The 56,034-nt window shown below is 71.9% G+C and carries 54 protein-coding genes (1 of these 54 only partly in view); 29 read left to right on the top strand and 25 right to left on the bottom strand.

What is annotated here, in order from left to right; translation table 11 throughout:
* The 3 genes from Pta02_RS20090 to Pta02_RS20080 all read left to right on the top strand — a co-directional run.
* Positions 1–2,177, top strand: the 3' portion of a protein-coding gene (locus Pta02_RS20090) for a CHAT domain-containing protein (RefSeq protein ID WP_203876415.1). Its footprint begins 361 nt before the window's first position; only the last 2,177 of its 2,538 coding nucleotides appear in the window; its start codon lies beyond the left edge, outside the window; it ends in the stop codon at positions 2,175–2,177.
* 151 nt (positions 2,178–2,328) lie between these two features.
* Entirely contained in the window at positions 2,329–3,897 is a 1,569-nt protein-coding gene (locus tag Pta02_RS20085; protein ID WP_203876414.1) for a P-loop ATPase, Sll1717 family, read from the top strand.
* Positions 3,894–4,520 (top strand): hypothetical protein, encoded by a 627-nt coding sequence (locus tag Pta02_RS20080; protein WP_203876413.1) that lies wholly within the window; start codon positions 3,894–3,896, stop codon positions 4,518–4,520. Before Pta02_RS20085 ends, Pta02_RS20080 begins: the two co-directional genes overlap by 4 nt.
* Here the strand turns inward: Pta02_RS20080 and Pta02_RS20075 are convergent.
* Positions 4,492–5,288 (bottom strand): IS5 family transposase gene (locus Pta02_RS20075; protein ID WP_239131069.1). Its coding sequence is split into 2 segments (ribosomal slippage): positions 4,492–4,946 and positions 4,946–5,288, totalling 798 coding nucleotides; the frame shifts between segments, so codons are not numbered across the junction. The two genes, Pta02_RS20080 and Pta02_RS20075, sit on opposite strands and share 29 nt — an antisense overlap.
* 87 nt (positions 5,289–5,375) lie before the next feature.
* On the opposite strand from Pta02_RS20075, the gene Pta02_RS20070 reads away from it, so the two are divergent.
* A complete protein-coding gene (locus Pta02_RS20070) occupies positions 5,376–6,737 on the top strand; it encodes a hypothetical protein (protein ID WP_203876412.1) in 1,362 nt (453 codons plus the stop codon).
* Between the two features lie 112 nt (positions 6,738–6,849).
* On the opposite strand, the gene Pta02_RS20065 is transcribed toward Pta02_RS20070, so the two are convergent.
* Positions 6,850–7,827, bottom strand: a complete 978-nt coding sequence (locus Pta02_RS20065; protein WP_203876411.1) for an N-acetylglucosamine kinase — start codon at positions 7,825–7,827, stop codon at positions 6,850–6,852.
* A 152-nt stretch (positions 7,828–7,979) separates the two neighbouring features.
* Between Pta02_RS20065 and Pta02_RS20060 the strand changes: the two genes are divergently transcribed.
* Positions 7,980–9,191, top strand: coding sequence for an anhydro-N-acetylmuramic acid kinase (locus Pta02_RS20060; RefSeq protein ID WP_203876410.1), 1,212 nt, complete (start codon positions 7,980–7,982; stop codon positions 9,189–9,191).
* Between the two features lie 132 nt (positions 9,192–9,323).
* Positions 9,324–10,136, top strand: coding sequence for an NAD(+) synthase (gene nadE, locus Pta02_RS20055; RefSeq protein WP_203876530.1), 813 nt, complete (start codon positions 9,324–9,326; stop codon positions 10,134–10,136).
* An 87-nt stretch (positions 10,137–10,223) separates the two neighbouring features.
* On the opposite strand, the gene pgm is transcribed toward nadE, so the two are convergent.
* The gene (gene pgm / locus Pta02_RS20050) at positions 10,224–11,861 is read right to left on the bottom strand and encodes a phosphoglucomutase (alpha-D-glucose-1,6-bisphosphate-dependent) (RefSeq protein WP_203876409.1); all 1,638 of its coding nucleotides are present in this window, start codon (positions 11,859–11,861) and stop codon (positions 10,224–10,226) included.
* A 196-nt stretch (positions 11,862–12,057) separates the two neighbouring features.
* Here pgm and Pta02_RS20045 point away from each other — a divergent pair, with 196 nt between their 5' ends.
* Positions 12,058–13,116, top strand: a complete 1,059-nt coding sequence (locus Pta02_RS20045; RefSeq protein ID WP_203876408.1) for a helix-turn-helix transcriptional regulator — start codon at positions 12,058–12,060, stop codon at positions 13,114–13,116.
* 88 nt (positions 13,117–13,204) lie between these two features.
* Here Pta02_RS20045 and Pta02_RS20040 read toward each other — a convergent pair whose 3' ends face one another.
* Positions 13,205–14,422: a winged helix DNA-binding domain-containing protein gene (locus Pta02_RS20040; protein ID WP_203876407.1), complete on the bottom strand. Its 1,218-nt coding sequence runs from the start codon at positions 14,420–14,422 to the stop codon at positions 13,205–13,207.
* Positions 14,423–14,485: 63 nt separating this feature from the next.
* Between Pta02_RS20040 and Pta02_RS20035 the strand changes: the two genes are divergently transcribed.
* From Pta02_RS20035 to Pta02_RS20025, 3 genes are all read left to right on the top strand, one after another.
* Positions 14,486–15,502: a helix-turn-helix transcriptional regulator gene (locus Pta02_RS20035; protein WP_203876406.1), complete on the top strand. Its 1,017-nt coding sequence runs from the start codon at positions 14,486–14,488 to the stop codon at positions 15,500–15,502.
* Positions 15,503–15,544: 42 nt separating this feature from the next.
* A complete protein-coding gene (locus tag Pta02_RS20030) occupies positions 15,545–15,895 on the top strand; it encodes an ArsR/SmtB family transcription factor (protein ID WP_203876405.1) in 351 nt (116 codons plus the stop codon).
* A gap of 62 nt (positions 15,896–15,957) precedes the next feature.
* Positions 15,958–16,899, top strand: a complete 942-nt coding sequence (locus Pta02_RS20025; protein ID WP_203876404.1) for a cation diffusion facilitator family transporter — start codon at positions 15,958–15,960, stop codon at positions 16,897–16,899.
* Between the two features lie 28 nt (positions 16,900–16,927).
* Here the strand turns inward: Pta02_RS20025 and Pta02_RS20020 are convergent, their stop codons facing one another.
* Positions 16,928–17,113 carry a hypothetical protein gene (locus Pta02_RS20020; RefSeq protein ID WP_203876403.1) on the bottom strand — a complete coding sequence of 62 codons (186 nt, stop codon included), beginning with the start codon at positions 17,111–17,113 and terminating at the stop codon, positions 16,928–16,930.
* A 17-nt stretch (positions 17,114–17,130) separates the two neighbouring features.
* Between Pta02_RS20020 and Pta02_RS20015 the strand changes: the two genes are divergently transcribed.
* A complete protein-coding gene (locus tag Pta02_RS20015) occupies positions 17,131–17,766 on the top strand; it encodes a hypothetical protein (RefSeq protein WP_203876402.1) in 636 nt (211 codons plus the stop codon).
* A 53-nt stretch (positions 17,767–17,819) separates the two neighbouring features.
* On the opposite strand, the gene Pta02_RS20010 is transcribed toward Pta02_RS20015, so the two are convergent.
* Entirely contained in the window at positions 17,820–18,644 is an 825-nt protein-coding gene (locus Pta02_RS20010; RefSeq protein WP_203876401.1) for an SAM-dependent methyltransferase, read from the bottom strand.
* Positions 18,645–18,759: 115 nt separating this feature from the next.
* Positions 18,760–19,335, bottom strand: coding sequence for an ATP-binding protein (locus Pta02_RS20005; RefSeq protein WP_203876400.1), 576 nt, complete (start codon positions 19,333–19,335; stop codon positions 18,760–18,762).
* 154 nt (positions 19,336–19,489) lie between these two features.
* On the opposite strand from Pta02_RS20005, the gene Pta02_RS20000 reads away from it, so the two are divergent.
* From Pta02_RS20000 to Pta02_RS19985, 4 genes are all read left to right on the top strand, one after another.
* A complete protein-coding gene (locus Pta02_RS20000) occupies positions 19,490–19,741 on the top strand; it encodes a DUF397 domain-containing protein (RefSeq protein WP_203876529.1) in 252 nt (83 codons plus the stop codon).
* 102 nt (positions 19,742–19,843) lie between these two features.
* Positions 19,844–20,749 carry a Sco1979 family transcriptional regulator gene (locus tag Pta02_RS19995; protein ID WP_203876399.1) on the top strand — a complete coding sequence of 302 codons (906 nt, stop codon included), beginning with the start codon at positions 19,844–19,846 and terminating at the stop codon, positions 20,747–20,749.
* Positions 20,750–20,848: 99 nt separating this feature from the next.
* Positions 20,849–21,007 (top strand): hypothetical protein, encoded by a 159-nt coding sequence (locus Pta02_RS19990; protein ID WP_203876398.1) that lies wholly within the window; start codon positions 20,849–20,851, stop codon positions 21,005–21,007.
* Between the two features lie 3 nt (positions 21,008–21,010).
* Positions 21,011–22,444, top strand: coding sequence for a WS/DGAT/MGAT family O-acyltransferase (locus Pta02_RS19985; protein ID WP_203876397.1), 1,434 nt, complete (start codon positions 21,011–21,013; stop codon positions 22,442–22,444).
* On the opposite strand, the gene Pta02_RS19980 is transcribed toward Pta02_RS19985, so the two are convergent.
* The 4 genes from Pta02_RS19980 to Pta02_RS41960 all read right to left on the bottom strand — a co-directional run bounded on the left by Pta02_RS19980 (position 22,428) and on the right by Pta02_RS41960 (position 24,443).
* Complete coding sequence (locus Pta02_RS19980; protein ID WP_203876396.1) at positions 22,428–22,883, bottom strand: ATP-binding protein; 456 nt, start codon at positions 22,881–22,883, stop codon at positions 22,428–22,430. The genes Pta02_RS19985 and Pta02_RS19980 overlap by 17 nt on opposite strands.
* Before the next feature lie 111 nt (positions 22,884–22,994).
* Positions 22,995–23,540, bottom strand: coding sequence for a type 1 glutamine amidotransferase domain-containing protein (locus Pta02_RS19975; protein WP_203876395.1), 546 nt, complete (start codon positions 23,538–23,540; stop codon positions 22,995–22,997).
* Positions 23,541–23,631: 91 nt separating this feature from the next.
* Positions 23,632–23,898: a DUF4031 domain-containing protein gene (locus Pta02_RS19970; RefSeq protein ID WP_203876394.1), complete on the bottom strand. Its 267-nt coding sequence runs from the start codon at positions 23,896–23,898 to the stop codon at positions 23,632–23,634.
* Complete coding sequence (locus Pta02_RS41960; RefSeq protein ID WP_203876393.1) at positions 23,895–24,443, bottom strand: TetR/AcrR family transcriptional regulator; 549 nt, start codon at positions 24,441–24,443, stop codon at positions 23,895–23,897. The genes Pta02_RS19970 and Pta02_RS41960 overlap by 4 nt, the downstream gene beginning before the upstream one ends.
* Positions 24,444–24,629: 186 nt before the next feature.
* Here Pta02_RS41960 and Pta02_RS19960 point away from each other — a divergent pair, with 186 nt between their 5' ends.
* A complete protein-coding gene (locus Pta02_RS19960; RefSeq protein WP_239130993.1) occupies positions 24,630–26,165 on the top strand; it encodes an MDR family MFS transporter in 1,536 nt (511 codons plus the stop codon).
* A gap of 93 nt (positions 26,166–26,258) precedes the next feature.
* Positions 26,259–27,215 (top strand): GNAT family N-acetyltransferase, encoded by a 957-nt coding sequence (locus Pta02_RS19955; RefSeq protein WP_203876391.1) that lies wholly within the window; start codon positions 26,259–26,261, stop codon positions 27,213–27,215.
* A gap of 19 nt (positions 27,216–27,234) precedes the next feature.
* Here the strand turns inward: Pta02_RS19955 and Pta02_RS19950 are convergent, their stop codons facing one another.
* The gene (locus Pta02_RS19950; protein WP_203876390.1) at positions 27,235–28,611 is read right to left on the bottom strand and encodes an MFS transporter; all 1,377 of its coding nucleotides are present in this window, start codon (positions 28,609–28,611) and stop codon (positions 27,235–27,237) included.
* A gap of 101 nt (positions 28,612–28,712) precedes the next feature.
* On the opposite strand from Pta02_RS19950, the gene Pta02_RS19945 reads away from it, so the two are divergent.
* Positions 28,713–29,771, top strand: coding sequence for a helix-turn-helix transcriptional regulator (locus tag Pta02_RS19945; RefSeq protein WP_239130991.1), 1,059 nt, complete (start codon positions 28,713–28,715; stop codon positions 29,769–29,771).
* Between the two features lie 70 nt (positions 29,772–29,841).
* On the opposite strand, the gene Pta02_RS19940 is transcribed toward Pta02_RS19945, so the two are convergent.
* From Pta02_RS19940 to Pta02_RS19925, 4 genes are read right to left on the bottom strand one after another with little or no spacing between them, the layout of a single operon-like run.
* Positions 29,842–31,155, bottom strand: coding sequence for an AAA family ATPase (locus Pta02_RS19940; protein WP_203876389.1), 1,314 nt, complete (start codon positions 31,153–31,155; stop codon positions 29,842–29,844).
* Positions 31,152–32,621 carry a hypothetical protein gene (locus Pta02_RS19935; protein ID WP_203876388.1) on the bottom strand — a complete coding sequence of 490 codons (1,470 nt, stop codon included), beginning with the start codon at positions 32,619–32,621 and terminating at the stop codon, positions 31,152–31,154. The genes Pta02_RS19940 and Pta02_RS19935 overlap by 4 nt, the downstream gene beginning before the upstream one ends.
* Positions 32,618–33,718, bottom strand: a complete 1,101-nt coding sequence (locus Pta02_RS19930) for a hypothetical protein (protein ID WP_203876387.1) — start codon at positions 33,716–33,718, stop codon at positions 32,618–32,620. Before Pta02_RS19930 ends, Pta02_RS19935 begins: the two co-directional genes overlap by 4 nt.
* A 25-nt stretch (positions 33,719–33,743) precedes the next feature.
* The gene (locus tag Pta02_RS19925) at positions 33,744–34,532 is read right to left on the bottom strand and encodes a hypothetical protein (protein ID WP_203876386.1); all 789 of its coding nucleotides are present in this window, start codon (positions 34,530–34,532) and stop codon (positions 33,744–33,746) included.
* Positions 34,533–34,688: 156 nt separating this feature from the next.
* Between Pta02_RS19925 and Pta02_RS19920 the strand changes: the two genes are divergently transcribed.
* From Pta02_RS19920 to Pta02_RS19905, 4 genes are all read left to right on the top strand, one after another.
* Positions 34,689–35,135 carry an NYN domain-containing protein gene (locus Pta02_RS19920; RefSeq protein ID WP_203876385.1) on the top strand — a complete coding sequence of 149 codons (447 nt, stop codon included), beginning with the start codon at positions 34,689–34,691 and terminating at the stop codon, positions 35,133–35,135.
* Between the two features lie 174 nt (positions 35,136–35,309).
* Positions 35,310–37,232 (top strand): APC family permease, encoded by a 1,923-nt coding sequence (locus tag Pta02_RS19915; RefSeq protein WP_239130990.1) that lies wholly within the window; start codon positions 35,310–35,312, stop codon positions 37,230–37,232.
* 76 nt (positions 37,233–37,308) lie between these two features.
* On the top strand, positions 37,309–38,634 hold the full coding sequence (locus tag Pta02_RS19910) for a competence protein CoiA family protein (protein WP_203876384.1): 1,326 nt from the start codon (positions 37,309–37,311) through the stop codon (positions 38,632–38,634).
* 43 nt (positions 38,635–38,677) lie between these two features.
* Positions 38,678–39,079: an ArsR/SmtB family transcription factor gene (locus Pta02_RS19905; RefSeq protein WP_203876383.1), complete on the top strand. Its 402-nt coding sequence runs from the start codon at positions 38,678–38,680 to the stop codon at positions 39,077–39,079.
* A gap of 90 nt (positions 39,080–39,169) precedes the next feature.
* Here the strand turns inward: Pta02_RS19905 and Pta02_RS19900 are convergent, their stop codons facing one another.
* Entirely contained in the window at positions 39,170–39,934 is a 765-nt protein-coding gene (locus Pta02_RS19900) for a PP2C family protein-serine/threonine phosphatase (protein ID WP_203876382.1), read from the bottom strand.
* Positions 39,935–40,228: 294 nt separating this feature from the next.
* Here Pta02_RS19900 and Pta02_RS19895 point away from each other — a divergent pair, with 294 nt between their 5' ends.
* Genes Pta02_RS19895 through Pta02_RS19885 form a run of 3 tightly spaced genes read left to right on the top strand, consistent with a single transcriptional unit; the run spans position 40,229 to position 43,178 of the window.
* Positions 40,229–41,383: a sensor histidine kinase gene (locus Pta02_RS19895; protein WP_203876381.1), complete on the top strand. Its 1,155-nt coding sequence runs from the start codon at positions 40,229–40,231 to the stop codon at positions 41,381–41,383.
* On the top strand, positions 41,380–42,510 hold the full coding sequence (locus Pta02_RS19890) for a hypothetical protein (RefSeq protein ID WP_203876380.1): 1,131 nt from the start codon (positions 41,380–41,382) through the stop codon (positions 42,508–42,510). Before Pta02_RS19895 ends, Pta02_RS19890 begins: the two co-directional genes overlap by 4 nt.
* Positions 42,507–43,178: a response regulator gene (locus tag Pta02_RS19885; RefSeq protein WP_203876379.1), complete on the top strand. Its 672-nt coding sequence runs from the start codon at positions 42,507–42,509 to the stop codon at positions 43,176–43,178. Before Pta02_RS19890 ends, Pta02_RS19885 begins: the two co-directional genes overlap by 4 nt.
* On the opposite strand, the gene Pta02_RS19880 is transcribed toward Pta02_RS19885, so the two are convergent.
* Positions 43,136–43,792 (bottom strand): TetR/AcrR family transcriptional regulator, encoded by a 657-nt coding sequence (locus Pta02_RS19880; RefSeq protein WP_203876378.1) that lies wholly within the window; start codon positions 43,790–43,792, stop codon positions 43,136–43,138. The genes Pta02_RS19885 and Pta02_RS19880 overlap by 43 nt on opposite strands.
* Before the next feature lie 162 nt (positions 43,793–43,954).
* Between Pta02_RS19880 and Pta02_RS19875 the strand changes: the two genes are divergently transcribed.
* The gene (locus Pta02_RS19875) at positions 43,955–45,508 is read left to right on the top strand and encodes an acetyl-CoA acetyltransferase (RefSeq protein WP_203876377.1); all 1,554 of its coding nucleotides are present in this window, start codon (positions 43,955–43,957) and stop codon (positions 45,506–45,508) included.
* A 27-nt stretch (positions 45,509–45,535) separates the two neighbouring features.
* Here Pta02_RS19875 and Pta02_RS19870 read toward each other — a convergent pair whose 3' ends face one another.
* From Pta02_RS19870 to Pta02_RS19860, 3 genes are all read right to left on the bottom strand, one after another.
* Entirely contained in the window at positions 45,536–46,096 is a 561-nt protein-coding gene (locus Pta02_RS19870; protein ID WP_203876376.1) for a hypothetical protein, read from the bottom strand.
* A gap of 108 nt (positions 46,097–46,204) precedes the next feature.
* On the bottom strand, positions 46,205–47,644 hold the full coding sequence (locus Pta02_RS19865; RefSeq protein WP_239130988.1) for an MFS transporter: 1,440 nt from the start codon (positions 47,642–47,644) through the stop codon (positions 46,205–46,207).
* Between the two features lie 84 nt (positions 47,645–47,728).
* Positions 47,729–48,355 carry a nucleoside/nucleotide kinase family protein gene (locus tag Pta02_RS19860; protein ID WP_203876375.1) on the bottom strand — a complete coding sequence of 209 codons (627 nt, stop codon included), beginning with the start codon at positions 48,353–48,355 and terminating at the stop codon, positions 47,729–47,731.
* Between the two features lie 139 nt (positions 48,356–48,494).
* Between Pta02_RS19860 and Pta02_RS19855 the strand changes: the two genes are divergently transcribed.
* Positions 48,495–49,106: an RNA polymerase sigma factor gene (locus Pta02_RS19855; RefSeq protein WP_239128041.1), complete on the top strand. Its 612-nt coding sequence runs from the start codon at positions 48,495–48,497 to the stop codon at positions 49,104–49,106.
* Positions 49,099–50,166, top strand: coding sequence for a CU044_5270 family protein (locus Pta02_RS19850; protein WP_203876374.1), 1,068 nt, complete (start codon positions 49,099–49,101; stop codon positions 50,164–50,166). Before Pta02_RS19855 ends, Pta02_RS19850 begins: the two co-directional genes overlap by 8 nt.
* Before the next feature lie 55 nt (positions 50,167–50,221).
* Here the strand turns inward: Pta02_RS19850 and gnd are convergent, their stop codons facing one another.
* Together gnd and Pta02_RS19840 are read right to left on the bottom strand one after the other, a co-directional pair.
* Positions 50,222–51,667, bottom strand: coding sequence for an NADP-dependent phosphogluconate dehydrogenase (gene gnd / locus Pta02_RS19845; protein ID WP_203876373.1), 1,446 nt, complete (start codon positions 51,665–51,667; stop codon positions 50,222–50,224).
* Positions 51,668–51,718: 51 nt separating this feature from the next.
* On the bottom strand, positions 51,719–53,482 hold the full coding sequence (locus Pta02_RS19840; protein WP_203876372.1) for a serine/threonine-protein kinase: 1,764 nt from the start codon (positions 53,480–53,482) through the stop codon (positions 51,719–51,721).
* 205 nt (positions 53,483–53,687) lie between these two features.
* Between Pta02_RS19840 and Pta02_RS19835 the strand changes: the two genes are divergently transcribed.
* Positions 53,688–54,272, top strand: coding sequence for a TetR family transcriptional regulator (locus Pta02_RS19835; protein ID WP_239130986.1), 585 nt, complete (start codon positions 53,688–53,690; stop codon positions 54,270–54,272).
* Between the two features lie 27 nt (positions 54,273–54,299).
* Here Pta02_RS19835 and Pta02_RS19830 read toward each other — a convergent pair whose 3' ends face one another.
* Positions 54,300–55,139 carry an ABC transporter permease gene (locus tag Pta02_RS19830; RefSeq protein ID WP_203876370.1) on the bottom strand — a complete coding sequence of 280 codons (840 nt, stop codon included), beginning with the start codon at positions 55,137–55,139 and terminating at the stop codon, positions 54,300–54,302.
* Positions 55,136–55,855, bottom strand: a complete 720-nt coding sequence (locus Pta02_RS19825; protein WP_203876369.1) for an ABC transporter ATP-binding protein — start codon at positions 55,853–55,855, stop codon at positions 55,136–55,138. Before Pta02_RS19825 ends, Pta02_RS19830 begins: the two co-directional genes overlap by 4 nt.
* Between the last annotated feature and the right edge of the window lie 179 nt (positions 55,856–56,034).

Below are 56,034 nucleotides of genomic sequence, written 5' to 3'. Positions count from 1 at the left end.
TACCGCTCCTCGCGCGGCAGGACCGCGTCGAACTGGCCAGAATCCTGCTCAACCGGGCGGTCATCCACCTGTCCACCGGGCGGGTCGGGGCGGCCAGGGAGGATGCTCGACGGAGCAGGGAACTGGCCACGAGGGCCGGCCAGGAGATCATCGCGGCCAAGGCCCTGCACAACCTGGGCTACTGCGACTTCCTCACGGGTGACCTGCCCAGCGCGCTGGCCGTCTTCGCCCAAGTGCGCGAGCAGTACGCCAAAGTGATTCCCGGCTTCCTGCCCGTGCTCGCGCTCGATCAGGCCAGAACGCTGATGGCCGCCGGGCTGTGCACCGAGGCCGGCCGCATCCTGGACGAGAACCTGGCGTTATTCCGCCGCCAGCGGCTGGTCCAGGACTATGGGGAGGCCGAATTGGAGCGGGCGCGGTGCGAGTTCGACGCGGGCAACATCGAGGAGGCACGCCGATGGGCCCGCAGGGCCGCCACCGCGTTCCGCAGGCGGGGGACCACATCCTGGCTGGCCAAGGCACAATTGATGGAACTCAGGTGCGACTTCGCCCGCGTCGGCGGCGGTGCCGGGTCGGCGCGCAGGGGTGACGCGTTGGCCGACCGGCTCACTGCGCTCGGCCTGCGCGACGAGGCTGAGATGGCGTCGCTCCTCGCGGTCCGCGCGGCCCTCGCCGCGGGGGACGTCGACAGCGCCCGATCCAGAGCCGGCAGCGTGACGGCACCGCGACGCAGGATGCCGGTTGAGCTGCGGCTCATGCATCGCCTCGCCGAGGCCGAACTGGCCATCGCGGACGGGCGATGCCACAAAGGGCTGGAACGCCTGCGTAGCGGCCTGCTCCTGCTCCAGACGCAGCGGGCTCGCCTGGGCGACCTCGATCTGTTGACCGGAGCGGCGGCACTGGGCGCCGATCTGGCCCGAACCGGACTTTCCACCGCGCTCGTCAGCGGCTCCCCTCAAGTGGTGTTCAGCTGGTCGGAGCGGTCGAGGGCACAAGCGTTCCGCCATCGGCGGATACGGTTCACGCATGATGCGGAGACCGCCGAGGCCCTAGTGGAGCTGCGACACCTTCGCGACCGCATTCGCACGGATCCGAAGGAGGGCCGACGCCATCCTGAACTGCGGGAGCGGTGCGGAGAACTCGAACGATTCATCAGGGAGAAGGGCTGGCAGCAGCCGGGGGACGGCACTGCCACCACGACAGCCGGCATCAGGCGGATTCAGGCCGAGCTGGGCGCTGCCGGGTTGACCATGGTGGTCCTGATCGCCGTGGACGGTCGCGTCAGCTGCCTTGTCCTGCGGGACGGCACAGTCAAACTCGTGCCCCTTTGCCCCTACGAGGTCGTCGCCGAGGCGGCCCGGCGGCTGCGCGCCGACTTGGGGGTGATGGCGGGGCGGCACCGGCCTGCTCCCCTGCGCCGTGTGATCGAGAAGTCCGTGGCCATGCAACTGGCCACGCTCAGCAACACGCTGATCAGCCCGATCACGGCGTTGCTCGGGGACGCTCAGGGCCTCGTTATCGTGCCCACGAGAAATCTGAGCACCATCCCTTGGGGGCTGCTTCCCCTGCTTCGCGGGCGGCCGCTCGTGGTCGCGCCGTCCGCGACGGTGTGGCTGACGGCACAGCACGGCCGCCGTGAGAACAGGATGGAAGACGTGCCTGTGCTGGTTGCGGGCCCTGGTCTGGAGTACGCCGAGACGGAGGTCGAGCGGATTGCGGATCTGTATCCGGCCTCCCGCCGCCTTACCGGGGCTGCCGCCAGCGTGGAAGCCACGCTGGCCGCGTTGAACGGTGCGCCTCTGGCTCACTTGGCCGCGCACGGTTACCACGAGCGGGAGAACGTGCAGTTCTCCCGCCTGGATCTGAGTGATGGCCCGCTGATGGCTTATGACATGCAGAGACTGGAACGTGCTCCGGGTCATGTGGTGCTGTCGTCGTGTGATGCGGGACAGACCGTCGTGCGGCCCGGGGACGAGGTGCTCGGATTGGCTTCCGCGCTTCTCTACACGGGGAGTTCCACCGTGGTCGCAAGCCTGACGCGCGTCCCCGACGACGTCGCCTTCCGGGTGATGACTGCTTACCATCTGCGGCTCATCGCGGGTGAGCCACCAGGCGCCGCGTTGGCCGTGGCCGCAGAAGGGGAGATGTCGACGTTCATCTGCTTGGGCGCGGGCTGACAGTCGAACCGGGTTTATGCCGCGGTCGACGCATGCTCGCCGTCGCCGGATCCGGCTCCATGAAAACCGGAGATTCTCCAGCTCCGATGTATCTCGATGTCGGCCGCCGTCTCTATAGGGGTGACAGCGTCATCGAGAAGGGCGGATCCTGATGACCGGAGACAACGGCATCGACAGCCTGTTCACCACCCAGCACCCCCTCGGGCCGGTCGCGGTCTCCGATCGTCAGAGCGTCTCAGTGCTGAAGGCGCTGTACAACGCGCGTGTCCAGTTGCACATGGAGTCCGAGCACGACCCTCCGACGTTCATAGTCGGCCGACGCGGCTCGGGTAAGACCGCATTGTTGCTGTCGCGCGAGTTCGATCCGTGCAATCTGTCCGTACGGCTCAGTGCACAGGGCGTCTTCTCCCGTATGCAGGCGGCCGCCGGGCTGATCGGTGGCCGCATGATTCTCACAGCCGAAGGCGCTGCGCAGCTGTGGGAGCTGCTCCTGTGGGCTCCGATCGTGACCCGGCTGGCCGGTTCGGATCGGGAGCATTCCGATTCTCCGCGCGCCGTCCAGGTGTTGTGGCACGAAAGCGCTGGGATGCGCCGGGCGGCTGACGGTTCGGCAACCGAGGATGACGACGTACTGGACTTCGCCACGCTGCGTCTGATCGAGCATGTTCAGGACAGTGCGGCTCTAGTCAGTTTGGAACATCTGTGGCGCAGCTTTCGGCTGGGTGAGCGACCGTGGATCGAGGTCATCGAGACAGCCAAAGAAGTATTGAAGTCTCGCCGTACACCGGTCTTCGTTCTGGTCGATTCACTGGAGAACATCGGTGAGCACATTACGCAGATCAAAGGCGTACTGCAGGGCTTGTTCCACCTGGCGGGGCAGCTCGGGCTGCGGCGCGGCCAACCGTCGCTCCGCATCCAGTGTTGCTTTCCGAGTGAGTTGTGGCCCGCGCTCGATGTCATCTCAGCCAACCCGATCAAGGACTTCAGCGGTCGTGTGGTGCTGCGTTGGCATTGGCAGGACCTGCTCAGCGCGGTCGGCCGACGGCTGCGCATGTTCCTGGAACGCTGTTACCCCGAGCATGTCAAGGACGTCGGCGTCGAGGATCATGAAGGCCTGCTGGCCCGTGTTCTCCCGCCGGAGGTGAGGACCCCCGCCGGAATCAAGGAGGACACGATCGGGTACGTGTTGCGGCACAGCCAGCTTCTGCCTCGGCAAGTGCTCTACATGTTCAATGAGGCGATGCACCGGACGCTCGTCGCCACGGACTCGCCGGTCATCAGAGGAACCGATATCGTCTCGGCCGTCGCTGAGGCTGAAGGGACGCTGTGCCCGGAGGTCTTCTCGGCTCACCAGTTCCGTTATCCGCAGGCGCACGACGTCGCTCGGCGGCTCATCCCGTTTCTGCCTTTCCTGTTCGACGACAGTTACCTGCATCGCATGTGCAACCAGGCAGGGGTGAGCAAGTCTTTCGGCCTCGACTACCGCGAGGTGCGCGAAATGTTCACCGACGTGGGAATTATCGGTAAATACACCGGTGAGACCAGTCGCTATCTCAAGGCCGATTTCGCGTACTCGGCGGAAGGGCAGATGATCTTGTCTCCGGATGAGAAGTACTGCCTGCACCCGCTCTTCGTCCGTTACTACAACTCCAGGGACGCGCTGGCCTCGGGTCGGCGCATCAAACCGGTCTACCCGTCCGGAACCGGGAACCTGCCATGACTTCCCCGGTTCGTGCCTCCCGCTACCGCTACCTCGACACGGTGGGAGACCTGGATGGCATCGGCATCGCTCTGGCGGGTGGCGGGGTGCGGGCTGCCTGCCTCGGTCTGGGCGCGCTGCAGGCGGCAGACGAATGCAGCGTGCTGCGTCGCACCGCTTATGTCTCGGCGGTGTCGGGCGGTAGCTACATCGCGAGCGCGTTCCTTGCTTCGCGGGCGCAGTATCAGAATGACGGCGAGTCACCACCGTGGGGTCGAGGTTCCCCAGAAGAGGTGCACCTGCGCAGGAATCTGCGATATCTGGGTGAGGACTTCTTCGACCTGTTCCTGGGGTTGGTGCGTTACCTCGTCACCATGCTGGTAAACCTGGTGCCGTTTGTTTCGGCAATCGTACTGGCCGGGTGCGTGTTCGGCGCGGCTTGTCGGGTGGCCGGACTCCTCGTCGCCGAGGACGACGTCCTCTACGCCCGATTCGTCGAGCATCGACTGGCCGTTGCGGCAGGGATCAGTGTTCTCGCGGTGATACTCGAAGCCTGTTTCGCCCGGGCGGAGTGGGCGATTCGGCATGTCGGCCTAAGAGGTCCTAACAAAATGATCAGCGGACGAGGCGTCGCCAGCAGATGATCGCCGCGGCGAGCTTCATAAACGCCTCGTGGATGTCGTCACGGACCTCCCAGCGGATGCGCAGGCGGCGAAACCAGTGCAATAGCGCGATCGTCCGCTCCACCACCCACCGGTGAATGCCCAGGCCAGAGCCGTGCGGGGTGCCACGCCGGGCAATGATGGGCTTGATGCCGGTGCGCCAGACCAGGCGGCGGTACTTGTCGTGGTCATAGCCGCGGTCGGCATACAGACAGTCCGGGCGCTTACGCGGTCGGCCGACGCGGCCGCGTACCGGCGCGATGGCCTTGATCAGGGGCATCAGCTGGGTGACATCGTTGCGGTTGCCGCCGGTCAGGGCGACGGCCAGGGGAATGCCTCCGGCTTCGGTGATGACGTGGTGTTTCGAGCCCGGCTTGGCGCGGTCAACCGGGCTCGGTCCGGTTTTGGGCCGCCCTTGAGCGCCCGGACGTGCGAGCTGTCGATCACCGCCTTGGTCCAGTCCAGCTGGCCGGCGGCGTGCAACTCGGCGAGCAGGACCTGGTGCAGCCGGTCCCACACGCCGGCCTGGTGCCAGTCGCGCAGCCGCCGCCAGCAGGTCATCCCCGAGCCGAACCCGAGCTCCTGAGGCAGGAACTCCCACGGGATCGCGGTGTAGAGCACGAACAAGATGCCCTGCAACGCCAGCCGGTCATCCAGCCGTTTGCGGCCCGGATGGCGTTGGCGCCGCTCCACCTTTGGCAGCAGCGGCTCGATCCGCTCCCACAGACTGTCGGGCACAATCCACGGCAGTTGCTGGCCTTTCTTCACACGAAGATCAACGACCAGCAGCGCCAGGAGACACGGCTCTAGATCATTTTGTTAGGACCTCTAACTCTTGTGATATTGCTGTTGATTCCGGACATTGTGGTAATTGGTACGCACATACTCGACGCGCGCGTGTTCGGTGCGTCGGCAGGTGTGCGGCTGGCCGTACTGCTGGCCTTGCTGCTGGTCGTGTCCCTCGCGGTGTTCCGCACCCAGAGCAGCTTCTCCCTCAACTGGTTCCGTCAGGTAGGACTGCAGATCATCCGTCTTCTTTTCACCATCAGCATGATTGCAATTGTGGTCCTGCCGTTGTTGCTGGTGATCGGACAGGCGAGCCAGTCGCCGTACGCGGCCACGGGGATCGTTGCGTCGGTGGCGCTGGCCATCCTGTTGCTGTTCGGCTGTCTGGTGCATGCCAACAAGACCTCGCTGCACAGCCTGTACTCGCGACGGCTGAGTCGTGCCTACGTGGTGCGCGCTCCGGGCAAAGGCGAACAAGCGGTCGGGCTTTCGGAGGTGGGCCTTCACGACACGTGCGCGGAGGACCTTCCCGCACTTCTCGTCTGTGCTGCGGTCAACCTGCGCGAGATCGAGTCGGCACAGGGGGAGGGATGCGCCTCGTTCGTATTCTCGGCCGATTACGTGGGCAGCGCCGGGTTGGTGGAGGCGGAAGCCAAGCAGTTCAACGCCGTGAACACCGTGGCCGACTTGGTGGCTGCCTCGGGAGCGGCCATCGCGCCCAACATGGGCCGTTACACGAGTCGAGCGAGCAGACTTGCCCTGGCGTTGATGAACCTCCGTCTGGGGCTGTGGCTGCAAAACCCCTTGAGCCCGTCTTCCCCACGCCGGCGCCTGCTGCCCCGCTGGCTCGTCACCGGCTGGCGGCAGCCCGGTCCGCTGTTCACGTGGCGTGAGGCATTCGGCGAACTATCGCTGGGGCATACCTTCGTGTTCGTCTCCGACGGCGGCCATTGGGACAACTCCGGCGTCGTCGAGCTACTGCGGAGGCGGTGCCGCACGATCTTCGCCGTGGACGCCTCCGTCGACGAGGCGAGGGTGGGGAACCTGCTGCGGCTGATCTCGCTGGCCAGGACCGAACTCGGCGTAGAGTTCGACTCGGACGGTCGGCTGCTGGAATCGCGGGCGCCGGTGGAGAGGGTCAGATTCGCCTATCCCGATGATGACGAGACCAGCCCGGCGGGTTATCTGATCCTGTTGCGCACCCATGTCAGTCCTGAGATGCCGAGTGATCTAGTGGCGCTGGCCACGGACCGGTCGGCGTTCCCCCGTCACTCCACGCTCAACCAATTTCTGTGCGCACGGGACGTAGACGCATATATCGCGTTCGGCCGGTGGTTGTTCCAAAGCGGACTTGTCGCAGCAGATCTTCTTCCTCCGCGCTGCGATGCCGTACGGGTCCGTGTTCGGTCCTGAGGTCTCTGTTTGATCCCGGGTTCGGGCGCCAGGCCGAGTGGAAGCGGCTTCGCCGGTACGGCGAGGCGGGGTGCGGAACTGCTCGGCGCCGTCGTACGGCGGGTGGCCGGGGTCAGGCGATCAGGGCGCGGTGGGCGCCGGCGGCGTCGGGGGCGACGGTGCGCAGGGCGAGGGCGGCGGCGCCGGCGGCGTTGTCGCGGGCGGTGATCACGTCGCCGCCGAACACGCCGCGGACTTTCGCGGCCAGCAGGGTCGGCTGGGTCAGCAGGGACCCCGCCAGTACCAGCGGTCCGTGGCCGGGGCCCAGCGAGCGGGTGGTGGCGACGAGCCGGTCCGCCGCCTCGCCGAGGATCTCCAGGGCCGCGGCGTCGCCGCCCCTGGCCGCGGTCTCCACCGCGGGCGCCAGCCTCCCCAGCCACGCCGGTCCGGCATGGGCCAGGCCCTCGTGGACCGCCCGCACGACCCGCTGGGTCGTCATGGCGGCCTCCTCCGAATCCGCAGCCGCCACAACCGCCGCGGCCGTGGCCTCCTGCGCGGTGACGGCGGCGGTGACGGGGGAGAGCATGGCCGTCGGGCCGGTCCGGCCGTCGAGGGCGGCCAGTACGGCGCGCACCGCCCGCCGCCCGATCCACACGCCCGAGCCGTCGTCGCCGAGCAGCCACCCGTGGCCGTCGATCCGGCGGGCGAGGCGGCGGCCGGTGACGCGGGCCGCCACGGCGCCGGTGCCCGCGATCAGGACCGTGCCCGACGACTCCTCGGTGGCCCCGGCGAAGGCGGCCAGCGGGTCGGGAACGATCTCGGGCCGTCCGGGCAGGCCGCAGGCGTGCCAGGCTCCGGCGACGAGGGACTCGGCCCGTTCCCGCGCCGACTCCGCGCCCGCCAGGGCGAACACGCCGCCCGCCACCTGTCCGGGGACGAGGCCCTCCAGGGCCTGGCCGAGCGCCGCGCGCAGGCTCCCTCCCGGGTCGGCGGCCGACAGGATGTTGGCGCCGGCGCCGTTCCCCCGCCCGGCGATCCGGCCCGCCTCGGTCGCCACCACGCACCGGGTGCTCGTCCCGCCCCCGTCGACGCCGATGAACAGTGTCCTCACGCCCGCTCCGCCTCCGATCCCGTCCCCGGACGCGTCGCCGGAGCATCCATACGCACGCCGGAGCGTATCGCGAGGCTGGAGCCTGGAACCGCGTTCTGGTAGGAATTCTCCTATTGCCTATATTTTCGTGAAGAATTCTGCCAGGGAGCGGCATGCGGGTGCTCGGGCTGATCTCGGGGACGTCCCACGACGGCATCGACCGCGCGGTCGTGGACTGGTCGCTCGACGAGGCCGGTGTGCTCACCGGAACCGTCGAGCACACCGGTGCGACGCCGTACGACCCGGGGCTCCGCGCGCGGATCGTCGCGGCCCTGCCCCCGAACCGGGTCGGCATGGAGGAGGTCTGCCGGCTCGACACCCTGATCGGCCAGGCCTTCGCGGACGCTGCGAGTGAGTGCCCGCCGGCCGACCTCGTCTGCTCGCACGGGCAGACCCTGTTCCACTGGGTGGAGGAGGGCAGAGTGCGCGGCACCCTGCAACTCGGCCAGCCCGCCTGGATCGCGGAACGGCTGGGCGTGCCGGTGGTCTCCGATCTGCGGGTGCGGGACGTCGGCGCGGGCGGGCAGGGGGCGCCGCTGGTCTCCTGCTTCGACCTGCTCCTGCTGGCCGGGCTCCCAGGCCGGAGCGGAGCGCTCAACCTCGGCGGGATCGCCAACCTGACCGTGCGCGGCGGGGAGTCCGCGGCGGCTTACGACACGATGGCCTACGACGCCGCGGCCCACGATGCGGTGGCCTGCGGTGCGACGGCCTACGACACCGGGCCCGCCTGCGCGCTGCTGGATGCGGTGGTGCTCGCCGCCACCGGCAGGCCCTGCGACGAGGACGGCCGCCTCGCCGCCGCGGGGAAGGTCTGCGAGCCGCTGCTGGCGGAACTGCTCGCCGAGCCGTACTATCGCCGCTCCCCGCCCAAGAGCACCGGCAAGGAGCTGTTCCACCTGGGCTACCTCGACGGGTTCGCCGCGCCGTACGGCCTCGGCCTGCAGGACCTGCTGGCGACGCTGGCGGCGCTGACCGCCGAGACCGCGGGCGCGGAGATCCGGCGGCATCGGCTGGAGACGGTCGTCGTGTCGGGCGGCGGGGTGCGCAATCCGGTCCTCATGGGCATGCTCCGCGAACGGGCCGGTACGGCACGCCTCATCGCGAGCGACGAACTGGGCGTGCCCTCCGACGCCAAGGAGGCGATCGCCTTCTCCCTCCTCGGCTGGCTCACCGCGCACGGACTCCCCGCGACGGTGTCCGGCTGCACGGGCGCCTCGGGGCCGCGGATACTGGGCGCGATCACTCCCGGCCGGGGACCGCTGCGCCTGCCCGATCCCGCCTGCGAGGCCCCGGCCCGGCTCCGCCTCGTCCCGGCGGCGTGGTGATGGAGTACGTGGGACACGCGTCAGCGGGAACGGCGGCACGCCCGGTGCGGCCGTGAGGCCGGGCCGTGCTCTAGAGTGCTTGCGTCCCCGTCCAAGGCCGACCGAGGAGCATCGTTGACCGAGCTGGCGTCCATGTCCTCCCTGCAGCAGCAGATCGCGCGCGAGCTCCACGTGGGTGCCTCCTTCGACGCCGAGCAGGAGATCGAGCGCCGGGTGGCCTTCCTCGCCGACCGGCTGGCCGATGGCCGGCGTGCGCTGGTGCTGGGCATCAGCGGCGGAGTGGACTCCACGGTCGCGGGCCGGCTGTGCCAGCTCGCGGTCGAGCGGGTCCGCGAGGCCGGCCGGGAGGTGACGTTCCTGGCCATGCGGCTGCCCTACGGCGTCCAGGCCGACGAGGGCGACGCGCGGCTCGCGCTGGAGTTCATCCGCCCCGACCAGGTCCTGACCGTGGATGTGAAGCCCGCCAGTGACGCCGCGCTGGCGGCGCTGCTGGCCGGTGGCCTGGCCTTCCGCGACGAGCACCAGCAGGACTTCGTGCTCGGCAACATCAAGGCCCGTCAGCGCATGATCGCCCAGTTCGCGGTGGCCGGCGCGTGCGACGGCCTGGTCGTGGGCACCGACCACGCGGCCGAGGCGGTCTCCGGCTTCTTCACCAAGTACGGCGACGGCGCCGCCGACGTGGTCCCGCTCACCGGCCTGACCAAGCGCCGCGTCCGGGCGGTCGCGGAGGCGCTCGGGGCGCCGCCCGCGCTGGTCCGCAAGGTCCCCACCGCCGACCTGGAGACGCTCAGCCCCGGCCGCCCCGACGAGGAGGCGCTCGGTGTCACCTACGACGACATCGACGACCTCCTTGAGGGCAAGCCCGTCGACCCGGCCGCCTTCGAGATCATGGTCGGCCGCTACCGGCTCACCGAGCACAAGCGGCGGTTGCCGATCGCTCCCTGAGAGCACCCGGCCTGAGACTGCCCGGCCCGGGACCGCGGGGGCGCGGCGAGCACCGCACCCCCTCGCCCGCGCCGGACCGGTTCGGTCTCAGCCGAGGGAGGCCGACACCAGTTCCCTGGCGGCCTGCTGGACCTCGGCCAGGTGCTCGGGGCCCTTGAACGACTCGGCGTAGATCTTGTAGACGTCCTCGGTGCCGGAGGGGCGGGCGGCGAACCAGGCGTTCTCGGTGCACACCTTGACCCCGCCGATGGAGGCGCCGTTGCCGGGGGCGGTGGTCAGCACCTGGGTGATCGGCTCCCCGGCCAGCGTGCCGGCGGTGACCTGCTCGGCCGAGAGCCGGGACAGCACCGCCTTCTCCTCGCGGGTGGCCGGGGCGTCGACCCGGGCGTAGGCGGGGGCGCCGAAGCGGGACACCAGGTCCGCGTAGTGCTCGCTGGGGGAGCGGCCGGTGGCCGCGATGATCTCGGCGGCGAGCAGGGCCAGGATGATGCCGTCCTTGTCGGTGGTCCAGGCCGAGCCGTCGCGGCTCAGGAACGAGGCCCCCGCGCTCTCCTCGCCGCCGAAGCCGAGCGACCCGTCCAGCAGCCCCGGCACGAACCACTTGAACCCGACGGGCACCTCGACCAGCCGCCTGCCCAGGTCGGCGGCGACCCGGTCGATCATGCCGCTGCTCACCAGGGTCTTGCCGATCCCCGCGCCGGCGGGCCAGCCGGGCCGGTGGGAGTAGAGGTAGGAGATCGCCACGGCCAGATAGTGGTTGGGGTTCATCAGCCCGGCGTCGGGGGTGACGATGCCGTGCCGGTCGGAGTCGGCGTCGTTGCCGGTGGAGACGGCGTAGGCGTCGCGGTTGGCGATCAGCGAGGCCATGGCGTAGGGGGAGGAGCAGTCCATGCGGATCTTCCCGTCCCAGTCGAGCGTCATGAACCGCCACGCCGGGTCGACCAGCGGGTTGACCACCGTCAGGTCCAGCCGGTGCCGTTCGGCGATCTCGCCCCAGTAGGCCACGCTCGCCCCGCCCAGCGGGTCGGCCCCGATGCGCACCCCGGCGGAGCGGATCGCGTCGATGTCGAGCACCGAGGGCAGGTCGTCGACGTAGGCGGCCAGGAAATCGTGGCGGACGGTCGTCTCGGCGGTCAGCGCCCGGGCGTAGGGGATCCGCCTGACCTCCTTCAGTCCGCCCGCGATCAGCGCGTTGGCCCGGTCCTGGATCCAGGAGGTGGCGTCGGTGTCGGCCGGTCCGCCGTGCGGCGGGTTGTACTTGAACCCTCCGTCGGAGGGCGGGTTGTGGGAGGGGGTGACGACCACACCGTCGGCCAGTCCGGCGCTCCGCCCGCGGTTGTGGGCGAGGACGGCCCGCGAGACCGCGGGAGTGGGGGTGTAGCCGTCGCGGGAGTCGATCATGACCGTGACCCCGTTGGCCGCGAAGACCTCCAGCGCCGACACCCGGGCGGGCTCGGACAGGGCGTGCGTGTCGGCGCCCAGGAACAACGGGCCCTCCACGCCCTGCGCCGCCCGGTACTCCACGATCGCCTGGCTGGTGGCGACGATGTGGTCCTCGTTGAAGGCGGCGTTCAGCGACGAGCCGCGATGCCCCGAGGTGCCGAACGCCACCCGCTGGCCGGGCTCCGCCGGGTCGGGATGCAGGGCGTAGTAGGCGGTCACCAGTCGGGCCACGTCCACCAGATCGGACGGTCGGGCGAGCTGCCCGGCACGCTCATGCGTCATCGGAGTCTCCTAGGGTCGTCACTGGAAACGCTACATACCCGGGTTCGCGGCATTTCGACGAGCGTCCGGATATCGATCCGGGTGCGGGTCCGGGCTCTTCCGTCGCCCTCCGGACGCGGAGCGCCGCGGGAAAGAAGGGTGCCGATGCGGAAAGAACCTTTCCTCGTCGGGGGGAGCCGTGTGGCACGCTTGGAGGATGCCGGACACCTCGGCGCGCCTGCTGCGCCTGCTGTCGCTGCTGCAGACACCCCGTGACTGGTCGGGCCCCCAGCTCGCCGAGCGGCTCGGCGTGACCACCCGGACCATCCGCAACGACGTGGAACGGCTGCGCGGCCTCGGCTACCCCGTCCACGCCACCCCGGGAGCGGCGGGCGGCTACCGGCTGGGCGCGGGCGCCCGCCTGCCCCCGCTGCTGCTCGACGACGAGGAGGCCGTGGCGGTGGCGGTCGGCCTGCGCACGGCCGCCGGCGGGTCGGTCGCGGGCATCGAGGAGACCTCGCTGCGCGCCCTGGCCAAGCTCGAACAGGTGCTGCCCTCGCGGCTGCGCCACCGGGTCAACGCCCTGCACGCCCACACGATCCGGCTCCCCGGCACCGGCCCGACCGTCGAGGCGGACCTGCTGGCCGCCATCGCCGCGGCCTCCCGTGACCGCGAACGGCTCCGCTTCGACTACACCGGCCACGACGGCACCGGCAGTCTCCGGGAGGCCGAGCCCCACCGCCTCGTGCACGCCCGCGGCCGCTGGTATCTCGTCGCGTGGGACACCGGCCGCGACGGCTGGCGCACCTTCCGGGCCGACCGGATCCGCCTGCGGACACCCAACGGGCCCCGGTTCGTCCCACGCGAGCCGCCCGAGGGGGACTACGCCGTCTATGTCGCGAACGGCCTGGAGAAGGCGGTCTGGAAGTACGTCGCCCGGGTGAAGGTCCACGCGCCCGCCGAGGAGGTCGCCGCCCGGCTGCCGTCCTCGATCGCGGTCGACCCGGTCGGGGAGCACGCCTGCGTCATCGCCGCCGGATCCGACAGCCCCCACATGCTCGCCCTCTATCTCGGCATGCTGGAGGCCGACTTCGAGGTCACCGGACCGCCCGACCTCGTCGAGCACCTGCGGGAGCTGTCCGGCCGCTACGCCCGCGCGATCGCCGGAGCCGCCGGGGACCCCGGGACCGCGAGGGCCAACGGGGCGAAGGCCGCCGGGACCCCGGGAGACGACGGGGTTCCGGAAGACGGCGGGGCCGTCGCGGGCCCGGCCTGACCCGGGCTCCCGCGCGTCCGGCTCGCGGCCCGATCCGTGCTCCCGCACGCCCGTTTTGCGCTCTGACCAGGGCTTCCGCGCGTCCGGCTCAGGCGTGCCCGCCCACGGTGACGACGCCGACGGTCAGCCGGGGCCTTCCCTCCAGGATCTCCCCGACCCGCTCCACCTGCTCGTCCAGCTCGCGGCGCCGCGCGGCGGTGAGCTCGACCAGGGGTTCCACGGTGATGTCGATCGTGCGGCCGGAGCGGCGCTGGTGCCACAGCCCGGCGACCACCCCGTCGACGAGCATCACCTGGAAGTTGCCGGGCAGCACGCGCTCGGCGGCACGGCCGGGGTACAGCAGCCCGGGCGGCTGGTTGCCGACCCGGTAGGCGTAGCCGTCGAAGTACGGCAGCAGCCGTACGCCCCGGGGCGGCTCATCCGGCGCCGTGAGGTCCCCGGGCGCCGCCCAGGCGGGCACGCCCTCCACCTCGACCCTCCGCATCTCCCCGGCCAGGGACGTGAACAGCTCGTTCGCCCAGCTCACCGGTACGGTCAGCCACTGCGCGAACCGCTGAGGGGTGGAGGGCCCGTACGCGAGCAGATAGTCGCGTACGACGGCGGCCAGGGCCTCGCGCGGCTCGGCGGGCCGCAGATCGGGCAGCCACCGGTGCGGGCCGGTGTAGGTGACCTTGCGGCCCCGGTTGGGCCCGAAGCACAGCGCACCCCGCATCCCCGCCAGGTGGAGGGCCTGGCGCCACCGGGGCCACAGGGTCTGGAAGGCGGGCATGACCGGGTCCGCGGCCCACGGGCCGGTACGGTCGGCGACCGCCTCGTCGAGCTCGTCGACGGTCAGCTCGGCGTCCCGCAGCGCGTCCGCGATCGCCCGGACGACCTCCTCCGTCTGGTCGGGCGTCAGCTGGACGTCCTTGGGGAAGGAGCTGGGGGCCGACGGGATCGCCGACAGCACGCCGATCCACACGGGCAGGTCGCGGGCGGGCAGCAGGTGGACCGTGCCGCGCGGTCCGAACGTCCTGATCAGGCTGTGCTCCTCCCACAGCGCCGTGCGGACGTCCGCGCGCGTGGCGCCGGCGATGCGCAGCGCGATCGACAGCTCGGCGGCCGGGAGCATCTGGGCGTGCACTCCGGCCAGGGCGGCGGCGACGTCGGCGGGCCCCGCCCCGGGGGCGGGCGCGGACAGCGCGTGCCGGCGCAGGCGGGCGGCGCAGACCTGCTCCCACGACAGGCGGGGCACGCCGGCCGGGCGGCCGGCGGTCGTCCGCGATTCCACAGTCGGTTCCAGGGCCGGTTCCACAGTCGGGTTCATGGCCACGACACTAGGGCTCATATAGGTCAGGATCTGTCCTGGACGTCCGGCATTCTGGAGCGCATGAGCGACACCCCGGCACGACTGCTGGCCCTGCTGTCCCTGCTGCAGACCCCGCGCGAGTGGCCCGGCAGCGAGCTGGCCGAGCGGCTGGAGGTCACCACTCGCACCATCCGCCGCGACATCGGGCGCCTGCGCGACCTGGGCTATCCGGTGGAGGCGACGATGGGCGCGGTGGGCGGCTACCGCCTGGTCGCCGGTACGGCCATGCCGCCGCTGCTGCTGGACGACGAGGAGGCGGTGGCCATCGCGGTCGGCCTGCGTACGGCGGCCCGCCATCCGGTGGCCGGCATCGAGGAGGCGTCCGTACGGGCGCTGGCGAAACTGGAGCAGGTGCTGCCCTCGCGGCTGCGCCGCCGGGTCGGCACACTGAACACCGCCACCGTCCCGCTGGTCCCGGCCGGCGGGCCGAGCGTCGATCCGCAGGACCTGGCGGTCCTGGCCGCGGCCGTCGCCAACCGGGAGCGGCTGCGTTTCGCCTATCAGACCGCCGACGGCGCCGGGAGCAGGCGTCTGGTGGAGCCCCACCGCCTCGTGGTGGCCGAGCGCCGCTGGTATCTGGTGGCCTACGACGACGACCGGGACGACTGGCGGATCTTCCGCGTCGACCGGATCCGGCAGCCGCACCCGACCGGCATGCGCAACGCGCCGCGCGAGTTGCCCGGCGGGGACGCCGCCGCCTACGTCACCAGTACGCTCTACTCCCTCGCGCCCACCTACAGCGCGGTGGCGACCCTGCACATGCCGGCGGCCGAGGCGGCCGCCCGGCTCGGTGACGCCTCCGGGGACGTGGAGCCGATCGACGAGCGCACCTGCCGCCTGCGCGGCCACACCGACACCCTGGAGTGGCTGGCGTTCCGGCTGGTCATGCTCGACTGCGAGTTCGAGGTGCACGAGCCGCCCGAGCTCCTGGGGTACCTGGCCGCGCTCGGCGCCCGCGTCACCCGCGCGGCGTCGCCCGCCGCCCGGGCGCCGCGGGCGGGCGACGCCGCGGACGACACGGTCGACGCGAACAATTGATACATGTTTCCCTGAATTCAGGGTTTCCTGTATTTTTGCGGCATGCTGACGATCGCATCCGAGGTGGAGGTGCTGGCCCGGTTCGGCCGCGCGCTCGCCGACCCGATCCGCTGCCGGCTGCTGCTGGCCCTGCGTGAGGCGCCGGCGCACCCGTCCGATCTGGCCGAACGGCTGGGCATCTCCCGGACCCGGCTCTCCAACCACCTGGCGTGCCTGCGAGACTGCGGTCTGGTGGTCGCCGTCCCGGTCGGCCGCCGAACCCGGTACGAACTGGCCGACGACCGGCTCGGGCACGCCCTGGACGACCTGCGCGCCGCGGTGGTGGCGGTGGAGGGCGAGCGTGCCTGCGCGGGACCCGCCGGCGTCGCCTCCCCCCGCCTCCGGGCCGAGTAAGCCTCCGGCCGAGCAGGCCTCCGGGCCGAGCAAGCCGACGATCCGACCAAGGGGGAGTCACTGTGGGCGCCAACCACAGTCACGGTCATGGACACGGTCACGGGCACCTCACCGGTGCCGGACGCCACCGCGGCAGGCTGGCCGGGGTGCTGGCCATCACCGGCGGCGTCATGATCCTGCAGTTCGCGGGCGCGCTGATCTCCGACAGCGTCGCCCTGCTGGCCGACGTCGGGCACATGCTCACCGACACCGCAGGCGTCGCGCTGGCCCTGGTGGCCATCACGCTGGCCGGGCGCCCGGCCACGCCCAGGTGGACCTTCGGTCTGGCCCGCGCGGAGATCCTGGCCGCCGCGGTCAACGCCGCCGTCCTTTTCGGCCTGGGCGCCTACGTGCTGTACGAGGCGGTCACCCGGCTCACGCTGGCCAGGCCGCCGGAGATCGCCGCCGGCTCCATGCTCGTGTTCGGCGCGATCGGCCTGGTGGGCAACCTGTTGTCGATGCTGCTGCTGGTGCGGGTCAGGGGAGAGAGCCTGAACATGCGCGGCGCCTTCCTGGAGGTGGCCACCGACGCCCTGACCTCCCTGGGCGTCATCACCGCCGCCCTGGTCGCCTGGCTGACCGGCTTCACCCGCGCCGACTCCATCGTGGCCGTGCTGATCGGCCTGCTCATCGTGCCCAGGGCGCTGCGGCTGCTGTACTCGGCCGTCAACGTGCTGCTGGAGGCCACCCCCGCCCACATCGACCTGGACGAGGTCCGCGCGCACATCATGGGCGTGCCGCACGTGCGGGGGGTGCACGACCTGCACGCCTGGACGCTCACCTCGGGCATGGCGGTGCTGACCGCGCACGTCGTGGTCGAGGAGGAGTGCTTCGCCGACGGCCACGCGCCGCAGATGCTGGACGCCCTGCAGGAGTGCCTGAGCGGGCACTTCGACCTGCGGCACTCCACCTTCCAGCTCGAACCCCCCGCCCACGTCCAGCACGAGCAGCCCGCCCACGCCTGAACGCCCGGCGCCCGAGGCCCGGGAGCGTCTAGGAGCTCTCGCGGGCCTCCTTCTCGGCGGCCTCCTCACCGGCCTCCTCCAGACGGGCGCGCAGCCGCGTCCGGATCTCGTCCGGGGTGTAGGCGCGGCGGCGCCGCTCCGCCCGGGCGACCACCACTCCCGTCGCGGCGACGCCCGCGACACCTGCCAGACCGAGTATCTTCCACCAGCGCATGTATCTAGAGTATGGGAATGCCCGCTACGACCATCGGCCTCGACGAGGCGCTGAACCTGACGAGAACCGGCGACGTATGGCTGTTCCGCGGGCGTTCGGCGCCGGACCGGGCCATCCAGACCGTGACCAACAGCCCGGTCAACCACGTCGGGATGTCCGTCGTCATCGAGGACATGCCCCCGCTGATGTGGCACGCCGAGCTCGGCCGGTCCCTGCCCGACATGTGGACGGGGACCCACCAGCGCGGCGTCCAGCTGCACGACATGCGTGAGGCCGTCTCGGTGTGGGCCACCAAGTACGGCCAGCGCGCCTGGCTGCGCCAGCTGGAGCCGCAGGTCACGGCCGAGATGGAGGACGCCGTCCTGCGGACGGTCGCCCGCCTGGACGGCACGCCGTTCCCGTCCACGGCGCGGCTGGCCGGGCGGTGGATGCGCGGCCGGGTGCCGAAGCTGCTGAAGCGGGGCGGCGAGGAGAGCGCGCTGGAGAGCGCCTACTGCGCCGAGGTCGTGGCCGTCACCTATGAGGCCATGGGGCTGCTGCCCGGCGGGCGCCGCCCGAACTGGTACGACCCGGGTCGCTTCTGGAGCGGGGACGACCTGGACCTGACCGACGGCTTCCGGCTCGGCGGGGAGATCACGGTCAAGATCGCCTGAGCCCTCCGCCGGGCAGTTCTCCGCGGGACGGCTCCCCGCCGGACGGTCCGCCTCTACCGGTTGGTCCTGCGTCCCACTCCGCCGACCACCCACACCGTGTCGGCCATGTGGGAGATCTCCTCGCCGGGGCGCCACTGCGGGATGTAGACGACTCCGGGCTCGACGGGCTCGAAGCCGTCGAGGAAGCGCTCGACCTCGGCCTTGGTCCGCAGGTTCGCCCGCCATCCGCCGGTGATCGAGCCCTGTTCGTAGTAGACGCGCGCCAGCCTCGCCGTCGTCTCCGGGCACAGGTCGGCGACCGCGTGGGAGAAGGCGAGATAGCTGCCCGGTGCGATCGCCTTCCGCAGGTGCGTGATGATCTGCGTGACCGTGTCGTCGTCCGGGAGGATGTGCAGCAGAGCGAACAGCAGGACCGCCACGGGCCGGTCGAAGTCGATCATCCGGGTGAGCTCCGGGTGGCCGAGCAGCGCCGCCGGATCGCGCACGTCGGCCTCCACGACCACGGTCCGGCGGTCGTCCTGCAGGAGGGCCTGGCCGTGGGTGACGACCATGGGGTCGTTGTCGACGTAGACCACCCGCGCCTCGGGCGCGACGGAGTGCACGATCTCGTGGACGTTGCCCTGCGTGGGCAGGCCGCAGCCGATGTCGATGAACTGCCGGATGCCGGCCTCCGCGGCGAGGAACTCGACCACCCTGGCGAGGAAACGGCGGCCCTCGCGGGTCATGGCGGGCAGTTCGGGGGCGATGCTCAGCACGCGCTCGGCCGCGGCCCGGTCGGCGGCGAAATTGTCCTTGCCGCCGAGGAAATAGTCGGCGATCCGTCCCTCACTCGGAATCGAGGTGTCCAGCTTCGCCCGTTCCCGCCCCGAGGGTGCCATGGCGTTCTCCGTCCAACGGCTTCAGGTCTCAGCGAAGATTATCCAATTTCCTCCATACTCGGACCTGTATTCCGGCCCCATTGCGATGAACGGTCACCGGGTTACGCCGGACGGGTCAGCGGCAGGCCTCCAGGCGCCGCCCGTTGAGCGTGGGAAGGGCGAACGCCGCCCACACGGCCTTGCCCCGGCCCTCAAGCGGGGACCAGCCCCACATCTGGCTGATTGCCTGCACCACCTGCAGCCCGCGCCCGCTCTCGGCGTCGTCGCCGGGTTCGCGCAGGCGGGGACCCTGGTCGCTGGGGTCGGTGACCGCGCAGAGCACCGAGTGCTCGGTACGGCACAGCACCACCCTGACGTGCTGGGCCGGACGGGGGGCGAGGGCGGTACGCATGCCGTGCCGCAGGGCGTTGGTGACCAGCTCCGAGACGACCACGTTGGTGTCGTCGACGAGGGGGTCGAGCTCCCACGAGCGCAGCGAGGCGGCGGTGAAGCGCCGGGCGACACGCGGTGCCCCGGGTTCCTGGGGGATGGCGCGCACGGCGAGCTGAAGGTACTCCAGGCGTTCCTCGCCGTCCGACCACGGCGGCAGGCCGCTGGGCGGCAGCACGTGGTCGAGCATCGACAACCAGCGCTCCCATCCGCTTATCTCTGTTCGGACGGGGGCGAGGTCGTACTTGTGTAAACCAGTCATCGGCGACCCTGGGGGGAGACGGTGATCGCGTACAGAGTGACTCGTTAGTAATCTTGCACGGCAACATGTGCATACGCAAGTACAGATGCACGTGCAGATGCACAAAAGTCTATGCTGGCTCCAATGGTTCCTGCCGATTCGGCGAGAGGCGAGGATGGATCAGCTCCGTAACGGGATGCCGGCGACCTTGCTCGGCGCGGTCGTGTGGCGTAAGAGCCGCTTCAGCAACCCCAGCGGCAACTGCGTGGAGTTGGCGCAACTGCCCTGCGGCGGGGTCGCGGTGCGCAATTCGCGTGATCCGGAAGGTCCCGCACTGGTCTATGCGCACGGGGAGATCGATGCCTTCATCCGCGGGGTGAAAAGCGGGGAATTCGACGACCTCACCGGAGTGATAGTTGAAGAATAAAGTTCCATCTGGCATACAAGGGACGACGGGAGTAGCGTAAAGGCCCGCGACAGCCACACACGGTGGGCAGAGGTTCGCAATACGCGCACGAAGGACCTGTAGATGATCACATCGAATGCCCACGAGGAGCCTGTCGAGCCCGCCTTAATGGGGCAGGCGCGGGGCAGTTCCACGGTGCTGAGAATCGTGCTCGGCACCCAGTTGCGCCGGCTCCGCGAGAAGCGGCACATCACCCTCGACCAGGCGGGCAACGCCATCCGGGCCTCCCACTCGAAGGTCAGCCGGATGGAGAACGGCCGGGTCAGCTTCCGGGTGCGGGACGTGGCCGACCTTCTGACGCTGTACGGCGTGACGGCCGAGGAGGACCGCGCTCCGCTGCTGGCCCTGGTCGAGCGGGCCAACCTGCCCGGGTGGTGGCACGACTACGGCGACGTGCTGCCGACGTGGTTCGAGACCTACGTCAGCCTGGAGGCGGCCGCCTCCGTCATCCGCAACTACGAGGTCCAGTTCGTCCCCGGCCTGCTGCAGAGCGAGGAGTACGCCCGCGCCGTCATCCGGCTCGGCTTCCCCGACGCCCCCGAGGAGGAGATCCGGCGCCGGGTGGACCTGCGCATGGCCCGCCGGCGGATCCTGGACGGCGCCCAGTCCCCCCACCTGTGGGCCGTGCTGGACGAGGCGGTGCTGCGCCGCCCGCTCGGCGGGGCCGAGGTGATGCGCGGCCAGATCGACCACATCCTGCAGATGATCCGCAAGCCCAACGTGACCGTCCAGATCGCGCCGTTCAGCATCGGCGGGCACGCCGCGGCCGGCGGTCCCTTCAGCCTCCTGCGCTTCGCCCAGCCCGACCTGCCCGACATCGTCTACATGGAGCAGCTCACCAGCGCGGTCTATCTGGACAAGCGCACCGACGTCGACCGTTACCTCGAGGTGATGGAGCGCCTGTGCATCGAGGCCGAGCAGGCCTCGAAGACCGAGGACATCCTCCTGCGGATGCGCGACGCGCTCTGACCGGGGCGGGAGCGCACCCATCGGTTAGAAGTTCGTCCCGCGGCCAACTCTCCTCTCCAAAGTGGTATAGAGAGGGTCCAATCCGGGCAAAGTTGTGCGGTGCGGCAGTTGGTCGACGAGATTTTCACGATCCTGATCGTGTTCGGGCTCACCGGGATGGCACTGCTCGCCATCTCGGTGATCGTTCTCATCGTGCTCGCGGTACTGGCCGTGACCACCGGCCGGGAGCGCGAGGAGGCGCAGACTCCCTGGAGGTAGGCGATGCGGCAGCTCAGTGCGGTGGACACGCAGTTCCTGAACTTCGAGACCGCGACGAACGTGGCGAACATCGCCGGGCTGGCGATCCTGGACGGCAAGCTGACCCGGGCGGACCTGCTGGCCCTGCTGGCCGACCGGCTCCACGCGGCGGCGCCGCTGCGCCGGCGGCTCGTCTCCGTCCCGCTCGGCCTGGACCACCCGTACTGGACCGAGGACTCCTCGATCGACCTCGACTATCACGTGCGCGAGCTGGCGCTGCCCTTCCCCGGCAACGAGGAGCAGCTCGGCGAGCAGGTGGCCCGCATCCACTCCCGCCGCCTGGACCGCCGCCGCCCGCTGTGGGAGATGTACCTGATCCACGGGCTGGCCGGCGGCAGGATGGCCCTGTACACCAAGGTCCACCACGCCGCGGTCGACGGCGTCACCGGTGCCGACGTGCTCGCCTCGCTGATGGACACCTCTCCCGAGCCCGCGGAGCGCCTGCCCGCCCCCTCCACCGTGGGGGAGGAGCAGATCGGCACGCGGGACATGATCGGCAGGGCGGTCGCCAAGGCCGTCGTCAACCCGGCCACCACGGTCAGGTTCCTGGTCGAGGCCGTCCCGCACCTGGACGAGATCCCCGTCGTGTCGCAGGTGCCCGGGGCCGGGCTGGTCTCCCGCCTCACCCGCGACCTGGCGCGCCGCCTGACCGGCGGGAACCGGGTGCCGGACCTGCCCAGGATGGCCGTACCGCGCACCCCCTTCAGCGGGCGCATCAGCGGCCACCGCAGGTTCGCCTTCGCCGCGCTGCCGCTGGCCGACGTCAAACGGGTCAAGAACGCCTTCGGCGCCACGGTCAACGACGTGGTGATGACGCTCTGCGCGGGGGCGCTGCGGCAGTGGCTGCTCAAGCACGACGCGCTGCCCGAGCGGCCGCTGGTCGCCGGGGTGCCGTTCTCGCTGCGCGCGCCGGGCGACCAGAGCGGCGGCAACCAGGTCACCATAATGATCACCACGCTGGCCACGCAGATCGCCGACCCGGTGGAGCGGCTGCGCGCCGTACAGGAGGCGATGAAGCGGATCAAGGACCGTTCCGCGCTCGCCCCCGCCTCCTGGCTCCAGCAGGTCAGCGACATGATGCCCGCGGCGCTGACCGGCCTGGCCGCCCGCGCGGCGTTCAACATGTTCGCCGGGACCGCGGGACCGATCAACGTGGTGATCTCCAACGTCCCCGGCCCGCAGATCCCGCTCTACGTCTGCGGCGTACGGCTGGTGGCCTACCACCCGGTGTCGGTCGTCACCGACGCCAGCGGGGGCCTCAACATCACCGTCTTCTCCTACGACGGCTCCCTGGACGTGGGGGTGATCTCCTGCCGGGACATGGTGCCCGACGTGTGGACGATCACCGACTATCTGAAGCAGGAGCTGTCGGAGCTCATGGTCATCGCCGAGACGTAGTGCTCTCGTCGGTCAGCAGCAGCGACTTGCCGGGGGCGTCCTCCTCGAACAGGAGGGTCTTCTCCAGGCAGACGACCGAGCCGTGGTCCTCCCGCTTGACGAAGCGGACGTCGTCGGCCAGCGCCTGCATGATGAGCAGCCCCCGGCCGGACTCGGCGCTCGGGGAGACCTGGCGGGCCCCCGAGAAGTCGAAGCCGCTGCCGGCGTCCACGACCTTGATGCTGCAGCGGTCACGGCTCAGCTCGGTGCGGACGGTGTAGTCGTCGCTGTCGTCGGCGTGTTTGATCACGTTGGAGCAGGCCTCGGAGAGCATCAGCTGGATGTCCTCGCGGATGTGACGCTGCACGCCCAGGGCGTCCAGGGACGAGTCCAGCATCTGCCTGATGACCGGAACACTCGCTGCGTCGCGCGGCAGGCGCAACGCGATCGTGGCTTCCACAGTTCTCTCCTCAGGTGGGTCTCGAAGCCCCGGACTCGGGACGGTCTCCCGTCCGCGCGACGGCGGCGGACCCGGCCGGCGCGGGCGCGCCCCGCACCGGCCGGGACGTCGTCACCGGGCGAAGGCGTCCACGGCGGCCTGGCAGAACGCCTTGAGATCGTCGGGCTTCCGGCTGGTGATCAAGGGGCTGGAACCTCCGGTGCAGACCACGACCTCCCGGTCCACCCACGTGGCACCGGCGTTGCGCAGGTCGGTCTTCAGGCTCGGCCAGGAGGTGACCGTACGGTCGCGCACCACGTCGGCCTCGATCAGCGTCCAGGGCGCGTGGCAGATGGCGGCCACGGGCTTGCCGGCGTCGAAGAAGTCCTTGACGAACTGCACGGCGCCGGGCTCGGTCCGCAGGAAATCGGGGTTGGCGACGCCGCCGGGCAGGACCAGCCCGTCGAACTCCCCGGCCGAGACCCCGTCCACGGTGGCGTCCACCGGGAAGCGGTCGGCCTTGTCCAGGTGGTTGAAGGCCTGGACCGTGCCGCTCTGCGTGGAGATCAGCTTGGGTGTCCCGCCCGCCTGCTGTACGGCCTTCCACGGCTCGGTGAGCTCCACCTGTTCGATGCCCTCGGGGGCCACGAGGAAGGCGATCGTCTTACCGTTGAGCATGATGTCCCCTATGACGTCTCGCGTGGTTTTTCAGCTTGCGTCCTAGCGGCACGTGCCCCCGAGGAGGCGATCCATGCGAGATGTGGGGGACTCAAGAACGAGTTTTGCGCCTTCGCAGGCCTGAGGCGATGAGCCGGGCGACCAGCTCGCGTGAGGAGACGGCCTCGGCTCCCAGTGTGAGCGCGCGCTCGTAGACGGTCTCGGGCACGTCGTAGTGGTCGCGGTCGAAGGCCCGGGGCGGAACGCCCAGCAGCTCGGCGAAGGCGTGCAGCTCCTCGACGGAGGAGTCGCTGACCAAGTGGGACCAGAGCAGCCCGCGCGGGCCCGGCCAGTCGGGCGGGTCGATGAGGACGCTCATCGCCGCAGCAGATCGAAGGCGACCTCCAGGCCGGCGGCCCGGCGCTCCTCCTCCGGCACCTCCTCCTCCAGGATGAAGGAGGCGGCGTGCAGGGCGAAGACGGCCATGGAGTTCCTCAGCCGGGTGGCGACGGGGTCGGCGGGCTCCACCAGGAAGGTGATCAGGTCGAACATCCGCTCCCTGGTCTTGCCCATGACCGGATGGTGCTTGAGCGCCGTCTGGTTGCGCTCGAAGAAGCGCATGATCTCGCGGTGCCGCCCGCTGTGCAGGTCGTCGGCGTAGCGGCGGATCAGCTCGCGCCGGGTCTCCTCGGTGCGCGGCTGCCTCTCGGCCCAGGCGAGCAGCTCCTCGACCGCGTGCAGCCGTTTCTCGGCCAGGCTGGCGACGATGTCGTCCTTGGTCCTGAAGTGGTAGTAGAGGGCGGCCTTGGTCACGCCGAGGGACTCGGCTATCTCGCGGAGCGAGGTCGCCTCGTAGCCCTGCTCGGTGAAGAGCGTCAGAGCGATCTCCTGGATCCGCGTGCGGGTGTCGGCCTGATCCCTCATGGTTTCCTTCACGGCGAAATCTACTTGACGGCCGGTAAGTGACCGGCCTACATTCCGAGCATATCCGACACTTGCCGGTCGGCAAGTAATCAAGATCAAGTAATTGAGATCCAGTAAGCAGGATCCTTCATGGGGGCGAAGCACGTGACACAGGTCGAAGCCGTGCCGGCACGGCGACGTGAGGTCATGGTAGTGCTACCGGGCCTGATGCTCGCGATAGTCCTGGCCATGCTCGACAACATGATCGTAGGCACCGCCATGCCCCGCATCGTGGCGGAGCTCGGCGGCCTGACCCACCTGTCCTGGGTGGTGACGGCCTACGTGCTGGGCACCACCGTCTCCACCCCCATCTGGGGCAAGATCGGCGACCTGTACGGCCGGAAGACCATCTTCCTGGCCTCCATCGTCATCTTCATGATCGGCTCGGCGCTGTGCGGCATGGCCGGCTCGCCGATGCTGGGCGGTCCCGACGGCGGCATGACCCAGCTCATCGCCTTCCGCGCGCTGCAGGGACTGGGCGCGGGCGGCCTGATGGTCAACGCCATGGCCATCATCGGCGACCTGGTCCCGCCGCGTGAGCGCGGCCAGTACCAGGGCATCATGGCGGGCGTCATGTCGCTGGCGATGATCGCCGGCCCGCTCGTCGGCGGCTTCATCACCGACCACCTCGACTGGCGCTGGGCCTTCTACGTGAACCTGCCCATCGGGTTCGTCTCCCTGGCCCTGCTCGCGGTGAAGCTGAAGCTGCCCAGGCACCGCACCGAGCACCGCATCGACTGGCTGGGCGCCGGCCTGCTGTCGATCGGCATCACCGCCCTGGTCCTGGTCACCACCTGGGGCGGCAACGAGTACGACTGGGGCTCGCCGCAGATCCTCGGCCTGATCGGCCTCGCCGTGGTGACCCTGGCCCTGTTCATCCCGGTCGAGCGCCGCGCCGCCGAGCCGATCATGCCGCTGGCCCTGTTCCGAAACCGCAACTTCACGCTGATCTCCCTGGTCGGCTTCCTGCTCGGCTTCGCCATGTTCGGCGCGATCAACTTCCTGCCGCTGTTCCAGCAGACCGTCCAGGGCGCCTCGGCCACCAACTCCGGCCTGCTGATGCTGCCGATGATGGGCGCCGCCATGGTGATCTCCCTGTTCGTCGGCCGCGCCATCACCACCACCGGCAAGTACAAGATCTATCCGATCATCGGCGGCGCCGGCATGGCGCTCGGCATGTGGCTGCTGTCGCTGATGGACGTCGACACCCCCTCCTGGCAGACCGGCGTCTTCATCGCGGTCCTCGGCGCGGGCATGGGCTTCCTGATGCAGACGACCATGCTCATCGCGCAGAACAGCGTGGAGCAGAAGGACCTGGGCGTGGCCAGCAGCTCCTCGACCTTCTTCCGGTCCATCGGCGGCTCGTTCGGCGTCTCGCTGTTCGGCGCGGTCTTCAACCACCAGCTCAGCGACAACCTGACGGCCAAGCTCGGCCCCGCGGGGGAGAAGCTCGCCTCCGGCGGCGGCCAGTTCGACCCCGCCGCCCTGCACGAGCTGCCGGCGCCCGTCCTGAACGGCTTCCTGGAGTCGCTGGCGACCTCCATCTCCAGCGTGTTCTGGTGGGCGATCCCCTTCGCCGTCCTGGTCCCGCTGCTGGCGGCCTTCATCAAGGAGATCCCGCTGCGCAGCGGTTTCGGGCAGGACGACAAGGACGAGACCCCGGTCCCGGCCGCCCTCGACTGAGCCGCCGGCAGGCCCCCGGCCCGGCCGGGGGCCGCGGCAACCGCCAAGCGGCGACCCAGCGGAAAGCAAGTCGGCCGGGGAACACTCGGCGTCATGGACACCACCACCGCGACCGCCGCCGGATACCTCACCCGGCGGCCCGTGACGCAGGACGTCACGGCCATCTACGAGCTGATCTCCCTGTGCGACACGCAGGTGATCGGCAAGGCGGACATGACCCTGGAGGACGTCGCCGACCAGATCAACGAGCCCGCCTTCGACAAGGACAGGGACGGCTGGGTCGTCCACGACGAGGACGGGCGGCTGGTCGGCTGGGCCTGGGCCTGCCGCAAGGGCCGCAGCGCCAACGTGGAGATCGACGTGGTGGTCCACCCCGAGGCCCGCTCCCTCACCGACCGCCTGTGGGACGCGGCGACCGGACGGGCCTCGCAGATCGCCGCGGAGCTCGGCCACGACCACGCGGTCGTGGACATCGGCCTGTACCGGGAGGACAGCGGCAAGCGCGCCGTGGCCGCCGCCCGCGGGTTCGCCCCCGCCACCAGCTTCATCCGGATGCTCGTCGACCACGAGGGGACGGTCGCCGCGCCCGCCCCGCCCGGCGGCGTGACGCTGCACGACGGGCTCGGCGAGGAGGCGCGCCGCCAGGGCCACGCGGTCCAGCAGGCGGGCTTCGCCGACCACTTCGGCTTCACCCCGAAGGGCTTCGAGGAGTGGTTCGCCGACCTCGACTCCTCCAGCAGCACCGACTGGTCGCAGCTGCTGGTGGCCCGGGTCGGCGGCGAGCCCGCGGCGATGCTGCTCGGCACCGACATGTTCGCCGGGGACGAGAACTGCGGATACGTCCGCCAGCTCGCCGTCCTGCCCGCCTTCCGTGGCCGGGGCCTGGGCCGGTTCATGCTCCGTACGGCGTTCGCCGCCGACGCGCGGCGCGGCCGGGCCGGCACCTACCTGCACGTCGACGCCAACAACAGCACCCCCGCGCTCGACCTCTACCTGTCGGTGGGCATGCGCCAGGTGCTGGCCATCGACGTCTGGCGCCGCACGGTCTGACCCCGGCCGCGGGTACGGCTCAGCGCGGGAGCCGTACCCGCAGCAGGGGCAGCGCGCACGCCCCCGCGGCCAGGGCCGTGACCGCCAGCGCGGCGGCGGTGGCGGCGGCCGACCCTCCGCCCAGGTACAGGGTGCCGAACGTGGCCACTCCCACCACCTGGCCGAGCTGGGTCACCATCACGAACAGCCCGCTGGCGTCGGGGGCGTCGGCCGGGTCGACGTGGGTGAGGGCCACCGCGAGCACCGGGCTGAACGTCCCGCCCAGGCCCGCCCCCGTCACCGCCAGGGCCAGGGCCGTCAGCGGCCGCTGCCCGCTCTCCAGCGCGGGCGCCAGCAGCAGGTAGCCGAGCGCGGCCACGCTGAACGACACGACGATCATCCGCCGCCGCAGCCGCTCGGGCAGCCGCTGCCAGTTGAGGCTGACAGCCGCGAAAGCCACCGCCGCGGGCAGGAACGTCAGCCCCGCCTCGACCGGGTCGGCGCCCAGCCGGCCCTGCAGGTGCAGCGCGACGCAGAACAGGAAGCCGCCGTAGGTCGCCATCGCCCCGAAGACGGCCAGCGCGGACGGGACGACCCCGGGCGCGCCGAGCACCCGCGCCGGCACCAGCGGGGCGGCGGCCCGCCGCTCCACCAGCATGAAGATCCCGGCGAAGACCGCGCTCGCGGCCATCGCCGCCCAGCCCCACAGCGGCCAGTCCTGCTCGTGACCCAGCACCAGGGGCACCACCAGCAGGCTCACCGCCAGCGAGAGCGTGACGATCCCCGGGACGTCCAGCGCGCGGCCGGCGCGCGGCCCGGCGTCGGGCAGCAGCCGTGCCCCGGCCACGAGCAGGGCCAGGCCGATCGGCACGTTCACCAGGAACACCGGCCGCCAGGCGGTGCCGAACAGGTCGGCGGAGACCAGGACGCCGCCCAGCACCTGGCCGACGATCGCGGCCCCGGAGATCACGGTGGCGTAGAGGCTGAGCGCCCGCGCCCTGGCCGCCCCGGCGAAGTTCGTCTGGATCAGGCTCAGCACCTGCGGCACCATCAGCGCCGACCCGGCCCCCTGCAGCAGCCGGAAGGCGATCAGCTGCCCGGCGGAGGCGGCCAGGCCGCAGGCGAGCGAGGCGGCGGTGAACAGCGCCAGCCCGGACAGGAACAGCCGCCGCCCGCCGTGCCGGCCGCCGAGCCGGGCACCGGTGATCAGCAGCATGGCGTAGGCGACCGTGTAACCGGAAATGATCATTTGGAGTCCCGATCCGGACGCGCCGAGGTCGGAACGGATCACCGGGGAGGCGACGTTGACGATGGAGACGTCGAGGATGGCCATGAACTGCCCGGTCAGGAGGATCGTCAGCAGCCATGGCGGGCGCAGCGCCGGGGGAGCCCCGGCGGGGGCGGAGATCGTGGTCATGGGACGAGCCTGGGGCCGGGCGGATACGGGTGGTGAGAGCCTGCCGATCCTGGTACTGCCAGCACCTGGCACGCCGGCCGCCTGTCGGCCAGCATGGAGCGATGACCGTGATCCAGCCGGACGCCCGCGACGCAACCGGCCCGTCCGCCGCCCGGCCGCGCACCCGCAGGCCGGAGGCCGGGACCGGAAGCCGGGAGACGGCGGGGGCCGGGGCCGGGAACCCGCCGGCGGACCGGCCGGAGGCGCCTGCCCCTGGCGCCGGGCGCCGGCCGGTGGAGGAGGGGGCCCGGAACCCGCCGGCGGACCGGTTGCGGGCGCGCCGCCGTACCGAACTGGCGGCCTTCCTGCGCAGCCGCCGCGAGCGCATCACCCCGGCCGACGTCGGCCTGCCGCCGGGGCTGCGCCGCCGTACGCCCGGACTGCGCCGTGAGGAGGTCGCCCAGCTCGCCGGGGTCGGCGTCACCTGGTACACCTGGCTGGAGCAGGGACGGCCGATCAACGTCAGCGTGCAGGTGCTCGACGCGATCTCCCGCACCCTGGGGCTGGACCAGGCCGAGCACGAGCACCTCTACCGGCTCGCCGACGTCCCCCAGGTGACCGACGCCGGGGGATGCCGCGTGCTGGAGCCCGAGACGCAGGTCATCCTCGACCAGCTCGACCCGATCCCCGCCGTGGTCTACAACGCCCGTTACGACGTGCTGGCCTGGAACGCCGCCTACGATCGGTTGTTCCCCATCCTGACGACGCAGCCGCTCATCACCCGCAACGCGCTCTGGCAGCTGTTCGTCTCCCGCGACTGCTGCACCCCGGTGGTCAACCGGGAGGAGGAGCTGCCGCAGATGGTGGCCACCCTGCGTGCCGGGTTCGGCCGTCACCTCGGTGAACCCGCCTGGACCGACCTGGTCCGCCGCCTGTCGGCCGCCAGCCCCGAGTTCGCCCGGATGTGGGCCACCCACGACGTGGCCAGGCCCGGCAGCCGTATGAAGATCTTCCAGCACAGCGCCGCCGGGCTGATCCGCACCGTCTCGACGAGCATGGCCCTGACCTCGCCGCCGGAGGCGCGCATGGTGGTCTACACCCCCGTCGACGACGACAGCCGCGAGCGCATCGCGTGGCTGATGGCCCACCCCGAGGTCCCGGCGGTCGATCACGTCCACTGAGCCGGCACGGCCCGCCGGAGCCCGCGTACGGCCGAGCCGCCGTGACCGGGTGAGAGTCCGGCCCCGGGGCTCAGGGCGTCACGCGGTGCCGGGCCAGGTGGGCCAGGACGGACTGGTTGGCCTCCCAGCCGTCGGGGAACTTCACCGGCACGCCCAGCTGGACCGGCTCGGCCGAGGGGTGGGCGTCCAGCAGCTCGGGGATCCCCGCCCGCGCCACCACGATGCACGCGTGCCGGTGCCGGGAGGTGAGCACGCACAGCCGCCCCGACTCCAGGTGGAAGGCGGTGGCGTCGCGCCGCCCGGACAGCGGGTGCAGCACGATCGTCACGTCGTACTCCCGGCCCTGGAGGCGGTTGGCCGTGTCCACCGTGATCTCCGGCGGCACCCCGGCCGCGCGGATGGCCGCCACCTGGTCGCGGTGGGCCGCGCCGATCGCGATCCGGTCGGCCGTGACCCGGTGGCTGCCGCGCTCGGAGTGCGCCACCGGGGCCCGCTGCAGCAGCCGTACGGCCAGCAGGGCCACGGCCTGCACCGCCTCGGCGTCGGTGCGCACGGTGTGCCGGCTGGGCAGCTCGTACAGGGCCCAGCCCGAGGCGGCCGCCTCCTCCAGCGCCCGGTCGTAGGAGGTGCGCATGCCGTTGACCGTCAGCTCCAGCGCCCGGTCGGCGTGCGTGGTCCCCGAGCGGAACCCGGTGAAGGGGTAGAACGCCTCCGAGACCACCGGCCCCGCCGAGGCGGGCAGCCGCCAGGAGACCGGCAGCCGGTGCACCGGCAGGTCCGGGTTGTGCCGCAGCAGCACCGAGACGGCGCTCTGCACCGGGTCCCACGACAGGCCCGCCCAGCGGTCGCCGTCGACGATCGAGAACGGGTCCAGCTGCCCGGGGTCGCCCACGAACAGCGACCGCTCGAACAGCGAGGCGATGCGCAGCAGCTTGTCCGAACGCATCTGGTAGGCCTCGTCGACGATCGCCCACGGCCAGACCCGGTCGCCGATCCAGGCCCACTTGTCCGCCGTGGCGATCACCACCGCCGGGTCGCCCAGGTCGGGCAGCTTGGTCGCCACCGAGACGTTGGAGTGGGCGAGGATCCGCTGGGGGGTGAGGTACCCGCTCGCCGACAGGCGGCCGACCGTCAGGCCGGGGTGCTCGGTCGCCAGCCGCTCCACCAGGTCGTCGACCTGCTCGTTGGTCTGCGCGACGATCATCAGCGGCTCGCCGGTCTCCGCGATGTGCCCGGCGGCCCTGACCACCAGCGTGGACTTGCCCGCGCCCGGCGGGGAGTCGACGACCACGCCGCGATGGCGCGGCAGGTCGGCCAGCACGCCGGCGACCACCGCCGCCGCCTCCCGCTGCGGGGTCAGGGGCTCGACGACCCTCAGCGTCATGACCACTCCTCCTGGGCGTCGTCGTCATCGGGGACGTACTCCTGCGGCGGGCCCCCGTGGGTCCACGGCGTGTTCTCCGGGTCGGGCAGCGCGGCCGAGCTCTGGAAGTCGTCGGTCAGGGAGGTGTAGCAGACCCGCTCGCCCGGCTCGGGCACCGATCCGGGGGCGGGGACCTTGCCCCGGCCCATCCCCTTGGTGATCTTCAGGAGGATCTCGCCCTCGGCGAACCCGAGGACCTCGGCCCCGTGGCCGCGCCGGTCCGGGCTGCCCACCGCGGTGCCGGGCGCCAGCCGTACCGGATCGTCGGTGCGCACCCTGATCAGCGGCCGGAGCTTGCGGGAGCGGCCCTCGCCCTCGAAGTGCTCGGGCTCGGCGCCGGTGACCACCCCGGCGAACGCCTCGCCGGTCAGCCGGTACTCGGCCATGACCAGCGGGTCGTCGTAGGCCCGCTGCACGTCGTAGCCGGCCCGCGCCCGCTCCAGCCCGGCCAGCCGGGCCGCCGCGCTCACCGCGCCGTCCCTGCGCGCCTGCGGCGGAGCGCCCTCGGCGATGCGCTCGACGAAGCGGGTGAACGACCCGCGGTCGACCTCCCACCGGCCGGCGACCCGCGAGCCCTCCGGCAGCGCGCGCAGCAATTCCACCGCCCGCCACATCAGCCGCCAGGCCGGCTCCAGCTGGGAGCGCAGCGCCTGGGCGATCCGCTCCACGGCCCGGCTCGTCGGCGCCTCCTCGTAGGCGCGGATCGCCGGGGCCAGCACCTCGTTGTCGAAGCCCGGGTCGGTCGCGGGACCGGCGGGCGGCCACAGCAGCGGGTCCTCCGCCTCCTGCGCGGCGCGCCGGCCGTCCATCCCCGCGGGTGGATCGATCCACCCCAGCAGCGCCGCCAGGTTGGCGTCCTCCAGGCTGCTCTGCCCGGTGGCCCAGTGCGTGCCCAGCACCTCCGTCACCGCCAGCAGCAGCGAGGAGCCCGGCTGGGCCGACCGGTCGGCGAAGTAGGTCAGCCACCGGCCCAGCAGCGGCACCGACGGATGTACCGGGTAGGGCCCCTCGGCCCGCCGGAAGCGGGTGGAGCGGCCCAGAAGCCCGGTGAAGGCCGCCGCGGGCCGGTTCGGCACGAGGATCTGCGGGGCGTCCAGGCAGCGTTCGTACGGCTCGCCGCCCCGCTTCTCCACCGTCTCGGTGGTCTTGCCGAACCCCTCGATGTACGGCAGCAGCACCTCGGCCAGCTCTGCGGCGAAGGCGAAACGCAGGTCCCGGTTGCGCGGCTGCGGCACCACCAGCAGCCGGGGGTGCTCCGGATCGGTGCCGACCATCGCCCCCAGCGGGGCGGCGGCCTCACCGGCCATCCGGAGCGGGATGAAGACCATGGGGCGGTCCGAGAGGTGGCAGTGCCGGACCGTGGCGATCGGCTGCGCCACGCCCTCGCGGACCGCGCGCAACCGGGCCAGGGCGGTCAGGGCGCTCACGCGAGGCACTCCTGTCGCAGGCGGTTCGCCAGCCGCAGGAGGCGGGCGACCTCCTCCTGGTCCCCGGCGGGCTCGGCCGTGCCCTCGGCCAGGGCGAGCGCCTCGGTCATCCGGGACACCCCGCCGAGCTGGTCGCGGATCTGACGGCCGAGCAGGTCGGTCGAGCCGCAGACGCGGGCCTCGTCCCGGCAGAACATGCACATGTCGCAGGTCGACAGGCAGTCCGGCGCGTACCGGGCCGGCACGCGCGCCAGGGCCTCGGCCAGCTCGGCCGCCGGGCGGGTCGGCACGCCCTCGGAGTCCGGGTCGAGGGAGAAGGTGAGCCCCGGCGGCAGGTCCTCCACCAGGCGGTCGACCCGGGTCATCCGGGTCAGCTGCCGCTTGAGCACCGCCAGCTGCCTGCGCACGTCCAGCAGCGTCGCGGTCGGGCGGTTGGCGAAGTTCTCGGGGCAGACGAGCACCACGTCGTGGGAGACGCGCCCGGGGTCGTGGCCCAGCTCGGCCATGAGCGTGCGCAGCGCCAGCACGTAGACCGCCGCCTGGCGGGCCGCGGCCGCGACCTTCTCCGGCTCGGCCTGGCCGTCGATCACGGCGAAGGACTTGATCTCCACGATGTGGAAGCGCCCGCCGAGCTGGAAGGCCACCACGTCGGGTTCGAGGTAGCAGGTGTGCCCGGCGATCTCCAGGCTGAACAGCGGGTGGTCGTAGAAGACCGCGCTGTCCTCGCTCTCGCGCGCGGCCCGGTCGATCAGCGCCCGGGTGTGCGAGGCGCGCAGGTGCGAGCCGACGTTCTCCACGTCCTGGTAGCCCACCTGGGCCACCGGCAGCCCGAGCAGCTCCCGCATCAGGCGCAGCAGCTCGGCGCAGCCGTTCTCCTTCACCAGGGTCTCGAACACGTTCCCGCGGGTGATGGCGAACTGCGACTGGCCGAACGGGGCGGGGAAGCCCAGATGCCGGGCCGTGCCGTCCTTGTCGACCCCGGCGGCGTCCAGCACGGCCCGCCGGGCGCACCCGGGGTTGGCCGCCAGCGCCGCGACGGCGCGGGCGTCGTGCGCGCGGGGCGGCACCGGGCCGCGCAGCGCGTCCAGCCGCTTCACCGGACGTCCCTGTCGTGCCCGTCCATCAACAGGCCCCTCTCAGAGTGGTCATGGCGGAGGCGCCGAACAGGCGCTCCGCGTCCGTCAGTTGCCTGCCCGCCCGCGCCGCGACCTCGGCCCGCTGGGCGGCGTCGGCGGGCAGGTGCACCTCCAGCTCGGCGCGGGCCGCGCGGATCGCGGTCAGCGGGTCGGCCGGAGCGAAGCCCTCGACCGCGCCGGGGATGTTCTGCGCCATGCGGGTCAGCAGCCGGACCGCGCCGGGCGGCGGGTCGGTCAGCCGGGTCAGGTGCTCGGCGATGCGCATGGTCGCGGTGAGGTAGTCGACGCGCGGGCTCAGCGGCCCCACCACCCGTGCCTGCGGCGGCCAGGTGCTGTCGGCCAGCAGCCCGCGGGCGGGGGAGAGGCGGTCGGTCAGCGCGGCGCACAGGTAGTACGGCCTGGCGTAGGGGTCGGCGCGGAAGGAGCGCTCCTCGTCCCTGCGCAGGCTGGTGAGCTGCGGGCCCCGCAGCGCCCCGGAGAAGAAGGCCTCGTTCACCGTGACGATCAGCTTGGCCGCGGCCGGCACACCGAGCAGGACCAGCGCCTGGTGCACCTGCTCGCGGATCGGCATCAGCGACGTCCCGGTCTCGCGGGGGGCCGGTCTGGCCGCCGCCGGCTCCTCGGCGACGACCGCCTCGTCCCAGGCCAGCTCGGCCCGGCGCAGGTCCGTCCGGAGCGAGCGGGCCAGCGCGCCGTCACGCGCCTTGACGGCGCGGCGCACCTCGGCGCGGAGCTCGGCTATGCGCCGTTCCAGCGCATCCAGCGATTCGCTCACGGCATCCACTCACGGCATTCACTCACGGCATTCACTCACGGGCCGGATCGTAACAGGAGTTCCGCCTGTTTCCCCGTGTCTCCCTTGAGTTCCAGCGATTTCCAGCATTAAAGTGCGTCCCATGTGGTGGTAGCACAGAGGCAAGGGGGCATCGCGATGCGTAACATCTCGCACGGCCGTTCCGTTCACCTGCTGGACGTGGAGAACCTGGTCGGCGCCCCGCGCCCCGCCACCGCGGAGGTGGTCACCATGATGGACCACTATCGCCGCCGTGTTCCCGCCGGTTTCATGGATCAGTATGTCGCCGCGGTCAACCACGGCGCCCTGGTCCCGGTCGGCCTCGCTCTGGCGGGCATCCAGATCCTGGTGCGCTCCGGTCGCGACGGCGCCGACGAGGCGCTGTGCGAGGTGATCCGCCTCGACCATCTCGACACCCGCTTCGAGCGCGTGGTCATCGGCTCCGGCGACGGCGTCTTCACCGACCTCGCCGAGTGGCTGCGCCGCAGCGGCGTCCAGGTCGTGGTGGTCTCCCGCCCCGGCGCCCTGAGCCGCCGCCTGCGCCGTACGGCCGGCCAGGTCATCCCCCTGGAGCCGGCCGCCTGACCGCGCCCGCCGTACCCGGGCGGGACGACCGGCGGGGCACGTGACCGCAGGGCGTTTCGGGGGCATCGTGGATGTGCCACGGCACACGCGGCGCGGGGGCGCCGTAACCCACGCGATCAGCGGGGGTTAGGGTCGTCCGCGTCTCTGTCACGAACTCGACCAGGGGGTGGTGAGATGGCCACGTCCGTCTCGCCGGAGGACGGTTCCCGGATCCGCCAGTGGCTGCTGCACGGCCTGCCGCGCTCGGACGCCAAGACGACCGGCCCCCACCACGAGGAGACGCCGGGCCACCAGCACGCCTGGTGGCAGGTGATGTGCCTGACCGGCGTGGACTACTTCTCCACCCTGGGCTACCAGCCGGGCATCGCCGCGCTGGCCGCCGGGGCGCTCAGCCCGATCGCCACGCTGCTGCTGGTGGCGCTGACCCTGTTCGGGGCGCTGCCCACCTACCGGGCGGTGGCCGCCGAGAGCCCGCACGGGCTGGGCTCGCTGTCGATGCTGGAGAGCCTGCTGCCCGGCTGGCGGGGCAAGCTGCTGGTGCTGTTCCTGCTGGGCTTCGTGGCCACCGCGTTCATCGTGACGATCACGCTGTCGGCCGCCGACGCCACCGCCCACGTGCTGCACAACCCGTTCGTGCCCGAGTTCTTCTCCGGCTGGCAGGTGCCGGTGACGCTGGCGCTGATCGCCGGGCTGGGCGGGGTTTTCCTGGCCGGCTTCAGCGAGGCGATCTCCATCGCGGTGGTGCTGGTCGCCGTCTACCTGGCGCTGAACCTCGTCGTCGTGGGCGTCGCGGTCGAGCACGTGCTCGCCGAGCCGTCCCTGGTCGCCGACTGGGGCGCCGCGCTGACGGCCGAGCACCCCAGCCCGATGGCGATGATCGCCGTCTCGCTGTACGTCATGCCCAAGCTCGCCCTGGGCCTGTCCGGCTTCGAGACCGGGGTGGCGGTGATGCCGCTGGTCAAGGGGGACCTGATCCAGCGGATCAGGGGGACGAAGAAGCTGCTGACCACCGCGGCGGTGATCATGAGTGGCTTCCTGATCGCCTCCAGCTTCACCACCACGGTGCTGATCCCGCCCGCGGAGTTCGAGGAGGGCGGCAGCGCCAACGGCCGGGCCCTGGCCTATCTGGCGCACCGGTTCCTTGGCGACTGGTTCGGCACCGCCTACGACGTCTCCACGATCGCGATCCTGTGGTTCGCCGGCGCCTCCGCGCTCGCGGGACTGCTCAACATCGTCCCGCGCTACCTGCCCCGCTACGGCATGGCCCCGGACTGGTCGCGCGCGGCCCGGCCGATGGTGCTGGTCTTCACCGCGATCTCCTTCGTCATCACGCTGTTCTTCGGCGCCGACGTCGAATCCCAGGGCGGGGCGTACGCCACCGGCGTGCTGGCGCTGATCCTGTCGGCGGCGATCGCGGTGACGTTGTCGATGTGGAGGAGGGGCCGCACCGGCACCGCCGTCCCGTTCGGCGTCATCACCCTGATCTTCGCCTACGCCACCGTGGCCAACATCATCGAGCGGCCCGACGGTCTGGTGATCGCGCTGTTCTTCGTCCTGGCGATCGTGGTGACCTCGCTGATCTCCCGGGCCACCCGCTCCACCGAACTGCGCGTCACCCGCATCACCCTGGACGACACCGCCCGGCGCTACATCAACGAGGCCGGCGAGATCCATCTGATCGCCAACGAGCCGCACGAGCGCGACTGCAAGGAGTACGTCGACAAGGCCCGCGAGGCCTGGGAGCTGCACCGGCTGCGCAAGGCCGAGGGGCTGATCTTCCTGGAGGTGACCGTCCCTGACGCCTCGGAGTTCGCCTCCGAGGTGCGGGTGGTGGGCGAGGAGCGCTACGGCTTCCGCATCCTGCGCATGGAGAGCCCGACCGTGGCCAACGCGATCGCCGCGCTGCTGCTGTACCTGCGCGACGAGACCGGCAAGACGCCGAACGTCTACTTCCACTGGGCCGCCGAGGGCAATCCGATCGGCGCGCTGCTGCGCTATCTGGTCTTCGGCGGCGGCGACATCCCGCCGCTGACCCGCGAGGTGCTGCGCCAGGCCGAGCCCGACGCCGGGCGCCGTCCCCTGGTCCACGTCGGCTGACCGGCGCATCGGCATTTCCGGAAAAGCCGATGCGGTGTCTTTCGGAAATGTCAGTGAAGGACCATACCGTGGAGGAATGGCGCACAGTGTCTTTCATCGTCGGTATGGGATCGACCTCGATCTCACCGAAGACGACCTCGGCCATCCCGACCGCCCAGGTCTCCTCGACGAGCTTTACCGCAACTATCACCCGGACCTGCTCTACTGCCTGGACCCCTACGAGCACGAGGGCATGGCCTGCCCGGGATTCATGACCATCAGGAAAAAGAACGGCCGCCCCCACGCGATGCACGTCCCCACGGGGGAGCTGAAAGAGACCGGCGCGCAAAGCGATCTGCACAAGGCGCTCCGGGAATACACCGCGCGAACCGCCGACCGCGAGGGATTCACCGCCGATGTCGAGGAACGCCCCGCAAACGGCCGGGGCCGTACCGACGTCGTCGTCACCGGTGAGGGCGGAAGGAAACTCGGCTACGAAATCCAGTTGTCGGCCATCGCCACGGGATCGGTGGACAAGCGCACCCGCATGGCCCGATCCGGTGGCCTGACCCCGCTGTGGCTGGTCAACGACGAGAACGCCATGCCCATCGACCGCGCCCCCTGGGCCCGGCTGAACGTCTTCACCTGGAAGGACGTCGGGCGCGAGGCGCTGCCCGTGCGCGGCGGGGTCAAGAGGCTGCGCATGCTGACCTGCGACTGGGACAACCCCGCGCCGTGCCCGCAGCTGGGCTACGGCCGCTGCGGGGGACGTCACGGCAGCTGGGAGCCCGCCCGCGGCCTCTACTACGACGACATGATCGTCAAGACGGCCTCCGGGGACCTGGTGCCGCTGTACATGGAGCGCGCCGACGGCCGCCGCCGGTGGTACCTGTGGGTCACCCCGGCCGACAAGGAGACGTTCCTGCAGGGCCGCCCGGAGCAGACGCCGCCGGAGGCCGGGGGGAGCGCCGGGCACGGGCGGGAGGACGCCCCGCTGCCCCGCTACCGCACCGACGAGCTCCTGGAGGAGCTGGCGCGTCCCCGCGACAGCGGCGACCCGATCGACGCCTCGGACTGGCTGCCCGCCGCACCCGCCGAGGACTACGTGACGCCGCGCAAGTCCCGCGGCTATCTCGTCCCAGGCGACCTCATCGTCCTGCAGCGCGCCTACTACGAGGCCGACGCCCGCTGCGCGGAGATCTCCGCCGGGCACCCCCGCCCCACCGACGTCGCGGCCGGGCGGGCCGAGCTCACCCAGGAGCACCGGCGCGAGCTCGCCGAGGCCCGCGAGCGGCGCCTGCGCCTGGCCGAGGCGCTCAACCGGCACCCGTGGTGGAGCAGCATCGGCAACCGCCACTTCGGCAAGCTGGCCCTGACCGCCGCGGCGAGGTCCAACCGGGCCAGGGGACCGGCCGCCAGGTGAGTTCATGTTGCTTTATATAAGCGAGCCCTGAAATATTGGGTCCATGCACGCGTTCGACGTTCTCGGTGACCCGGTGCGCCGCCGGATCCTGGAGCTGCTCGCGGATGGGGAGCGGGCGGCCGGGGAGATCGGCGCCGTGGTCCAGGCGGAGTTCGGGATCTCCCAGCCGGGGGTCTCCCAGCACCTGCGCGTGCTGCGCGACAACGGCTTCACGACCGTGCGCGCCGAGGGCACCCGCCGTCTGTACTCCGTCGATCCCGGTCCCCTGCAGGAGGTGGACGTGTGGCTGGAGAACTTCCGTCGCTTCTGGGCCCAGCGTCTTGACGCCCTGGGCACCGAGCTCGCCAGGGGCAGGCGCGAGCGCCGGGCGAAGGAGAACGGCGGGGCCGGGGGATCCGCCCGGCGGCCGGTGGAGGGGGAGGACGGTCCCGGCACCGGGGACTGAACGCCCGGGACCGGAGTACGGCGCGCCGTACCGGCCCCCACCTTCCGGTACGGCGCGCCGTACCCGCCCCCCTTCCCCCCCGGTGGCGGGTCAGACGGTGACGAAGTCCGCGATGATGATCGTGGCGTCCTCCTTCGGCTCGGCGGCGGCCATCTCGTCGTACAGCCCGTCCAGGCACGCGGCGGGGGAGGCGCCGTCGGTGAACAGCTCCGTCAGACGTGAGGCGCCGAGGGTCCGCATCGCGCCGTCGGTGACGATGGCGATGCGGTCGCCCGGCTGGAGCGCCACGGTGCCGAGCTCGGGGCTGAGCTCGGGCATCAGGCCGATCCCGCGCAGCGAGGAGCCGTCCTCGGAGGAGTGCAGGGTGGTGAGCGGCCGGGGTCTGCCGCCCTTGGCGCAGTGCCAGATCGCGCCGTCGCCGACGTGGGCGAAGCGCAGGCACGGGTTCTCGCCCGCGTCGAGGACGACCACGTCCAGCGTGCTGGTCAGACCGGACATGGCGGAGTTGCGCAGGGCGGCGGTGCGCACGGCCCGGTGCGCCGCCTGCGCGCACTCGTCGATGCCCTTCTCGCTCCTGTCGCCGTACTGGGGCCGGGCGACGACCACGGCGCCCAGGGTCAGGGCCGCGGCGGTGTGGCCGAACTGCGTGCCGCCCCCGCCGTCGGCCGCCGCGATCAGCCGTTCCTGGACGACGTACTCGTCGGAGGGATAGCCGTGCGAACCCTCGTAGGTGCCGCCGGCCACCACCAGCCGGGGCCGGGCCGCCGGCGCGCCGGGCGGCCAGGGACCCTGACGGCCGCGGACGGCCATCACCGACAGGCAGCCGAGCAGGATCGTGATCACGGTGAAGGTCATGAAACCCCCTCTCGCCGCGCCCCTCGCGACACGTGCCCAGTACACGCCCGCGCGAGGAGATGCGACTGACGGCCGATCGGCCGTCGTGCCGCGGGGCCGGCGGCCGCCCAGGGTCGAGGGGACGGTGCACAGCCGTCGGCACAAGCCGGTCCGAGGGAAACGACATGCGAACCATGACCCCGTCCGCCGCGACCCGGAAGATGCATTCCCGTTGCTTTGTGCGCACCATGCTCATCCATATCCGGTGCGTTATGGTGAGATCCGTCCGGTGCTCCCATCGCGAGCGGGCGGCTCATGCCTCACAGTGCTTCCACGAGATACGACTCGGCGGCCAGGCAGCTGGACAAGGCCGTCGCGCGCACCGGCGCCGGTGCGCGCGGCACGGTGGGCCTGGTGGCGGTCGTCGCCGCGCTGCTCGGTGCCGTCCCGCCGGTCTCCGCCCTGTGGCTGGCGCCCATGCTGGCCCTCGATCTCGTGTGGACCGTGCTGTTCCTGCGCCTGGCCTGGCGCAGGGAGACGCTGCCCGGATGGCTGGCGGCCGGTGATGTGGCCATCACCGTCGCGCTGTGCCTCGCGCAGCGCCATCTCGTGGCTCCGGAGTCCCTCGACACGGGATCGAGCTGGGTCGCGGGGCTGGTCACGATGACGGTCATCATCGCCGGCGTCACCTGGCGGCCCCCGGTGGCGGTCCCCCTGGGTCTGATCGTGGCGGGGGCCTACCTGGCCGGGGTACGGCTCGCCTCCCCCTCCCACGACGTGGTCGGCACCCTGGGGATCCACCTGGTCCAGGTCCTCGCGATCGCGGTGCTGATGACGCTGCTGCGCCGCTCCGCCGCCTCGGCCGACGCCTTCCTGCGGCGGGGCGCGCGCGCCGAGGTCGCGCTCATGGTGGAGAGGCTCCGGCGCGAGGACGAGCTGGGGCAGGTCAGCAGCATCCACGAGACGTCGCTGCACACGCTGACGATGATCGGCCTGGGCGTCTACGACGAGCCCACGCCCACCCTGCGCGACCAGGCCGAGGCCGACCTGGCGGCGCTGGAGAAGCTGCGGGACACGCCGCGAGCGGCCTCCGCCCCCATCGCCCTGGACGCCCTGCTGGAGGAGGTGGCCGGGCGGGCCACGAGCCTGCAGGTCCGCAGGAAACTGACGCCGCAGACGGTGCCCGAGGACGTCGCGGAGCGTTTCGCCCGCGCCGTCGCCGAGGCGCTGGCGAACATCGCGCTGCACTCCGGGGTGCGCGAGGCCGAGCTGGTCTCGATGAGGAACAACGGTGAGATCCGGGTGGAGATCGCCGACGGGGGGCGCGGCTTCGACCAGGACCGGCTGCCACCCGATCGGTTCGGCGTCCGCGGCTCGATCCTCGACATGATGCGCTCGGTGCCGAACGGCGGCGCCGAGATCTCCTCCGGGGCCCAGGGCACCCGGGTGAGCCTGTGGTGGCGGCCGTGATCGACGACATCGAGCAGGTGGCGCGGCGCTACGCCCGCTACACCGCGCTGGGCGCGGCGGTCATCGCGATCCTGTGGCACATCGGCTACGACCTGACGGTCACCCTCCTCGGGTGGGACGGCTTGCGCCGGCCGGAGCTGGCCGGGGCGGCCTGGATCGTCTACACCGTGATCGCCGTGATCGCCACGCTGTCGCTGTGGCGCACCTCCCGCGGACCGGCGAGGATACGGGAGCTGGCCGTCGCCGCGCTGGCCGTGGACGTCGCGGTGATCGCGGCCTGCCGTCCGGAGGATCTGCTGGGCATCAGCGACTGGGCCTGGGGGTCGGTGGGCTGGCTCGGCGTCATGCTGACGTGGGACCGGCCGCGCTGGCGGGTGGAGCTGTCGGCCTTCCTGGCCGCCAACGCCGGCATCATGCTGACGGCGATGATCGCGACCGGGACGCTCGACCGCGTCTCCATCGCCAAGTACCTGGTGGTCATCGTCGGCGGCATCACCATGCAGCTCGGCTACGCGGCGGGCTGCGAAACCCTGCGCGCCCGCGCCGAGGACGCCGTCCTGCTGGCCCGCAGGCTCGCCGCCGACGAGGCCTGGCGGGAGTCCGCCTGGCGCATCCACGCCGACCGGCTGCGCCGCTACGACGCCATCCGCGACGCGGCGGAGTCGCTGCTGAGGGAGCTGGCCGACGGCGCCGACCCCGGGGATCCCCGGGTGCGCGAGAACTGCACGGCCGGGGCGATGCGGCTGCGCCGGCTCATCACCGAGCGCGAGGACATGCCCGACGAGCTGGTGTCGGCGCTGCGCGAACGCATCGAGGCGGCCGAGCGGCGCAAGGTCCTGGTGACGGCGCCGCCGCTCGGCGGCAACCTGCCCGACCTGCCGGAGGGCGTACGGGAGGACCTGCTCAGGGCGCCCATCCGGGCGCTGGACGGGGCCAGGTCACGGGCCAGGGTCACCGTGTCCGCGATGTCCACCATGGTGAGCGTGGCCGTCGTGGCCGACGCCGACGAGCCGTCCGTCACCGCGGGCCCGGTACGCGAGCCCAGCGGGGTCGTGGTCACCTACCAGCGGCAGGAAGGGGAGATATGGGTCAACAGCATCTGGGAGTGCCCGCGGACGGACCCGTGACGGTCGCGCTCGTGGAGGACCACCAGGTCGTGGTGGACGGCGTCAGGTCGTGGTTCGCCACGCCCGGCCCGGTGGAGCTGGTCGCCCAGGGGCCCACGATCGAGTCCGTCCTCGGCGCGACCGCCGACGTGCTGCTGCTCGACCTCAACCTCAACGGCACCATGGTCGTCGACCGGGTCGCCGAGCTGTGCGCGGGCGGGCAGCGGATCATCGTCTTCTCCGAGCACGAGGAGCCGGAGACGGTGCGCGCCGTACTGGACGCGGGGGCCTCGGCGTTCATCGGCAAGGGGAGGGCCACCCGGGACTCCTGCCTGGAGACCATCCTCGAGGTGGCCGCCGACCGGCCGAGCGTGACGCCGCCGATGGCGCAGGCGATCGCGACGGACGAGCGCCCGCACCGGCCGCAGCTGTCGGACAAGGAGCGGGCCGCGCTGCTGTTCTGGTTCCAGTCGATGTCGAAGGCGTCGGTGGCGGCGCGGATGGGGATCAAGGAGCGGACCGTGCGCCAGTACATCGACCGGGCCAGGGTCAAGTACGCGGCGGCGGGACGGCCCGCGCCCACCAAGGAGAAACTGCTCATCTGCGCCATCCAGGACGGGCTGATCCACCCCGACGAGGTGACCGTCTACACCTCCCTCGCCGCGGGGGCGGGCGGGGAACCCGGATAGATCGAGGTGGCGGCGGTCAGGACGAACGCCGTGACGTCCTCGACGTACTGCTCGCTGCGCGCCGTCATCTCCGCCCGCAGGTCCTCGGGCGTGGCCAGCACGTGGTTGAGCAGCCCGCCCAGCAGGGTGTCGAGGATGAGCGTCGGGGACGCCTGCTCGCCCAGTTCGCCGCGCGCGATGGCACGGCGGACGACGGCGCGGGCCTCCAGCACCCGCGAGCGCTGCACGCCCGCCGCCAGCCCGGCGAACAGCTCCGGGCAGGCGTGGGCCTCCACGCGCAGGCGCAGGCCCGCCAGCCCGTACGGGCCCAGGTAGTAGCCCATGGCCGAGCGGGCCAGCTCCAGCAGGTCCTCCCGCAGCGAGCCGGTGTCGATGGTGATGGCGGGCAGCACCAGGGCCCGCTCCAGGGCCTCGGTGATCAGCCTCTCCCGGGTCGGCCAGCGCCGGTAGATCGCCGCCTTGCCGATCCCGGCGCGCCGAGCCACCGCGTCGAGTGTGAACTTGGCCCAGCCGAGCTCGGCGTAGAGCTCGACGGCGGCCCGCAGCGCCTTGCGGTCCACCTCGGCGTCGCGCGGCCGGCCCGGTCCGGTGGCGGCGGTCAGGGGCTCGGACACGGCGTCACCTCCCGGACGGAACAGTCCCGGACAGAACAGTAACGCCCTTGCCCCGTCCCTCCGGCGGGGTTACGCTCCGACCGGTTAGAGACGAAAAATGTCTATAAATATCGCCTGGTCGTACGGTACGGCACCAGGCCGATCCGCCGCTGGAGCATGAAGATGACACTGCCGGACCTCGATCCCCGCACGCCGGTCATCGTCGGCGTGGGACAGGCGTCGGAGCGGATCGGCGAGCCCGGCTACCGCCGCCTGTCACCGGTCGAACTGGCCGCGGCGGCGGCGCGGGAGGCGCTGGCCGACACCGGGGCGGACGCCGCGGCGGTGGCCGCCGCCGTCGACACCGTGGCGGGCGTGCGGCAGTTCGAGATCTCCGCGCCCGGCGTCCCCTCGCCGCTGGGCAGATCCGACAACTACCCCCGTTCGGTCGCCGGGCGCGTCGGGGCCGATCCCCGCCGGGCGATCCTGGAGGTCGTCGGCGGGCAGGCGCCCCAGCACCTGGTCAACGAGCTGGCCGGGACGATCGCGGCCGGATCGGCCGAGGTCGCCCTCATCTTCGGGTCCGAGGCCATCTCGACCGTCGGGCACCTGGCCGGGGCGCCGGACAGGCCCGACTTCGGCGAGACCGTCGGCGGCGACCTGGAGGACCGGGGCTACGGCCTGGAGGGTCTCGTCTCGCCGGTGCAGCTCGCCCACCGCCTGATGGACGCGCCCAGCCAGTACGCGCTGTTCGACAACGCGCGCCGGGCCCGGCTCGGCCAGAGCAGGCAGGAGTACGCCGCCGGCATGGGCGCGCTGTTCGCCCCGTTCACCAAGGTCGCCGCCGCCAACCCGCACGCCGCCGCCCCCACCGAGCGCGGCGCGCGGGAGCTCGTCACCCCGACCGAGACCAACCGGATCATCGCCGAGCCGTACACCCGCTACATCGTCGCCCGGGAGAAGGTCAACCAGGGGGCGGCCGTCCTGCTGATGTCCGTGGCCGCCGCCCGGCGGCTCGGTGTCCCGCAGGAGCGGTGGGTCTTCCTGCACGGCCACGCCGACCTGCGCGAGCGCGACCTGCTGGACCGCCCCGACCTCGGTGCCGGCCCGGCCGCCGTGACCGCGGCCCGGCACGCCCTGGAGCAGGCCGGCGTCGGCGTGGACGATCTGGAGGCCGTCGATCTGTACAGCTGCTTCCCCATCGCGGTGACCAACGTCTGCGACGGCCTCGGCCTGCCGGTCGACGGGTCGCGGGAGCTGACGCTCACCGGCGGCCTGCCCTTCTTCGGCGGCCCCGGCAACAACTACTCCATGCACGCCGTCGCCGAGGTCGTGCACCGGATGCGCGCGCTGCCCGGCTCCTACGGCATGGTCGGCGCCAACGGCGGTTCGCTGAGCAAGTACTCCGTCGGCGTCTACTCCACCACCGCCGTCCCCTGGCGCCCGGACCGCAGCGCCGAGCTCCAGGCCGAGATCGACTCTGCGCCCCCGGTCGAGCAGGCCGCCACCGCCGACGGCTGGGCCACGATCGAGACCTACACCGTCAAGCACCGCCGCAGCGGGAAGCGCACCGGCATCGTGGTCGGCCGGCTGGAGGCCGACGGCCGCCGCTTCCTGGCCGTGACCGCCGACGGCGACGAGGCCGCGCTCGGCCTGCTGGCCGCCGAGCAGCCCGTCGGCGGGCGGGTGTACGTGCGTTCCTCCGGCCCGGTCAACCAGGTGACCGTCAACGGGTGACCGCCGGCGCCGGGTGATCGCCGAGATTCAGCGGGTGCGCACCCTCGTGGTGACGGGCTTGGTGAACCGGAACTCGTGGAACCTCTCCCGCGCCTGCTTCCTGCTGTAGTGGCGGGCGTACTGCGCCTCGTTCAGCGGCTCGAAGCTGTCGAAGCCCAGGCGGGCCGTGGCGGTCCGCTTCGCCCTGGCGGGCAGGCGTGCGGACATGACGATCCGCCCCTGGTGCGGCATCTGGACGTGGGCGTCGCACCAGGTGCCGTCGGCGTACCGGCGGCAGGGCAGGACGGCCAGGCGCTTGCCCGCGGTGTCGTAGAGCGTCGCCTTGGACGGGCCGCGCGCCCCGGCGGGGAACCTGCCCCCGACCCAGAAGGCGCCCCAGTAGGGGGCGAAGGAGGGCGTCCAGGTCTGGGAGTAGTCGATGACATAGGTGACCTTGCCGCCGGGGCGGGCCGTGGGCGTGGCCCGGACCTTCACGGCGATGGAGATGAGCGGGTCGGCCGAGACCGGGGCCGCCGCGACGGGGACGGCCGGGGCGAGCCCGGTCAAGGTGAGGGCCAGACCTGCGGTGAGACCGAGAACGCGGCGCATGAGACCTCCTGGGGTTCCGGAACCGCCAACGACCATGACGTACGGGAGGCCGTGACGGTTCACGGCTCTCGTACGGCGTCCGCGCCCGGCCGCCGGGTTCGGCGGTCGTCAGGGTTCGGCGGCCGGGGCGGAGGCCGCGACGGGGACGGCCGCGGGCTCGTTCCTGCGGGTCGGCAGGGCCGCGGTGATCGCCGCGGCCAGGAGGGCGGCGCCGCAGCCCACGAGCATGCCGGTGCGGAAGCCGGCCTCGGAGGGCAGGCTGTGGCCGCCGAACGAGATGGTCATCTGGGACAGGATGACGCCGACCACCGCCGCCGACACCGTGGTGCCGATGGAGCGCATCAGGGTGTTGAAGCTGTTGGCGGCGGCGGTCTCGGAGCGGGGCACGGCGCCCATGATGAGGGCGGGCATCGCGCCGTAGGCGAACCCGACGCCGATGCTGCACACGCAGGTCACGACCAGCAGCCCCCAGGCGGAGCCGAGCAGGAGTACGGACGAGCCGTACCCGAGCGCCATGACCAGGCTCCCGGCGAGCAGGGTGACCTTGGGGCCGCGCGCGGCCGACAGGCGGGCGCCGACCGGGGAGACGAGCATCATCATCAGGCCCGAGGGGGCCATCCACAGCCCGGCGGCCAGCATCGACTGGCCCAGGCCGTACCCGGTGGCCGAGGGGAGCTGCAGGATCTGCATGACGATCAGCGCCTGGGCGTACATCGCGAAGCCGACCACGATCGAGGCCAGGTTGGTCAGCAGCACCTGCGGCCGGGCGGTGACGCGCAGGTCGACCAGCGGGTCCCCGGTCCGCAGCTCCCACCGGCCCCACACGAGCAGGACGAGCGCCGCGGCGGCCGGCAGCCCGAGCGTGGCGCCGCTCGCCCAGCCCCAGTCCGCGCCCTTGGACACGCCCAGCAGCAGGCACACCAGGCCGACGCCGAGGCCGATCGCGCCCACGACGTCGACGCGGCCCCCGGCCGTGGCGGAGGCGGCGGGGACCAGCACCCGGATGAGCACGGCCACCAGCAGGCCCAGTACGGCGGTGGCCCAGAACAGCACCCGCCAGCTGGCGTACTCGGCGACGGCGGCCGCGACCGGCAGGCCGAGCGCGCCGCCGATGCCCATGGACGAGCTCATCAGCGCGATGGAGGGGCCGACCCGCTCGGGCGGCAGCGCGTCGCGCAGGGCGCTGATGCCCAGAGGGATCATGCCCATGCCCATGCCCTGCAGGCCCCGGCCGATGATCATGGGGGTCAGCGATCCGGCGACCGCGCACACGACGCAGCCCAGGATGAGCGGGACCGCGCAGGCGAGCATCATGCGCCGCTTGCCGTACATGTCGCCCAGCCGTCCCATCACCGGCGTCGTGACGGCCCCGGCCAGCAGGGTGACCGTGACCACCCAGGAGGCGTCGGAGGCGGTGGTGTCCAGTATCTTCGGCAGCTCGCCGATCAGCGGGATGACCAGGGTCTGGGTGAGCGAGGCGACGATGCCGGCCACCGCCATCACGGTGACGACTCCGTCGGGGCGGGGACCGGATCCCGGCTCGTCCACGTGGATGCCCTTCTCGCCGGAGATCGGAAGCGATGTGCACTCTACACATATTGTGCTTCCCGCACCCCGGCCGCCCGGCAGAGATCACCGGACCACGAGCGCCGGATGCCTCGGGTCGTCCATCCGGACGACGACGTCGGCGCTCTCCGCGGGCTCGGCCTCCTGCTCGTAGCGCTCGTAGGCGGGCAGCGTCCAGTGCAGCTCCGGCGGGGTCCTGCGGGCCAGCGCTGCCGGGGACAGCCACAGGTGGACCGTCAGGTCGAACGGCAGCCGGCGGCCCAGCAGCAGCGCGCCGTCCAGCAGCAGCACCCCGCCCGGGGGCATGGTGACGTACGGCGCGCGGGTGGCCCGGTCGATCGTGGTGTCCCAGAGCGAGGGCAGCACCTTGCCCGGGCCGCCGGGCTCCAGCGGTCCCAGGACCTCGCGGTCCAGCCCGCCGACGTCCAGCCAGTCGGTGTAGAAGGCGTCGGGGTCGGTCCTGCCGTACTCGAACCGCAGCGACGCCGGGCGCAGGAAGTCGGCCGCGGAGACCCGCAGCACCTCCCGGCCGCTCATCCGCAGCGGCTCGACCAGGGCGTCGGCGAGGTCGCCCGGCACGGCGGCGGGCGCGCCGTCGACCGCCACCCGCGTCCAGGAGTCCCTGGGCCTCGCGATGACCAGATCGGTGATCTCCTCGACCAGCGCCGACGGGGAAATCGGACGTATGCGCACCCTGCCATCCTGCCGAACGCCACCGGGGCGAAGGCGCGCAGGGAGGCGGGGACCGTGAACTCGAAGCGGGGCACCGGGTGAGAGAGGGTGATGACACCGCGGACCCCGGCCGATCCGGGGCCGGACGATCGGAGCCCGATTGATCGCGCACGCAGACCGCCCGGGTGCGGCCCACGGCGCCGACGACGCCGAGGTGATCCGGCGTTCCCTCGACGAACCGGACGCCTTCGCGCTGCTGTTCGACCGGCACGCGCCGGAACTCCACCGGTACGTCACCCGGCGGCTGGGCGACTCCCTGGCCGACGACATCGTGTCCGACACCTTCCTGGCCGCGTTCCGGCGGCGCGACCGCTACGACACGACCCGGCCGGACGCCCGCCCCTGGCTGTACGGCATCGCCGCCAACCTGATCGGAAAGCACCGCCGCACGGAGGTCCGCTCCTACCGGGCGCTGGCCAGGACCGGCGCCGACGAGGTGGCCGAGAGCTACGCCGACCGGGTGGAGGCCGAGGTGACGGCCTCGGCCGCCCAGCGGGAGCTGGCCGGGGCGCTGGCGTCCCTGTCGGTGGGGGACAGGGACGTGCTGCTGCTGGTCGCGTGGGCCGACCTGAGCTACGAGGAGGTCGCCGACGCGCTGGACATCCCCGTCGGCACGGTGCGCTCACGGCTGCACCGGGCCAGGAAGAGGACCCGCGCCGCGCTCGGCGGCGTCGATCCCACGGCTGTCGAGGAGGGGACGCGCCATGGATGACCTGGAGACGCTGCGCGGGATGCGCGCGGAGGCGCCGCGGGCGGAGGCCGACCGGCTGCGGCCCGCCCGGGACCGCCTGCTGACGGAGGCCGCCGCCGTGTCGGCCGGGCGGGGGCGGGCACGGCGGGCGTGGCGCCGGTCCGGCGGCCGGGGCGCAGTCATGCGGCGCCGGTCCATCGGCCGGGCCGGGGTCGTGCTCGCCGGGGCCCTCGCCCTCGTGACGGCCGTCGCGCTGGTGGTCGCACAGGCGGGCGGACGGTCCGGCGGGGAGGGGGGAACGGCGCACGGCGGCCCTCCGCAGGCCGTGCGGTACGCCGACAAGGCCGTGGTGCTCGAACAGGCGGCCCTCGTCGCCGGGTCCCGGTCGACGGCCTCGGAACCGCGCCCGGACCAGTGGCTGTACCGCAAGTACGTCGTCCGGCAGCCCGGGCAGGACTCCGAACCGCGGGTGTTCGAGGAGTGGACCCGCTACGACGGCCGCCAGAGGGCCGGGTATGACCCCATGGGACGGTTCGAGGTCACCGACGTCCCGCCGGATCCCGGCGACGACGACCTCTCACCCGAGGCGTACGCCGGAAAACTCCGCAAGCTGCCCCGGGACCCGGACAAGCTCCTCGCGCATGTCCGCGGGGACCGGCACTGGATCGACCTGCCGGCCGAGGAGGCGCACCTGACCGAGGACCCCGACGTGCGGGCTTTCCGGGTGCTCTCGCTCTATCTGGAGCAGGCGGCCTATCTGGGGCAGGCGGCCGCCATGCCGCCGAAGCTGGAGGCGGCGATCTACCGCGCCATGGCGCGGATCCCCGGGGTCGGGGTGGCGCTCGACGTCAGGGACGCGGTGGGCCGGCCGGGCATCGGCGTCTTCCACACGCCCGCGGGGCAGCCCCTGATGCGGGAGTATCTCGTCCTGCAGCCGGAGACCTTCCGCTGCCTCGGGTCCTCCAGGGTGTGGCTGCGCGACGAGCGGATCGGCTCGGAGCTGGTCTTCCCCTCGGGCAGCGTCTACAGCTCCGCGGAGACGGCCTCGGCCATCGTGGACCGGCCGGGGGAGCGGTCCTGACGGTGCGGCCCGGTGACCGGCCCCGGCCGGGGGTCACCGGGCCGCTCACCGGGGTTCAGCCCTCGATCTCCATGCGGTCACCGGACCAGAAGACGTGGAAGACCCCCTCGCGGTCGATGCGCCGGTAGGTGTGGGCGCCGAAGAAGTCCCGCTGGCCCTGGATCAGCGCGGCCGGCAGCCGCTCGGCGCGCAGCGCGTCGTAGTAGGCCAGCGCGCTGGAGAAGCCCGGTGCCGGGATGCCCAGCTCCACGGCCCGGGCCACCACCCGCCGCCACGCGTCCTGCGCCACGGCCAGGGCGTCGGTGAAGTACGGCGCGACCAGCAGGGTCGCGGGCGTCCGCGCCGCCTCGTAGGCCTCGCGGATGCGGTCGAGGAAGACGGCCCGGATGATGCAGCCGCCCCGCCAGATGGTGGCCAGCGCGCCCGGGTCCACGTTCCAGCCGTACTCGGCGCTGCCTGCGCGGATCTGGTCGAAGCCCTGGGCGTAGGCGACGATCTTCGAGGCGTACAGCGCCTGCCGTACGTCCTCCACGAAGTCCGTGCCGGCCTGGGCCTCGCGCGCGGGCCCCGCCGTGCGGGGAGTGGGGCCGGGCAGGCCGCGCGCCGCCTGACGCAGCTCCACGGCACCGGAGGTCGCGCGGGCGAACACCGCCTCGGCGATGCCGCTCACCGGGACCCCGAGGTCCAGCGCGATCTGCACCGTCCAGCGGCCGGTGCCCTTCTGCTCGGCCCGGTCGGCGACGACGTCCACGAACGGCTTGCCGGTCGAGGCGTCGACCTGCCGGAGCACCTCGGCGGTGATCTCGATCAGATAGGACGACAGCTCGCCCCGGTTCCACTCGGCGAAGACGTCGGCCAGCTCGGCCGGGGACAGGTCCAGGCCCTGCCGGAGCAGGTCGTAGGCCTCGGCGATGAGCTGCATGTCGGCGTACTCGATGCCGTTGTGCACCATCTTCACGAAGTGCCCGGCGCCGTCGGGGCCGATGTGCGTGCAGCACGGCACCCCGCCGACCTTCGCGGCGATGTCCTCCAGCAGCGGGCCGAGCGCCGCGTAGGACTCCGCGGACCCGCCCGGCATGATGCTCGGCCCGAGCAGCGCCCCCTCCTCGCCGCCGGACACCCCGGCCCCGACGAAGTGGATCCCGCGCTCGCGCATCGCCGCCTCCCGGCGGCGGGTGTCGAGGAAGTGCGCGTTGCCGCCGTCGACGAGCATGTCACCCGGCTCCAGCAGCGGGGCGAACTCCTCGATCACCGCGTCGGTCGGCGCGCCCGCCTTGACCATGACGAGGATGCGCCGGGGACGCTCCAGCGCCGCGACCAGCTCCTGCGGCGTCTCACACGGGACGAACTCCCCCTCGTGGCCGAACTCCTCGACCAGGGCCTTCGTGCGGTACTGCGACCTGTTGTGCACGGCCACCACGTGCCCGTGCCTGGCCAGGTTCCTGGCGAGGTTCGCCCCCATCACCGCGAGGCCGGTCACGCCTATACGAGCCTGAGTCATCGTGGGTCACTCCCTTCACGGCCACGATGCCAGGGTGTGTCCGGCTACGGATCAGTATGGGCGGAAAACGCTGCCGGCTTCTTCGGACCCGGCGACCCCGCCGAGGCAGCGGTAGGTGCGGTCGCCCCCGTCGAACTGCGCCTTCGAGGGCGGCAGCACCGTCGAGCGCCACTTCCCGGCCGGGATCGCGCGGGCGTCGCCGGTCCGGGAGGCGAGCATGATCCGCGCTGAGCACACCTGCCTGACGATCGGGTGCCGGGCCACGGTCTGCTGGTCGTAGGTCCGGACGTCGGCGGGCAACGTGGCGATCGCGTAGGTCTCCCAGGCGTGCTTCTCCTCGCAGCCGAGTGATCCGGCGCCCGCGTCGGCGACCCGCCCGCCCCAGCACTCGGCCTCCGCCACGCACGCGGCGCCCGCCCCGGAGACCGCCGCCGCCGGGCAGGCCGAGGTGACCGTCTCGGGTTTGGCGAGATCCGGTGTGTCCGAGGTGTCCTGCTCGGTCCCGTTCTGCGCCTCGGGGCCGGACTGCGTGGTCCCGGGGCCGGAGTCGCGCTTCTCCTCCAGGTACATCAGCCCGGCTCCGGCCAGCAGCAGGATCACGAACGCCGCCACCACGGCGACGAACACCTTCGTGCTCGGACCGCCGGGAGCCGCCGGGACCGTCGCGGGCGTCTGGGTGCTGGCGGCGGCGCGGACCCCCGGCGAGGTCATGTGCGCGCGCATCTGCTCCACGCCCCCGCCCGGCCCGCCGTACGGCCCGGCTCCCGGCTGCCCCGTCTGCACGCCGTACGGCGGGGGCGCGGTGGCCGGATGCGGGACCGCCGGGCCGGGCCGGTGGGCCTGCGCGGCACCCGGCCGGTGCGCCGGCGCGGGACCTCCGAGACCCGGCAGCGACGGGTGCCCCTGCGCTGGGCCTCCGAGGCCGGGCAGTGACGGGTGCGCCTGCACGGAGCCGGACGGGCGGGGGAGCGGCCGGGAGGCGGAGGCGTGACGCTCCATGTGCAGGTCGGTGAGGGCGTCGCGCAGCGCGGCCACCGACGGGGTACGGCGGGCCGGATCGGTGGCCAGGGCCTGACGGAGCACCTCGGTCAGCTCCGGGGGCACGCCCGGGAGCTCCGGGATCGGCTGCCGGTGCAGGGCCATGATGACCGCGATGTTGACCACGCCGCTCTCCGGGAAGCGCGGCGGGCGGCCCGACAGCAGCGCGTACAGCGTGGCGGCCAGGGAGTAGACATCCCCCAGGGCGTTGGGCTCCACCAGCTCGAACGCCTCGGGCGGCGCGTAGGCGGGGGTGAGCGACTCGCGGGTCACCGACACCTCGCCGCCCGCCGACGGCATCGTGGCCAGCCCGAAGTCCGACAGCACCACGTTGCCGTAGCGGTTGACCAGGATGTTGGCGGGCTTGATGTCGCGGTGCAGCACCCCGGCGGCGTGCGCGGCCGCCAGGGCGTCCCCGATCCGGATGCCGATGTCGGCGACCTCGGCGGGGGCCAGCCGCCCCTCGGCGCGGATCCTGTCCAGCAGGGAGCCGCCCGGGCACAGCTCCAGCACCATGTACGGCCTGCCGTCGGGCAGCACCCCGGCGTCGTAGACGTGGGCGACGTGCGGGTGGCCGGACAGCGCCCCGGCCGAGGTGACCTCGCGCATGAAGCGGCGCCGGTCGCGCTCGGAGACGAGCACCCGGTTGTCGATCTTGAGTGCCACCTCCCGGTCCACGGCCAGCTGCCGGGCCCGGTAGACGATTCCGAAACCGCCCTGACCGAGGACGCCGGCCACCTCGTAACCCGGCACCGCCACGGCACCTGTTCCGGTCACCTGCCACCTCCTGGAGAGATCGGAAAGATTACCGGAAACTCGCTTTCATCCCACTTGAACGCCTGGTTCCGACGGGTTGTGGATCAGCTTCACGCCTATGCTGTTTCCTCCGGAAAGGATCAATCCCTCCGGGAAAGACCAAGAGGGGAAGAACGCCGTCGTCCCCCGAGATCTCCTGCGAGATCTCCTCGAGAGAGGGAAAGCCGTGAGCGGACGCGATCCGGATCGCCGCCGGGCCCTCCTGGACGCCGCGGACCGGGTGATCAGGAGGGAGGGGCCGCAGGCGTCCATGGCCGCGATCGCGGCCGAGGCCGGGATCACCAAGCCCATCCTCTACCGGCACTTCGGCGACAAGAGCGGGCTCTACCAGGCACTGGCGAACCGGCACGTCAACGTCGTGATCGGCCTGCTGCGCGAGCAGTTCGACAAGGCCGACGCCGACCTGCGCGGCCGGGCCCGATCGACGATCACCGCCTACCTCGACATGATCGGCTCCAACCTCAACCTGTACCGGTTCCTGTTCCACCGGGCGGGAGCGGAGGACAGCCGGACCCACTCCCAGATGGCCGCGATCGTCCGCGGCCTGGGGGAGGAGCTCGGCGAGGTGATCGCCGCCACGGCGGAGGGCATCGACCCGGTCCGCGCACAAGTGCTCGGGCACGCCTTCGTCGGGATGGTCCAGGCCACCGGAGACTGGTGGCTGGAGCATCCCGAGGTCGACCGTACCGAGGTGGTCGAGGGCCTGGTCAGTGTGATCGTGGCGGCGATGTCGGCCACCGTGCCGCGCTGACGCGCGGCCCTCGTGTGGTCTTCTCCGTCACTCCCCGAAGCGGGAGAGCTTGCCGTGCGCCCGGGCGTACCGCAGCGCCCATCCGAACAGGCCCAGCGTCGCCGCCAGGTAGACGACGTCCAGCGCCGCGGCCCACGCCAGGCTGTCCCACGGTACGGCGCCGCCGTTCAGCACGGTCCGCATGCCGGTGAACACGTGGGTGGCCGGTATGAACGAGGCGATCGTCTGGAGCGGGGCGGGCAGCACCTCCACCGGGTAGAAGATCCCGGCCAGCGGCTGTACGACGAAGACCAGCGACCACGCGATCACCTGCGCGTTCTCGCCGAAGCGCAGGACCGCCGAGATGCCCACGAGCCCCAGCGACCAGCCCATCACCAGCAGCAGCGCCATGAACGGAAGCAGGGCCACACCGAAGCTGGTGATGCCGAACCCGTAGAAGGCCAGCGCCAGGCCCGCCATGACCGCGATGGCGAAGACCACCTTGCCGAAGGAGAACACGATCAGGCCGATCACGTACTCGACGGTGGACAGCGGGCTCACCTGGACGTTGAGCAGGTTCCTGCTCCAGATGTCCTCCAGGAACGCGATCGAGATCTCGTTGCTGGCCTTCTGCAGCACCTGCCAGAGCAGTACGGCGCCGAGCAGGAAGGCCGCCACGAACGGGACCTGCTGCGACTGCAGGAACAGGGTCACGAACCCCCAGACCATCAGCTCGACCGTGGGCCAGAACACGATCTCGAACATCCGGATCGGGCTGCGGCGCAGGGCGGCGAAGTCCCGCATGACGACGCCGCCGATGCGCGCCCTGCGGGCGGCGAAACCGAGCGGGGGATGGGTGACGGTCACGATGGGCGCGCTCTCGGTCATGATCGGGCCACCTTGAGGAAGACCTCCTCCAGACTCTCGGCGCCGTAGACGCCGGCGAGCTCGGCGGCGCTGCCGCTGGCGACGATGCGCCCGGAGGACATGAAGTGGATGCGGTCGCACATGCGCTCCACCTCCTGCATGTTGTGCGAGGTGATCAGCATCGCCCGGCCGTTCTCCCTGGCCAGGCGGACCAGGAGGCTGCGGATCCGGTCACCGGCGTCCGGGTCGAGGTTGGCGGTGGGCTCGTCGAGGATGAGCAGGCTCGGCTCGTTGACCAGCGCCTTGGCCAGCTGCACGCGGGTGCGCTGACCGGAGGAGAGCTCCATCACCTTGCGCTTGCGCAGCGGGCCGAGGTCCAGCAGCTCGATCAGCTCCCCGACGCGTGACTTCGGATCGCGCACGCCGTACAGGCGGGCGAAGACGTCCAGGACCTCGCGGACGTGCAGGACGCCGGGGAGGTCCACGTAGCTCGCGGCGAAGTTGATTCGGCTGAGGGCCTCGACGCGGTGGCCGGCCAGCTCCATGCCGAACATGCGGATGCTTCCGGAGTCCGGTGTGATGAGTCCCAGGAGCATGTGCAGGGTGGTGGACTTGCCCGCTCCGTTCGGTCCGAGCAGCCCGATGATCTCACCGGTGCCGACGTCGAGGCTGACCCCGTCGACGGCGGTGACGTTAGCGAATGTCTTCTTCAGATCGACGGCCTCGAGAATCGACACCGAACAAGCGTGTGCTCCGGCGCACGCCCGGCGCAAAGGGTTTTCGCGGGGGTGGTGGGCCGCGTAATTGATTTGACGGGGTGCGCGCAGGTTCGTATTGTTCACAGGCCCGTTGAAGCGGCGGCGACGCCGGCGACACGGGACCTCCTCTGATCCCGACGGATGGTTCGACAAGGGCC

This window comes from Paraplanobispora takensis (assembly GCF_016863195.1).
GTDB lineage: Bacteria > Actinomycetota > Actinomycetes > Streptosporangiales > Streptosporangiaceae > Planobispora > Planobispora takensis.
Note: the sequence above shows the minus strand (reverse complement) of the source record. Positions and strands in the feature narration are given on the sequence as shown.

Coding starts and splice junctions, on each gene's coding strand:
- Pta02_RS20085 (WP_203876414.1), top strand. CDS start 2,329: ATGACCGGAGACAACGGCATCGACAGCCTGTTCACCACCCAGCACCCC.
- Pta02_RS20080 (WP_203876413.1), top strand. CDS start 3,894: ATGACTTCCCCGGTTCGTGCCTCCCGCTACCGCTACCTCGACACGGTG.
- Pta02_RS20060 (WP_203876410.1), top strand. CDS start 7,980: ATGCGGGTGCTCGGGCTGATCTCGGGGACGTCCCACGACGGCATCGAC.
- nadE (WP_203876530.1), top strand. CDS start 9,324: ATGTCCTCCCTGCAGCAGCAGATCGCGCGCGAGCTCCACGTGGGTGCC.
- pgm (WP_203876409.1), bottom strand. CDS start 11,861: ATGACGCATGAGCGTGCCGGGCAGCTCGCCCGACCGTCCGATCTGGTG.
- Pta02_RS20045 (WP_203876408.1), top strand. CDS start 12,058: ATGCCGGACACCTCGGCGCGCCTGCTGCGCCTGCTGTCGCTGCTGCAG.
- Pta02_RS20040 (WP_203876407.1), bottom strand. CDS start 14,422: ATGAACCCGACTGTGGAACCGGCCCTGGAACCGACTGTGGAATCGCGG.
- Pta02_RS20035 (WP_203876406.1), top strand. CDS start 14,486: ATGAGCGACACCCCGGCACGACTGCTGGCCCTGCTGTCCCTGCTGCAG.
- Pta02_RS20030 (WP_203876405.1), top strand. CDS start 15,545: ATGCTGACGATCGCATCCGAGGTGGAGGTGCTGGCCCGGTTCGGCCGC.
- Pta02_RS20020 (WP_203876403.1), bottom strand. CDS start 17,113: ATGCGCTGGTGGAAGATACTCGGTCTGGCAGGTGTCGCGGGCGTCGCC.
- Pta02_RS20015 (WP_203876402.1), top strand. CDS start 17,131: ATGCCCGCTACGACCATCGGCCTCGACGAGGCGCTGAACCTGACGAGA.
- Pta02_RS20010 (WP_203876401.1), bottom strand. CDS start 18,644: ATGGCACCCTCGGGGCGGGAACGGGCGAAGCTGGACACCTCGATTCCG.
- Pta02_RS20005 (WP_203876400.1), bottom strand. CDS start 19,335: ATGACTGGTTTACACAAGTACGACCTCGCCCCCGTCCGAACAGAGATA.
- Pta02_RS20000 (WP_203876529.1), top strand. CDS start 19,490: ATGGATCAGCTCCGTAACGGGATGCCGGCGACCTTGCTCGGCGCGGTC.
- Pta02_RS19995 (WP_203876399.1), top strand. CDS start 19,844: ATGATCACATCGAATGCCCACGAGGAGCCTGTCGAGCCCGCCTTAATG.
- Pta02_RS19985 (WP_203876397.1), top strand. CDS start 21,011: ATGCGGCAGCTCAGTGCGGTGGACACGCAGTTCCTGAACTTCGAGACC.
- Pta02_RS19975 (WP_203876395.1), bottom strand. CDS start 23,540: ATGCTCAACGGTAAGACGATCGCCTTCCTCGTGGCCCCCGAGGGCATC.
- Pta02_RS19970 (WP_203876394.1), bottom strand. CDS start 23,898: ATGAGCGTCCTCATCGACCCGCCCGACTGGCCGGGCCCGCGCGGGCTG.
- Pta02_RS41960 (WP_203876393.1), bottom strand. CDS start 24,443: ATGAGGGATCAGGCCGACACCCGCACGCGGATCCAGGAGATCGCTCTG.
- Pta02_RS19960 (WP_239130993.1), top strand. CDS start 24,630: ATGGTAGTGCTACCGGGCCTGATGCTCGCGATAGTCCTGGCCATGCTC.
- Pta02_RS19955 (WP_203876391.1), top strand. CDS start 26,259: ATGGACACCACCACCGCGACCGCCGCCGGATACCTCACCCGGCGGCCC.
- Pta02_RS19950 (WP_203876390.1), bottom strand. CDS start 28,611: ATGACCACGATCTCCGCCCCCGCCGGGGCTCCCCCGGCGCTGCGCCCG.
- Pta02_RS19945 (WP_239130991.1), top strand. CDS start 28,713: ATGACCGTGATCCAGCCGGACGCCCGCGACGCAACCGGCCCGTCCGCC.
- Pta02_RS19940 (WP_203876389.1), bottom strand. CDS start 31,155: ATGACGCTGAGGGTCGTCGAGCCCCTGACCCCGCAGCGGGAGGCGGCG.
- Pta02_RS19920 (WP_203876385.1), top strand. CDS start 34,689: ATGCGTAACATCTCGCACGGCCGTTCCGTTCACCTGCTGGACGTGGAG.
- Pta02_RS19915 (WP_239130990.1), top strand. CDS start 35,310: ATGGCCACGTCCGTCTCGCCGGAGGACGGTTCCCGGATCCGCCAGTGG.
- Pta02_RS19910 (WP_203876384.1), top strand. CDS start 37,309: ATGGCGCACAGTGTCTTTCATCGTCGGTATGGGATCGACCTCGATCTC.
- Pta02_RS19905 (WP_203876383.1), top strand. CDS start 38,678: ATGCACGCGTTCGACGTTCTCGGTGACCCGGTGCGCCGCCGGATCCTG.
- Pta02_RS19900 (WP_203876382.1), bottom strand. CDS start 39,934: ATGACCTTCACCGTGATCACGATCCTGCTCGGCTGCCTGTCGGTGATG.
- Pta02_RS19895 (WP_203876381.1), top strand. CDS start 40,229: ATGCCTCACAGTGCTTCCACGAGATACGACTCGGCGGCCAGGCAGCTG.
- Pta02_RS19875 (WP_203876377.1), top strand. CDS start 43,955: ATGACACTGCCGGACCTCGATCCCCGCACGCCGGTCATCGTCGGCGTG.
- Pta02_RS19870 (WP_203876376.1), bottom strand. CDS start 46,096: ATGCGCCGCGTTCTCGGTCTCACCGCAGGTCTGGCCCTCACCTTGACC.
- Pta02_RS19850 (WP_203876374.1), top strand. CDS start 49,099: ATGGATGACCTGGAGACGCTGCGCGGGATGCGCGCGGAGGCGCCGCGG.
- gnd (WP_203876373.1), bottom strand. CDS start 51,667: ATGACTCAGGCTCGTATAGGCGTGACCGGCCTCGCGGTGATGGGGGCG.
- Pta02_RS19830 (WP_203876370.1), bottom strand. CDS start 55,139: ATGACCGAGAGCGCGCCCATCGTGACCGTCACCCATCCCCCGCTCGGT.